Source organism: Variovorax sp. 01N425 (assembly GCF_056399465.1).
Genome location: NZ_JBFTRJ010000025.1, coordinates 1 through 56260 on the forward strand (window position 1 = coordinate 1; position 56260 = coordinate 56260).

The 56260-nt window shown below is 67.1% G+C and carries 51 protein-coding genes and 1 tRNA gene (1 of these 52 cut by a window edge); 13 read left to right on the forward strand and 39 right to left on the reverse strand.

Annotated elements, in window-relative coordinates:
- Positions 1-270: 270 nt before the first annotated feature.
- Entirely contained in the window at positions 271-2814 is a 2544-nt protein-coding gene (locus tag AC1DSC_RS30245) for a penicillin acylase family protein (protein WP_369663130.1), read from the reverse strand.
- A gap of 99 nt (positions 2815-2913) precedes the next feature.
- Between AC1DSC_RS30245 and AC1DSC_RS30250 the strand changes: the two genes are divergently transcribed.
- The 4 genes from AC1DSC_RS30250 (at position 2914) to AC1DSC_RS30265 (ending at position 7538) form a co-directional block, all read left to right on the forward strand.
- Positions 2914-3990, forward strand: a complete 1077-nt coding sequence (locus tag AC1DSC_RS30250) for a PLP-dependent cysteine synthase family protein (protein WP_369663131.1) — start codon at positions 2914-2916, stop codon at positions 3988-3990.
- Positions 3990-5063: a lipocalin-like domain-containing protein gene (locus tag AC1DSC_RS30255; protein WP_369664496.1), complete on the forward strand. Its 1074-nt coding sequence runs from the start codon at positions 3990-3992 to the stop codon at positions 5061-5063. The genes AC1DSC_RS30250 and AC1DSC_RS30255 overlap by 1 nt, the downstream gene beginning before the upstream one ends.
- A 99-nt stretch (positions 5064-5162) precedes the next feature.
- Entirely contained in the window at positions 5163-5618 is a 456-nt protein-coding gene (locus AC1DSC_RS30260) for a hypothetical protein (RefSeq protein ID WP_062366454.1), read from the forward strand.
- Between the two features lie 84 nt (positions 5619-5702).
- Complete coding sequence (locus AC1DSC_RS30265; protein WP_369663132.1) at positions 5703-7538, forward strand: bifunctional metallophosphatase/5'-nucleotidase; 1836 nt, start codon at positions 5703-5705, stop codon at positions 7536-7538.
- A gap of 47 nt (positions 7539-7585) precedes the next feature.
- On the opposite strand, the gene AC1DSC_RS30270 is transcribed toward AC1DSC_RS30265, so the two are convergent.
- The 5 genes from AC1DSC_RS30270 to AC1DSC_RS30290 form a co-directional block, all read right to left on the reverse strand.
- On the reverse strand, positions 7586-8572 hold the full coding sequence (locus tag AC1DSC_RS30270; RefSeq protein ID WP_369663133.1) for a branched-chain amino acid ABC transporter permease: 987 nt from the start codon (positions 8570-8572) through the stop codon (positions 7586-7588).
- Positions 8573-8577: 5 nt separating this feature from the next.
- Positions 8578-9453: a branched-chain amino acid ABC transporter permease gene (locus AC1DSC_RS30275; protein WP_369663134.1), complete on the reverse strand. Its 876-nt coding sequence runs from the start codon at positions 9451-9453 to the stop codon at positions 8578-8580.
- A gap of 83 nt (positions 9454-9536) precedes the next feature.
- Positions 9537-10733 (reverse strand): ABC transporter substrate-binding protein, encoded by a 1197-nt coding sequence (locus tag AC1DSC_RS30280; RefSeq protein WP_436287863.1) that lies wholly within the window; start codon positions 10731-10733, stop codon positions 9537-9539.
- Positions 10734-10788: 55 nt separating this feature from the next.
- A complete protein-coding gene (locus tag AC1DSC_RS30285; protein WP_018905866.1) occupies positions 10789-11505 on the reverse strand; it encodes an ABC transporter ATP-binding protein in 717 nt (238 codons plus the stop codon).
- A gap of 1 nt (position 11506) precedes the next feature.
- The gene (locus AC1DSC_RS30290; RefSeq protein WP_012748584.1) at positions 11507-12277 is read right to left on the reverse strand and encodes an ABC transporter ATP-binding protein; all 771 of its coding nucleotides are present in this window, start codon (positions 12275-12277) and stop codon (positions 11507-11509) included.
- Between the two features lie 182 nt (positions 12278-12459).
- Between AC1DSC_RS30290 and AC1DSC_RS30295 the strand changes: the two genes are divergently transcribed.
- Positions 12460-13695 (forward strand): AGE family epimerase/isomerase, encoded by a 1236-nt coding sequence (locus tag AC1DSC_RS30295; RefSeq protein ID WP_012748585.1) that lies wholly within the window; start codon positions 12460-12462, stop codon positions 13693-13695.
- Between the two features lie 16 nt (positions 13696-13711).
- Here the strand turns inward: AC1DSC_RS30295 and AC1DSC_RS30300 are convergent, their stop codons facing one another.
- Genes AC1DSC_RS30300 through AC1DSC_RS30315 form a run of 4 tightly spaced genes read right to left on the reverse strand, consistent with a single transcriptional unit; the run spans position 13712 to position 18701 of the window.
- Positions 13712-15274, reverse strand: coding sequence for a DHA2 family efflux MFS transporter permease subunit (locus AC1DSC_RS30300; RefSeq protein ID WP_012748586.1), 1563 nt, complete (start codon positions 15272-15274; stop codon positions 13712-13714).
- 30 nt (positions 15275-15304) lie between these two features.
- Positions 15305-16651, reverse strand: coding sequence for an HlyD/EmrA/EmrK family protein (locus AC1DSC_RS30305; protein WP_012748587.1), 1347 nt, complete (start codon positions 16649-16651; stop codon positions 15305-15307).
- 39 nt (positions 16652-16690) lie between these two features.
- Positions 16691-18172 (reverse strand): efflux transporter outer membrane subunit, encoded by a 1482-nt coding sequence (locus AC1DSC_RS30310; protein ID WP_369663135.1) that lies wholly within the window; start codon positions 18170-18172, stop codon positions 16691-16693.
- Positions 18165-18701: a MarR family winged helix-turn-helix transcriptional regulator gene (locus tag AC1DSC_RS30315; RefSeq protein ID WP_012748589.1), complete on the reverse strand. Its 537-nt coding sequence runs from the start codon at positions 18699-18701 to the stop codon at positions 18165-18167. Before AC1DSC_RS30315 ends, AC1DSC_RS30310 begins: the two co-directional genes overlap by 8 nt.
- Before the next feature lie 77 nt (positions 18702-18778).
- Between AC1DSC_RS30315 and AC1DSC_RS30320 the strand changes: the two genes are divergently transcribed.
- Positions 18779-20563 carry an ABC transporter transmembrane domain-containing protein gene (locus AC1DSC_RS30320; RefSeq protein ID WP_369663136.1) on the forward strand — a complete coding sequence of 595 codons (1785 nt, stop codon included), beginning with the start codon at positions 18779-18781 and terminating at the stop codon, positions 20561-20563.
- Between the two features lie 18 nt (positions 20564-20581).
- Here AC1DSC_RS30320 and AC1DSC_RS30325 read toward each other — a convergent pair whose 3' ends face one another.
- The 25 genes from AC1DSC_RS30325 to AC1DSC_RS30445 all read right to left on the reverse strand — a co-directional run bounded on the left by AC1DSC_RS30325 (position 20582) and on the right by AC1DSC_RS30445 (position 44662).
- The gene (locus tag AC1DSC_RS30325) at positions 20582-21055 is read right to left on the reverse strand and encodes a DUF1178 family protein (protein ID WP_028254212.1); all 474 of its coding nucleotides are present in this window, start codon (positions 21053-21055) and stop codon (positions 20582-20584) included.
- A gap of 7 nt (positions 21056-21062) precedes the next feature.
- Positions 21063-21668 carry an NUDIX domain-containing protein gene (locus AC1DSC_RS30330; protein ID WP_026284159.1) on the reverse strand — a complete coding sequence of 202 codons (606 nt, stop codon included), beginning with the start codon at positions 21666-21668 and terminating at the stop codon, positions 21063-21065.
- 5 nt (positions 21669-21673) lie between these two features.
- Positions 21674-21982 (reverse strand): DUF2818 family protein, encoded by a 309-nt coding sequence (locus AC1DSC_RS30335; RefSeq protein ID WP_012748593.1) that lies wholly within the window; start codon positions 21980-21982, stop codon positions 21674-21676.
- Between the two features lie 16 nt (positions 21983-21998).
- The gene (nuoN, locus tag AC1DSC_RS30340) at positions 21999-23486 is read right to left on the reverse strand and encodes an NADH-quinone oxidoreductase subunit NuoN (RefSeq protein WP_018905857.1); all 1488 of its coding nucleotides are present in this window, start codon (positions 23484-23486) and stop codon (positions 21999-22001) included.
- 107 nt (positions 23487-23593) lie between these two features.
- Positions 23594-25069, reverse strand: a complete 1476-nt coding sequence (locus AC1DSC_RS30345; protein WP_012748595.1) for an NADH-quinone oxidoreductase subunit M — start codon at positions 25067-25069, stop codon at positions 23594-23596.
- A gap of 25 nt (positions 25070-25094) precedes the next feature.
- Complete coding sequence (nuoL, locus tag AC1DSC_RS30350; RefSeq protein ID WP_307596623.1) at positions 25095-27125, reverse strand: NADH-quinone oxidoreductase subunit L; 2031 nt, start codon at positions 27123-27125, stop codon at positions 25095-25097.
- Between the two features lie 7 nt (positions 27126-27132).
- A complete protein-coding gene (gene nuoK, locus AC1DSC_RS30355) occupies positions 27133-27441 on the reverse strand; it encodes an NADH-quinone oxidoreductase subunit NuoK (protein WP_012748597.1) in 309 nt (102 codons plus the stop codon).
- Entirely contained in the window at positions 27438-28094 is a 657-nt protein-coding gene (locus AC1DSC_RS30360) for an NADH-quinone oxidoreductase subunit J (RefSeq protein WP_018905854.1), read from the reverse strand. Before AC1DSC_RS30360 ends, nuoK begins: the two co-directional genes overlap by 4 nt.
- A gap of 38 nt (positions 28095-28132) precedes the next feature.
- Positions 28133-28678: an NADH-quinone oxidoreductase subunit NuoI gene (gene nuoI, locus AC1DSC_RS30365; protein WP_012748599.1), complete on the reverse strand. Its 546-nt coding sequence runs from the start codon at positions 28676-28678 to the stop codon at positions 28133-28135.
- 17 nt (positions 28679-28695) lie between these two features.
- A complete protein-coding gene (gene nuoH / locus AC1DSC_RS30370) occupies positions 28696-29772 on the reverse strand; it encodes an NADH-quinone oxidoreductase subunit NuoH (RefSeq protein WP_012748600.1) in 1077 nt (358 codons plus the stop codon).
- Positions 29769-31931 (reverse strand): NADH-quinone oxidoreductase subunit NuoG, encoded by a 2163-nt coding sequence (gene nuoG / locus AC1DSC_RS30375; RefSeq protein ID WP_369663137.1) that lies wholly within the window; start codon positions 31929-31931, stop codon positions 29769-29771. Before nuoG ends, nuoH begins: the two co-directional genes overlap by 4 nt.
- Positions 31932-31951: 20 nt before the next feature.
- The gene (gene nuoF / locus AC1DSC_RS30380) at positions 31952-33292 is read right to left on the reverse strand and encodes an NADH-quinone oxidoreductase subunit NuoF (protein ID WP_369663138.1); all 1341 of its coding nucleotides are present in this window, start codon (positions 33290-33292) and stop codon (positions 31952-31954) included.
- On the reverse strand, positions 33292-33840 hold the full coding sequence (locus AC1DSC_RS30385) for an NADH-quinone oxidoreductase subunit NuoE family protein (RefSeq protein ID WP_012748603.1): 549 nt from the start codon (positions 33838-33840) through the stop codon (positions 33292-33294). The genes nuoF and AC1DSC_RS30385 overlap by 1 nt, the downstream gene beginning before the upstream one ends.
- Positions 33841-33850: 10 nt before the next feature.
- Complete coding sequence (locus tag AC1DSC_RS30390; protein WP_369663139.1) at positions 33851-35104, reverse strand: NADH-quinone oxidoreductase subunit D; 1254 nt, start codon at positions 35102-35104, stop codon at positions 33851-33853.
- 1 nt (position 35105) lies between these two features.
- Positions 35106-35717 carry an NADH-quinone oxidoreductase subunit C gene (locus tag AC1DSC_RS30395; RefSeq protein ID WP_012748605.1) on the reverse strand — a complete coding sequence of 204 codons (612 nt, stop codon included), beginning with the start codon at positions 35715-35717 and terminating at the stop codon, positions 35106-35108.
- 13 nt (positions 35718-35730) lie between these two features.
- Positions 35731-36210, reverse strand: a complete 480-nt coding sequence (locus tag AC1DSC_RS30400) for a NuoB/complex I 20 kDa subunit family protein (RefSeq protein WP_012748606.1) — start codon at positions 36208-36210, stop codon at positions 35731-35733.
- Positions 36211-36225: 15 nt separating this feature from the next.
- A complete protein-coding gene (locus AC1DSC_RS30405; protein ID WP_012748607.1) occupies positions 36226-36585 on the reverse strand; it encodes an NADH-quinone oxidoreductase subunit A in 360 nt (119 codons plus the stop codon).
- A 68-nt stretch (positions 36586-36653) separates the two neighbouring features.
- Positions 36654-36738, reverse strand: a tRNA-Leu gene (locus AC1DSC_RS30410).
- Between the two features lie 117 nt (positions 36739-36855).
- Positions 36856-37269 carry a preprotein translocase subunit SecG gene (secG, locus tag AC1DSC_RS30415; RefSeq protein ID WP_012748608.1) on the reverse strand — a complete coding sequence of 138 codons (414 nt, stop codon included), beginning with the start codon at positions 37267-37269 and terminating at the stop codon, positions 36856-36858.
- Positions 37270-37308: 39 nt separating this feature from the next.
- A complete protein-coding gene (gene tpiA / locus AC1DSC_RS30420) occupies positions 37309-38073 on the reverse strand; it encodes a triose-phosphate isomerase (protein ID WP_369663140.1) in 765 nt (254 codons plus the stop codon).
- A 14-nt stretch (positions 38074-38087) separates the two neighbouring features.
- On the reverse strand, positions 38088-39086 hold the full coding sequence (locus tag AC1DSC_RS30425) for an NAD(P)H-quinone oxidoreductase (RefSeq protein WP_012748610.1): 999 nt from the start codon (positions 39084-39086) through the stop codon (positions 38088-38090).
- 93 nt (positions 39087-39179) lie between these two features.
- The gene (gene pnp, locus AC1DSC_RS30430) at positions 39180-41498 is read right to left on the reverse strand and encodes a polyribonucleotide nucleotidyltransferase (protein WP_012748611.1); all 2319 of its coding nucleotides are present in this window, start codon (positions 41496-41498) and stop codon (positions 39180-39182) included.
- Between the two features lie 216 nt (positions 41499-41714).
- A complete protein-coding gene (gene rpsO / locus AC1DSC_RS30435) occupies positions 41715-41981 on the reverse strand; it encodes a 30S ribosomal protein S15 (RefSeq protein ID WP_007837783.1) in 267 nt (88 codons plus the stop codon).
- A gap of 231 nt (positions 41982-42212) precedes the next feature.
- Positions 42213-43370 carry a pyridoxal phosphate-dependent aminotransferase gene (locus tag AC1DSC_RS30440; RefSeq protein WP_012748612.1) on the reverse strand — a complete coding sequence of 386 codons (1158 nt, stop codon included), beginning with the start codon at positions 43368-43370 and terminating at the stop codon, positions 42213-42215.
- 11 nt (positions 43371-43381) lie between these two features.
- Positions 43382-44662 (reverse strand): branched-chain amino acid ABC transporter substrate-binding protein, encoded by a 1281-nt coding sequence (locus AC1DSC_RS30445; protein ID WP_012748613.1) that lies wholly within the window; start codon positions 44660-44662, stop codon positions 43382-43384.
- A gap of 122 nt (positions 44663-44784) precedes the next feature.
- Here AC1DSC_RS30445 and AC1DSC_RS30450 point away from each other — a divergent pair, with 122 nt between their 5' ends.
- On the forward strand, positions 44785-45156 hold the full coding sequence (locus AC1DSC_RS30450) for an Hsp20/alpha crystallin family protein (protein WP_012748614.1): 372 nt from the start codon (positions 44785-44787) through the stop codon (positions 45154-45156).
- A gap of 191 nt (positions 45157-45347) precedes the next feature.
- Positions 45348-46103, forward strand: coding sequence for an alpha/beta hydrolase-fold protein (locus AC1DSC_RS30455; protein ID WP_018905845.1), 756 nt, complete (start codon positions 45348-45350; stop codon positions 46101-46103).
- Here AC1DSC_RS30455 and tsaD read toward each other — a convergent pair.
- A complete protein-coding gene (gene tsaD, locus AC1DSC_RS30460; RefSeq protein ID WP_012748616.1) occupies positions 46042-47100 on the reverse strand; it encodes a tRNA (adenosine(37)-N6)-threonylcarbamoyltransferase complex transferase subunit TsaD in 1059 nt (352 codons plus the stop codon). The genes AC1DSC_RS30455 and tsaD overlap by 62 nt on opposite strands.
- A 77-nt stretch (positions 47101-47177) precedes the next feature.
- On the opposite strand from tsaD, the gene AC1DSC_RS30465 reads away from it, so the two are divergent.
- Positions 47178-48458: a nitrate- and nitrite sensing domain-containing protein gene (locus AC1DSC_RS30465; RefSeq protein WP_012748617.1), complete on the forward strand. Its 1281-nt coding sequence runs from the start codon at positions 47178-47180 to the stop codon at positions 48456-48458.
- Here the strand turns inward: AC1DSC_RS30465 and AC1DSC_RS30470 are convergent.
- Positions 48425-48790, reverse strand: a complete 366-nt coding sequence (locus AC1DSC_RS30470) for a hypothetical protein (RefSeq protein WP_150106792.1) — start codon at positions 48788-48790, stop codon at positions 48425-48427. The two genes, AC1DSC_RS30465 and AC1DSC_RS30470, sit on opposite strands and share 34 nt — an antisense overlap.
- A gap of 14 nt (positions 48791-48804) precedes the next feature.
- Between AC1DSC_RS30470 and AC1DSC_RS30475 the strand changes: the two genes are divergently transcribed.
- From AC1DSC_RS30475 to AC1DSC_RS30485, 3 genes are read left to right on the forward strand one after another with little or no spacing between them, the layout of a single operon-like run.
- A complete protein-coding gene (locus tag AC1DSC_RS30475; protein WP_012748618.1) occupies positions 48805-50049 on the forward strand; it encodes a CmpA/NrtA family ABC transporter substrate-binding protein in 1245 nt (414 codons plus the stop codon).
- Between the two features lie 13 nt (positions 50050-50062).
- Complete coding sequence (gene ntrB, locus AC1DSC_RS30480) at positions 50063-50992, forward strand: nitrate ABC transporter permease (protein WP_012748619.1); 930 nt, start codon at positions 50063-50065, stop codon at positions 50990-50992.
- On the forward strand, positions 50989-51798 hold the full coding sequence (locus AC1DSC_RS30485; RefSeq protein WP_012748620.1) for an ABC transporter ATP-binding protein: 810 nt from the start codon (positions 50989-50991) through the stop codon (positions 51796-51798). Before ntrB ends, AC1DSC_RS30485 begins: the two co-directional genes overlap by 4 nt.
- A gap of 25 nt (positions 51799-51823) precedes the next feature.
- On the opposite strand, the gene AC1DSC_RS30490 is transcribed toward AC1DSC_RS30485, so the two are convergent.
- The gene (locus AC1DSC_RS30490; RefSeq protein ID WP_012748621.1) at positions 51824-53125 is read right to left on the reverse strand and encodes an ANTAR domain-containing protein; all 1302 of its coding nucleotides are present in this window, start codon (positions 53123-53125) and stop codon (positions 51824-51826) included.
- A 257-nt stretch (positions 53126-53382) separates the two neighbouring features.
- Here AC1DSC_RS30490 and AC1DSC_RS30495 point away from each other — a divergent pair, with 257 nt between their 5' ends.
- Positions 53383-54648 carry an MFS transporter gene (locus AC1DSC_RS30495; protein ID WP_012748622.1) on the forward strand — a complete coding sequence of 422 codons (1266 nt, stop codon included), beginning with the start codon at positions 53383-53385 and terminating at the stop codon, positions 54646-54648.
- Between the two features lie 17 nt (positions 54649-54665).
- Here AC1DSC_RS30495 and AC1DSC_RS30500 read toward each other — a convergent pair whose 3' ends face one another.
- Positions 54666-56260 carry the 3' portion of a bifunctional protein-serine/threonine kinase/phosphatase gene (locus AC1DSC_RS30500; protein WP_369663142.1) on the reverse strand. 106 nt of this gene lie beyond the right edge of the window, so the window shows 1595 of its 1701 coding nt (coding positions 107-1701); its start codon lies off the right edge, out of view; the stop codon is at positions 54666-54668.

Here is a 56260-nt window from a genome sequence, read left to right on the forward strand (position 1 = left end):
GTGGCCGAGCGAAGCAAAGGCCCGTGTGGTTTGCCCTCCCCTCTGTATGCGCCGAGGAGCGCAGCGTTTCGCGGATCAGGGCTCGCAGCTGTTTGAGCCGAAGGCGAGTTCTGCGAGACCCCGCGAAACGCGAGCACCGCAGGTTGCCCGTAGCGCAGCGAAGGGTCGCAGACAGTGGGGTCGCCTTTTCTTTGCTTACTTTCTTTTGGCGAAGCAAAAGAAAGTAAGTCGCCCGCCGGGGCGAGACCCGGCCCCCGAACCCCAAAAAACCTAAGGCAAAGAAGGCATCAACCGAACCCTCTCCACCGTCTCCCTCTCCACCGCCCCCCGGCTATAAACCAGCGGCACATACTTCCCCTCGAGCCAGAGCGGCGCCAGATCCCGATAGTGCGGACTGTCCGGATCCCCCGACTGCCCCGGCGTATTGATCGCCCGCGAGGCATCCCAATTCCCCACGTCCAGCACCATCCGGAACGAAGCTCCCGACGTGAGCTTGTAGTCATTGGCGCGGTAGCTGGCCGCCATCGGCGTGAACGCCGAGCCCGACATCGGCCAGTCGCCGACTTCCAGCTTCTTGCGCGTGGCCGCATCGACCACGCCGCCGAGCGGATGGCGGAACTCCGCGCGGTGCAGCGCGCCCCACTTCCACGCCGACATGTCGGGCCCGAGCTTGGCCGTGAGCTCCTGCATCGCGGGCGGCAGGGTTTCGAGCAAGAGCGCATCGCGCTGTGCATCGCTCACCCAGCCGAAGGGGTTCTCCAGCAGCAGCAGCATGCGCGTGTTGTCCCCGGGTGCTGCCAGCGAGGCCGCGGCTTCGCCGGCACCGGCCTTGAGCACCGCCGCGCGCAGCGTCTTGGCGTTCCACACTTCGTACAGCGCAGCGGCGGCGCTGTCGCGGTCCATGGTGCCGTCCCAGCCTTGCAACAGCCGCAAGCCGGCGGCCGTGCGGGCATCGTCGCTGCGCAGGCCGGCCAGGAGCTTGAGCAGGCGCTGGGCCGGCGTGGCGACGATGTCGTTCTGCATGCGCTCCGAATCCTCGAGCGTGAAGCGCGAACCCGAGGCGGCCTTTTTCTCGAACAGCTCCTTGAGGCGGCGCGCACGCGCACCGTCGCTCCATTCGTAGCCGATGCCCTTCTTCGCGGCCGGATGGTCGGGCGGGATGTTGTTCTCGTTCGCGGTCACGACGTAGCCGCGCGCGGGGTTGAACTCCGAGGGCAGTTCGTCGCCGTTGCGAAAGCCCGACCACTCGTAGCGGCCATCGCCCGGCACCGGCATGAGGCCGTCCCAGTTGGGGCGGATCGGCGTGAGGCCGCCCGGTATCCAGCCGACGTTGCCGTTGCGGTCGGCATAGACCTGGTTCTCGCCGGGTGCGCCCCAGCGGTTCATGGCGGCGCGGAACTGGTCCCAGTTCTGCGCGCGCATGTAGTCCATCGAACCGAAGTACGGCGCCATGCCAGGCTCCAGCCACGCGGCCCGCAGCGCGAAGGCGCGCCGCTTGCCGGGCTCGGACAGCAGCACCGGGCCGTGCCGCGTGAAGGTGTTGACCACCTCGCGCGGCGCGCTCTCGCCGCGCACGGCAATGCGCTCCGTGACGCGGGTCATCGGCTCCCATCGGCCCTGGTAGCGGTACTCGTTCGGGTTCCGGGGATTGAGCTGGTACACGTACAGGTCTTCCTGGTCCATGTAGAAGCGCGTGAGGCCGAAGGCGATGGTGCCGTTGTGGCCGATCGAGAGGCCCGGCAGGAAGGGTTCGCCGGCGCCGATCGCGTCCATGCCGGGCGCGCTGAGATGCGCCATGTAGCGCAGGCTCGGCGCGCCGTGGGCGCGGTGCGGATCGTTGGCAAGGATCGGGCGCCCGGTGGCGGTGAGCTTCGGCGCGATGACCCAGTTGTTGCTGCCATAGGCGGCCGTCGGATCGCCTTGCAGTGCCTGCTGCCGCTCTTTCTCCTCCTCGGCACTGCGTGCTGCAGCTTCGGCGCTGCCGGGCTGCAGGAGCGCGGACGCGGTCGCCGCCCCGGCAAGCCGTGTGTTGTCCTTGGTGAAGCGCGGCGGCTCGGTGGCGCGCAGGTAGGCCGCGCGCAGTTCGGCCGCCGGCAGGGTGCAGGGGTCGAACCCCACGGGCACCTTGGGCGTGACCGGTGGATCGAGCTCGCGGCGCAGCCAGTCGGCCTTGATGCCCTGGCCGCCGGCACAGAAGGCGCGCGCCCGGTCGATCTCGGACGTGAAGTTGAGCGTGAGGCCGTGATGGCGGATGCGCACCACGTCCTCGGCCGACCAGGTCGACGGCTGGTAGCCCAGCAGCGCGAACTCCTTCGGCAGCAGCGCCGGCTGCGCACGCACCTGCGCCACATAGGCGTTGACGCCGGCCGTGAAGGCCTCGGCCACGCGCTTGGCATCGGAGCCGTAGGCCAGCCATTCGCGGTACATGTCGCCGCGGTAGAGCACGGCACGCGCGGCGCGGTCGCTCTCGACCCAGGCGGGGCCGAAGTCCTTGGCCATCTCGCCAAGGCCGCGCTTGCGCCAGAGATCCATCTGCCAGAGCCGGTCGCGCGCGGCAATGAAGCCCTGCGCAACGAAGGCGTCGTAGAGCGTGCCGGCGTAGAGATGCGGCACGCCCCAGCGGTCGATCAGCACCTCGGCGGGCTTCTCCAGGCCGGGCACCGCGAAGGACGACGGCGCGCGCGGCGGCGTCTGCACATCGGGTGGTCCGGATGCGCAACCCGCGAGCACCAGGGCCGCGAGCGCCGTGGCGCCAATGGAATGCCTTTGACCTAACGAACGCCGCGACGTGGGGCGCAGGTGTCTTGTTCTCATGCGTCTTGTCTCCTGCCGGGTGGAATTTGGCAGCGCACAGTATCCCGATTTGCGCGTTCGCTGGGTGCTGCGAGGGATGACTTGTAGACTTCCTCCTACATGCAGCAAACACCCTCCTCTTCCTCCTGCAGCGGCTGGCTCGGCGGCGCGATCCGCCGCATCGAGGCCGACTACCAGCGCAGCGCCGACACGCACCTGATCCCGCTGCCGCTGCCCGCGCTCGCCGCGGCCGGCATCGACCTGTACCTGAAGGACGAATCGACCCACCCCACCGGCAGCCTCAAGCACCGGCTCGCGCGTTCGCTCTTTCTCTATGCGCTGTGCAACGGATGGGTGCGCGAGGGCACCACCATCGTCGAGGCCTCGAGCGGCTCGACGGCGGTCAGCGAGGCCTACTTCGCGCGGCTGCTGGGCCTGCCCTTCATCGCCGTGATGCCGCGCAGCACCTCGCCCGAGAAGGTGGCACAGATCGCCTTCTACGGCGCGCGCTGCCACTTCGTCGACCATGCGGCGCAGGTCTACGAGGAAGCGCACGCGCTCGCCGAGCAGACCGGCGGCCACTACATGGACCAGTTCACGTACGCCGAGCGCGCCACCGACTGGCGCGGCAACAACAACATCGCCGAAAGCATGTTCCAGCAGATGGCGCGCGAGCGGCATCCGGTGCCGGCGTGGATCGTGGTGGGCGCAGGCACCGGCGGCACCAGCGCCACCATCGGGCGCTACGTGCGCTATCGCTGCCACGACACGCAGGTGTGCGTGCCCGATCCCGAGGGCTCGGTGTTCTCGGCCTACCACCGCAGCGGCGACGCCACGCTGACCGCGGCGGGCTCGCGCATCGAAGGCATCGGCCGGCCGCGCGTGGAGCCGAGCTTCATCCGTTCGCTGGTCGACCGGATGATCGAAGTGCCCAATCTCGATTCGGTGGCCGCCATGCACGCGCTCTCGGCGCTGCTCGGCCGCAAGGTGGGCCCGTCGACCGGCACCAACTTCGTCGGCATGCTCGCCATTGCCGGCGAGATGCGTGCGGCCGGCCGGCAGGGCTCCATTCTTTCGCTGCTGTGCGATGCGGGCGAGCGCTACCTGCCGAGCTATCACGATGCCGCCTGGGTGCAGAACGCGTTCGGCGACATCGGCCCGGCGCAGCAGCGCATCGACGCACTGGTTGCGGGGTGATGCCGCCGGCAGCGCTCCAAGGGTTCTCGCGCCGCAGCCTTTTGCTCGCGGCGCTGGCCGCCGCGCCCGCAGGCTGGGCGCTGCCCGCGCGCACGCTGCAGTTCCCGCGCGACTACGGCAGCCACCCCGACCTGCAAACCGAGTGGTGGTACATCACGGGCCACGCGAAGACCCCGGCGAGGCGCGAGTTCGGCTTCCAGGTGACTTTCTTCCGTTCGCGCGTCGATGCGGCAGAGGGCCTGCGCTCGGCCTTCGCGGCCAGGAACCTCGTGTTCGCGCATGCGGCCGTCACCGACCTCGAAGGCCGCGTGCTGCTGCACGACCAGCGCATTGCGCGCGCGGGCTTCGGCGTTGCATCGGCCAGCGAAGCCGACACCGACGTGCGCCTGCGCGACTGGTCGCTGGTGCGCAGGGAGGACGGCAGCTATTCGGCGCGCATCCCGGCCGGCGAGTTCTCGCTCGACCTGCGCTTCACGCCCACGCAGCCGGTGCTGCTGCAGGGCAAGGCCGGGCTCTCGCGCAAGGGGCCGGACGAAGCGCAGGCGAGCTACTACTACAGCGAGCCGCAGCTGCGCACGCAGGGCCGGCTCGCGCTCAAGGGCCAGGCCTTCGACGTCGGCGGCACTGCCTGGCTCGACCACGAATGGAGCGAGGCGCTGATGCACCCCGAGGCCGTGGGCTGGGACTGGATCGGCATGAACCTGGACGACGGCAGCGCTCTCACCGCCTTTCGCCTGCGGCGCCGCGACGGCAGTGCGCTATGGGCCGGCGGATCGTTTCGCACGCGCGATGGCGCGCTGCGCGTTTTCAACAATGACGAGGTGCGCTTCGACGGCGCGGATACGTGGACCAGCCCGCGCACGCAGGCCAAGTACCCGACCCGATGGCGCGTGCAGACGCCGTCGGGCAGCTTCGAGGTGCGCGCGCTGCTCGACGACCAGGAGCTCGACAGCCGCGGCTCCACCGGCGGGGTGTACTGGGAAGGCCTGAGCGACCTCGTCGATGCGCAAGGCCGCCGCGTCGGCCGGGGCTACCTCGAGATGACCGGCTACGCCGCACCGCTGCGGCTCTGAGGCCGCGCAGCAGCCCTGTGCGGCTGTCATCACACCGTCATGCCGGGCCCCTGAACTCGGCACTCGACGTTTGCACGATGGTCGTGCGCCAAGGCTCGAATGAACAGACGACTCCGGCTCATCGCGCTGCTGATGGCGCTGCTGGCCGCGGCAGGCGCCGCGTGGGTGTTCGCGGCCGCGCGGCCGGCCCCATCGGCAACGAACGCAGCGCTTGAAATCCGCTGGCACGGCAACGGCATCGTGCTGCAAGGCGCGGTCAGGGATGCCGCCACGCAGCGCGCGCTGGTGGACGGCGCGACCGCGCGGCTCGGCGGCGAAGCCGACCAGGTGGTGGACTGGCTCGACATCGTGCCCGCGGCGCTGCCCATCGCGGACGCCGCGTCGCTCGCCAGCCTGATCCGCATCGGGCAGGAGGGCTGGCACCTGCAGCGACGAGCCGCGGAAGGATGGCTGGCCGTGCAGTCGCCCGGCGACGCGCAAAGCGCCCAGGCGGGCGAATTGCTGCAGCGCGCCTTCGGCCCCGGCGTGGCCATCCGCGTGGTTCCCCTGCCCTGATCACGCTTCCTGCGCGGGGCGGTCATGGCGACGTCATCTGCCATGTCCAGCATGCGCTGCATTCCATCCAAAGAGGAGAGGCTCATGCACGCATCGTTGAAACATCTCGCCCTGGCGGGGGTGGTTCTGGCCACCTTGTCCGCATGCGGCGGAAGCAGCCATTCGAACAACGGGTTCATTCCGTTCCTCCCGCCGCCCGCACCGGCGCCGGCACCGCCCCCTGCGCCGGCGCCCGCCGCGCCCGGCAGCATGGACGTGAAGCTCATCGCCTTCAACGACCTGCACGGCAACCTCGAGCCGCCCCGGCTTTCCATCACCGCCCCGGCGAACGGCGGCGGCACGGTGCCGGTGCCCGCCGGCGGCGCCGCCTACCTCGCTTCGGCCATCGCATCGCTCAAGGCGAAGAACGAGAACAACGCCGTGGTCTCGGCCGGCGACATGATCGGCGCCTCTCCGCTGGTGTCGGCGCTGTTCCTCGACGAGCCGACCATCGAGGCCGTGAACGCGATGAAGATCGACTTCAATGCGGTCGGCAACCACGAGTTCGACAAGGGCCAGACCGAGCTCCTGCGCATGAAGAACGGCGGCTGCGCCAAGAACACGCCGCTGGAGCCCTGCCGCGTGAACAAGGCCTTCCCGGGTGCCAACTTCGGCTTCCTGGCGGCCAACACCGTGAAGACCGACGGCACCACGCTGTTCCCCGCCACGGGCATCAAGAGCTTCACCAAGGACGGCGCCACGGTGAAGGTCGCGTTCATCGGCATGACGCTCAAGGGCACGCCCAGCATCGTGACGCCGGCCGGCGTCGCTGGACTGAGCTTCAAGGACGAAGCCGACACGGCCAACGCGCTGATCCCGCAGCTGAAAGCCCAGGGCGCCGACGCCATCGTGGTGGTGGTCCACGAAGGCGGCACCACCACCGTGGGCTACAACGACAAAAGCTGCGCCGGCCTGAGCGGCGACATCCTGCCGATCCTCGACAAGCTCGACGCCTCCGTCGACGTGGTGATCTCGGGCCACACGCACCGCTCCTACACCTGCGACTACGGCAAGACCAACCCGGCCAAGCCCTTCCTTTTGACCAGCGCCGGCCAGTACGGCACCCTGCTGACCGACATCAACCTGACGATCGACACGCGCACCCGCAAGGTCACGGCAAAGTCGGCCGACAACGTGATCGTCCAGGGCGAGGCCTACACCAGCGGCGCAACCACGGTGGCGCTGACCGACCAGTACCCCGTGTTCGGCAAGAACCAGGAAGTGGCCGCGCTCGTCAGCCAGTACCTGTCCGTCGCGGCGCCGCTGGTGCAGCGGGTGGTGGGCACGCTCTCCGGCCCCGCCACGCGCACGCAGGTGGCCTCGCGCGAAAGCGTGCTGGGCAACCTGATCGCCGATGCGCAGCTCGCCGCCACCAGCGCCAGCAACAAGGGCGGCGCGCAGATCGCGTTCATGAATCCGGGCGGCGTGCGCGCCGACCTGGTGCCGGCCGGCGACGGCAGCGTGACCTATGGCCAGATCTTCAGCGTGCAGCCCTTCGGCAACAGCCTGGTGGTGAAGACGATGACCGGCGCGCAGATCAAGGCCTTGCTCGAGCAGCAGTTCAACAGCGGCAGCAACACGGTCGCCTCGCCAAGGGTGCTGCTGCCTTCGCGCAGCCTGAGCTACAGCTACAGCCTTTCGGCGCCCGCGGGCTCGCGCATCAGCAACATGGCGCTCAATGGAACCGCCATGACCGACGGCGCGAGCTACCGCGTGACGATGAACAGCTTCCTGGCCACCGGCGGCGACAACTTCACGGTCTTCAACCAGGGCACCGACACGCTCGGCGGCGACCAGGACGTGGACGCCCTCGAGGCCTACATCAAGGCGAACAGCCCGCTCGCGCCGCCCGCGGCCAACCGCATTACGGCGCTGCCCTGAGGGGGGCCAGAAACGAAGAAGGCGGACAGAATCCGCCTTGTTTCGCTTCAGGCCTTCTTGCCGCGGCGCCGGTCGATGAAGGCGATGACCTCGCCCATGATGCCCCTGCGGAACGCCAGCACGCAGATCACGAAGATCAGGCCCGTGACCATGGTGACCGACTCGCCCAGCGTGTTGAACCAGTCGACGCCGGTGAGGTGCGCCATGAAGCTGCCGAAGTCGCCCACCTTGTTCTCCAGCAGCACCACCACCGCCGAGCCCACCAGCGGGCCCGACAGCGTACCCAGGCCGCCCACCAGCGTCATGAGGATCACGTGGCCCGAGGCGGTCCAGTGCACGTCGCTCAGCGAAGCGAAGCCGAGCACCAGCGTCTTGAGCGAGCCGGCCAGGCCCGACAGCGCGGCCGAGATCACGAAGGCCAGCAGCTTGAAGCGGTTGACGTCGTAGCCGAGCGAGATGGCGCGCGGCTCGTTCTCCTTGATGCCCTTGAGCACCTGCCCGAACGGCGAATGCACGGTGCGCGCAATGAGCAGGAAGGCCGCCACCACGATCACCAGCGCAACGTAGTACATCGTGAGGTCGTCGCGCAGGTCGATGAGGCCGAAGAGCTTGCCGCGCGGCACGCTCTGCAGCCCGTCCTCGCCGCCCGTGAACGGTGCCTGCAGCGCGACGAAGTACATCATCTGCGCGAGCGCCAGCGTGATCATCGAAAAATAGATGCCCTGGCGGCGGATGGCCAGCCAGCCGAACACCAGGCCCAGCAGCGCGCCGGCCAGCGTGCCCATGACGAGGCCGAGCTCGGGCGTGAAATGCCAGACCTTGAGCGCCTGGCCCGTGAGGTAGGCCGAGCCGCCAAGGAACGCGGCATGCCCGAAGGACAGCATGCCGGTGTAGCCCAGCAGCAGGTTGAAGGCGCAGGCAAAGAGCGCAAAGCACAGCACCTTCATCACGAACACCGGATAGAAGCCGATGAAGGGTGCGGCGACGAGTGCCAGCAGCAGCACCCCGTAGACGACGAGCGATATTTTCTTCATGGACTTCACTTCTCGCTGCCGAACAGGCCCGCCGGGCGGATCAGCAGCACCACGACCATGATCACGAACACCACGGTGGCCGAAGCCTCCGGGTAGAACACCTTGGTCAGGCCCTCGATCACGCCGAGCCCCAGGCCCGTGAGGATGGCGCCCATGATCGAGCCCATGCCGCCGATCACGACCACCGCGAACACGATGATGATGAGGTTCTGCCCCATCAGCGGCGAGATCTGGATCACCGGCGCCGCGAGCACGCCGGCAAAAGCCGCCAGCGCTACGCCGAAGCCGTAGGTCAGCGTCACCATCAGCGGCACGTTGACGCCGAAGGCCTCCACCAGCCGCGGGTTCTCGGTGCCGGCGCGCAGGTAGGCACCGAGCCGCGTCTTTTCAATTGCATACCAGGTGGCAAAGCACACCACCAGCGACGCCACCACCACCCACGCGCGGTAGTTGGGCAGGAACATGAAGCCCAGGTTGGTGCCGCCGCTCAGCGCCTCGGGCGTGCTGTAGGCCAGGCCAGAGACGCCGTACACCGAGCGGAAGCCGCCTTCGATCAGCAGCGTGAGGCCCAGCGTGAGCAAGAGGCCGTAAAGGTGGTCGAGCTTGTAGATCCAGCGCAGCAGCAGCCGCTCGATCAGCACGCCGAACAGGCCGACGATGACCGGCGCCACCACCAGCATGACCCAGTAGTTGACGTTGAAGTAGTTCATCGCCATCCACGACAGCACCGCCCCCATCATGAACAGCGCGCCATGCGCGAAGTTGATGACGTTGAGCAGCCCGAAGATCACCGCCAGCCCCAGGCTCAGGATCGCGTAGAACGACCCGTTGACCAGCCCCAGCAGGAGCTGGCTCAACAGGGCAGGCATGGAAATATTCATCGTGAATGGAATCGAGGTTCAGAAAGGAGGCAGCGGCTTCGCGCGGGGGCGCCGCGTACGGCCGCCTCCCGCTCAGGCAACGCTTACTTCCACAGCGCGCAGGTGCTTTCTTCCTTGGTCGTGTAGACCTGGTCGCCCGGCACCTTCTTGACGATCTTCAGCAGGTCCCAGGGGCCCTTGGATTCCGAAGGCTTCTTGACCTCGGCCAGCAGCATGTCGTGCACCATGCGGCCGTCGGCGCGGATCACGCCCTTGGCGTAGAAGTCGTTGATCGGCGTTTTCTTGAGGTAGGCCATGACCTTGTCGGCATCGGTGCTCTTCACGGCTTCCACGGCCTTGAGGTAGGCCATGGTGGCCGAGTAGTCGGCGGCCTGGATGTCGGTCGGCTTGTTCTTGGTCTTGGCTTCGTAGCGCGCGGCCCACTTGCGCGACTCGTCGTCGGCGTCCCAGTACCAGCTGGTGGTGTGCAGCAGGCCCTGCGTGGCCGGCAGGCCCAGGCTCTTCACGTCGGTGAGGAACACCAGCAGGCCCGCGATCTTCATCGACTTGTCGATGCCGAATTCCTTCGAGGCCTTCATCGAGTTGATGAAGTCGCCGCCGGCATTGGCCAGGCCCAGCACCTGGGCCTTGGAGTTCTGCGCCTGCAGCAGGAAGGACGAGAAGTCCGACGCATTGAGCGGCGCCCGCACCGCGCCCACCACCGAGCCGCCCTTGGCCTTGACGACCTTGGCGGTGTCGGCCTCGAGCGCATGGCCGAAGGCATAGTCGGCCGTCAGGAAGAACCAGCTCTTGCCGCCGGTGTCGACCACCGCGCCGCCGGTGCTCTTGGCGAGCGCGACGGTGTCGTAGGCGTAGTGCACGGTGTAGGGGCTGCACTGCGCGTTGGTGAGCGCCGAGGTGGCCGCGCCGTTGGTGAAGAACACGCGCTTCTTCTCCTGCGCCACCTTGGCGGTGGCCAGCGCCACGCCCGAATTGGTGCCCGCGAAGATCATCGTGGCGCCGGCGGTGTCGATCCATTCGCGCGCCTTGGAGGCGGCGATGTCGGGCTTGTTCTGGTGGTCGACGCTCAGCACCTCGACCGGCTGGCCGAGCACCTTGCCGCCCATGTCGTCGATGGCCATCTGGATGGCCGTGGCGCCGCCCTTGCCTTCCAGGTCGGCGTACAGGCCCGACAGGTCGCTGATGTAGCCGATGACGACCTTCTCCTGCGCCTGCACGGCATGGCTCGCAAGACCCGCGGCCCCGAGCATGAGAGCAATGATTTTGAGCTTGGTTTGCATGGTGTCTCCTGAATAGTTGAAAGGGTCGTCGACAGAAAAAATTGCGTGCGCTCGCCTACACGCCCAGCAGCTCGCTGAGCACGGGCATCTTGGCTTCGAGCTCCTTGGCGCCGAAGGCCTCGACCATGCGGCCGTGCTCCATGACGTAGAAGCGGTCGGCCAGCGGCGCGGCAAAGCGGAAGTTCTGCTCCACCATCACGATGGTGTAGCCCTTGGCGCGCAGCGTGTGGATCATCCGCGCGAGTGCCTGCACGATGACGGGCGCGAGGCCTTCGGAGATCTCATCGAGCAGCAGCAGCTTGGCGCCGGTGCGCAGGATGCGCGCCACCGCGAGCATCTGCTGCTCGCCGCCCGACAGCCGCGTGCCCGGGCTGTGGCGGCGCTCGGCCAGGTTGGGGAACATCTCGTAGATCTCGGCCACCGACATGCCCTGCCCCACGCCCTTGCCGTTCTTGAGCGGCGGCGGCAGCAGCAGGTTCTCCTCGGCCGAGAGGCTCGCGAAGATGCCGCGCTCCTCGGGGCAATAGCCGATGCCCAGGTGCGCGATGCGGTGCGTGGCCATGCCGATGGTCTGCACGCCGTTGACTTCGATGCTGCCCTTGCGCGAGCCGGTCAGGCCCATGATCGCGCGCAGCGTGCTGGTGCGCCCCGCGCCGTTGCGCCCGAGCAGCGTGACGACCTCGCCGGGCTGCACCACCATGTCGACGCCGTGCAGCACATGCGATTCGCCGTACCAGGCGTGCAGGCCCTTGATTTCGAGCGCGGCGGTCATCTCAATGGGCTCCTTGCAGCTGGCCGTCGGTGGTGCCCATGTAGGCCTCCATCACCTGCGGATTCCTCGAGACTTCGGCGTACGGCCCTTCGGCCAGCACGGCACCGCGCTGCAGCACCGTGATGGTGTCGGCAATGGTCGAGACCACGCTCATGTTGTGCTCGACCATCAGGATGGTGCGGCCGGCCGACACGCGCTTGATGAGTTCGGCCACGCGGTGCACGTCCTCGTGGCCCATGCCCTGCGTGGGTTCGTCGAGCAGCATCAGCTCGGGGTCCATGGCCAGCGTGGTCGCGATCTCGAGCGCGCGCTTGTGGCCGTAGGGCAGGTTCACCGTGAGTTCGTCGGCTTCGTGCGCGAGGCCGACCTCGGCCAGCAGTTCGCGGGCGCGTGCGTCGAGCGGCTCGAGCGTCTTCTCGCTCTTCCAGAAGTGGTACGAGGTGCCGAGCGCGCGCTGCAGTCCGAGGCGCACGTTCTCCAGCAGCGTGAGGTGCGGAAACACCGCCGATATCTGGAACGAGCGGATGATGCCGCGCCGCGCGATCTGCGCCGGCCGCTCGCCCGTGATGTCCTGCCCGTTGAACAGGATCGTGCCGCTGGTGGGTTCGAGAAACTTGGTGAGCAGGTTGAAGCAGGTGGTCTTGCCGGCGCCGTTCGGGCCGATCAACGCATGGATCGAGCCGCGCACCACCGAGAGATCGACCTTGCTGACCGCAGTGAACCCCTTGAATTCCTTGGTGAGCTGGCGTGTTTCGAGGATGACGTCGCTCATCTCGCGAAGTCGCCCGGGTTCAGGAAAGATATGTGGGTCATGCGGTCCATCTCATCGCGCCACTGTCGAGCGCGGACCGATTGTTCGTGGCCGCCTCCCGCTTGCATACTGGGGCAAATGCCTATGCTGCAGTGCAACCTTCCGCCCGCGGCCGCTCACTGCGGCGCGCGACTGTCGTCACAATGACAATGACCCATCGGTTCGAACCCTTCAGTCCCATGCCGAACTTCCGCTCGCCCGAATTCCTGACCGGCCACATCGTGCACACGCTGGCCTTCTATGAGCCGGTCTGCCGCGACCCATCAGGTGGCTTCTTCCACTTCTTCAAGGACGACGGCACGGTGTACGACCGGCGCACGCGCCACCTCGTCAGCAGCACGCGCTTCGTCTTCAACCATGCGATGGCGTACCGGCGCTTCGGCGATCCGAAGCACCTCGACGGCGCGCGCCACGGCCTGACTTTCGTGCAGCGCGCGCATGCGCAGCCGGGCGGCGGCTATGCGTGGCAGGTCGACTGGCACGAGGGCCGCGCCACCGTGCAGGACGGCACGCAGCATTGCTACGGCCTGGCCTTCGTGCTGCTCGCGCATGCGCATGCGCTCATGGCCGGCATCGAAGAAGCGCGCTCAGGGCTCGAGGCCACCTGGCAGCTGATGGAGCGGCATTTCTGGGAGCCTCGGCACGCGCTCTATGCCGACGAAGCCAGCCCCGACTGGCACGTGGGCACGTACCGCGGCCAGAACGCCAACATGCACGCCTGCGAAGCGATGCTTGCGGCCTTCGAGGCCACGCAGGACGCGCGCTACCTCGATCGCGCGCTCGCGCTGGCGGAGTCGGTCACGGGCCGGCAGGCGGCGCTGGCCGGCGGACTGGTCTGGGAGCACTACCGCGAAGACTGGTCGGTCGACTGGGACTACAACCGCGGCGACAAGAGCAACATCTTCCGGCCCTGGGGCTTCCAGACCGGGCACCTGACCGAGTGGGCCAAGCTGCTGCTGCAACTGGAGCGCGCGCTGGTTGCCGCGGGCCGCGAAGCGGAGTGGGCCGTGCCGCGCGCCAGGCACTTCTTCGACACCGCGATGCTGCGCGGCTGGGACGCGGCGCATGGCGGCCTCGCCTACGGATTCGGCCCCGATGGCGCGGTGTGCGACGGCGACAAGTACTTCTGGGTGCAGGCCGAGAGTTTTGCCGCCGCCGCCCTGCTGGCCGCGCGCACCGGCGATGCCGGCTACTGGAGCTGGTACGACCGCATCTGGGCCTGCAGCTGGGCGCATTTCGTCGACCACCGCCATGGCGCGTGGTACCGCATTCTCACGCCCGACAACCGCAAGATCAGCGACGAAAAAAGCCCCGCCGGCAAGACCGACTACCACACCATGGGCGCGTGCTACGACGTGCTGCGCGCACTCGGCGCCTGAAGAGCAGCGCCCGCCCTCAATGCGCGCCGGCTGCGGCGTCGCCCCCGGCACCGCCGCGCTGCGGCTTGGCCAGCCACACCAGCGGAATCAGCAGCAGGAACAGGATCGCCGACGCATAGAAGATGTCGTTGGTGGCCAGCATGAAGGCCTGCTGGTCGACGATGCGGTTGATCTGGCCCATCACCTGCTCGGTGCTCAGGCCGCTGCTCGCCAGTCCCGACATCGCGCTGGCTGCTGCGTTGTTGCCCGGGTTCACCGACTCCGCGAGCTGCGAGTGGTGCAGCGCCGCGCGGTTCTCCCACAGCGTGGTGGTGATCGACGTGCCCATGGCGCCCGCCGTGATGCGCAGGAAGTTCGACAGCCCCGATGCGGCCGGTATGCGGTCGGGCGTGAGGCCCGAGAGCGTGATGGTCACCAGCGGAATGAAGAAGAACGCCATCGCGATGCCCTGGATGATCGTCGGGATGATGATCGTCACGAAGTCGGCCTGCGTGTTGAAGTTCGAGCGCATCCACAGCACCAGCGCAAACACCAGGAACGAGAAGGTGGCGTAGCGCCTTGGGTCGATCTTGGCCACGGTGAGCCCGACCACCGGCGAGAAGAAGATCGCCAGCAGCCCCACCGGCGCCATGATCATGCCGGCCTGCGTGGCGGTGTAGCCCATCCATTGCTGCAGCCACAGCGGCAGGAGCACCACGTTGCCGAAGAACAGGCCATAGGCCACGGCGGTGGCCACGGCGCCCGACCAGAAGTTGCGGCGCTTGAAGAGCGACAGGTCGACCACCGGGTGCTTGTCGGTCAGCTCCCAGATCAGGAAGAAGGCGAAGCCGACCACCGCGATCACGGCCATCGTGACGATCTCGGGCGAGTGGAACCAGTCGAGCTCCTTGCCCTTGTCGAGCATGAGCTGCATCGAGCCGACCCACAGCACCAGCAGCGCGAGGCCGATGGCGTCGATCGGCACCTTGTGCGTGTTGCTCTCGCGCTTGCGGTAGAGCGCCCAGGTGATGCCGGCCGCGACGATGCCCACGGGAATGTTGATGTAGAAGATCCACGGCCATGAGATGTTGTCGGTGATCCAGCCGCCCAGCAGCGGCCCCATCACGGGCGCGACCAGCGTGGTCATCGACCACATCGCCATTGCGAGGCCCGCCTTGGCGCGCGGATAGCTCGACAGCAGGAGCGTCTGCGACAGCGGGATCATCGGCCCCGCGACAAAGCCCTGCAGCGCGCGGAACAGGATCAGCGTGGTCATGTTCGGCGCCAGGCCGCACAGGAGCGAGCTGACCATGAACAGGATCACGCTGGCCATGAACAGGCGCACCTGTCCGAAGCGCTGCGTCATGAAGCCCGTGAGCGGCACCGCGATGGCGTTGGCCACCGCGAAGCTGGTGATGACCCAGGTGCCTTGCGTGGTGCTCACGCCCAGGTCGCCCGAGATGGCCGGCAGCGACACGTTCGCGATCGACGAATCGAGCACGTTCATGAAGGTCGCGGCCGACAGCGCGATCGTGCCCCAGACGCGGGCGGCGCCCTCGAGCGGCGGATGCGCGACGTAGGCGGGAGCAGCAGTGGCCATTGGCTTTGCCTCGGAAACCGTGAACGGCGATCAGCCGGGATGGGATTGCGAAGCAGCCTGTGCCGCGGTGCCGGCGGCGGCCGCGGGCACGGCGGAGCGGCCCGCAGCCGGTGCCGGCGCCGCAGAGGCGGCCGGTGCGCCGCGGCCCAGGTTGGCGGCCACGATGCGGTCGACTTCGGCGTCGGCGCCCTGGTCGAGCTTGCTGTAGACCTGCGTCTGCGAGATGGCGGTGGGGCGCGGCGCGTCGGCCAGCATCTTGCCGCTCTTTTGCGAGATGTCGATCTCGGCGTCCATCGACAGGCCGATGCGCAACGGGTTGGCCTTGAGCTGCTCGGGGTCGAGCGCGATGCGCACGGGCACGCGCTGCACCACCTTGATCCAGTTGCCGGTGGCGTTCTGCGCGGGCAGCAGCGCAAACGCGCTGCCGGTGCCCACGCCCAGGCCCGCGACCTTGCCGGTGTATTCCACCTTCTTGCCGTAGACGTCGGCCCTGAGCTTCACGGGCTGGTCGATGCGGATGTTGCGCAGCTGCACTTCCTTGAAGTTGGCGTCGACCCACAGCTGGTTCAGCGGCACGATCGACATCATCGGCGTGCCGGCCGCCACGCGCTGGCCGAGCTGCACGGTGCGCTTGGCGACGTAGCCGTCCACCGGCGCCGGCAGCGCGACGCGCTGCGTGGCCAGGTAGGCCTCGCGCACCTTGGCGGCGGCCGCCAGCACGCTCGGGTGCTGGGCCACGCTGGTGCCCTCGGTCAGCGACTGGTTGCTGGCCAGCGCTTCGCGCGCGGCCACCACGCCGGCCTGCGCGGCGGCGAGCTGGCTCTTGGCATTGTCCAGCGCCGTCTCGGCGTGGTTGAGTTCTTCCTTGGAGACCGCGCCGTTGCCCGACAGCGCGCGGCGGCGCTGCAGGTCGTCCTGCGCCTTGGCGATGTCGCTCTGCGCCTTGACGATGTCGGCCTGGCGCAGCGTGATCTGCGCGGCCAGCGAACCGTTGTTGGCATAGAGCGTGCGCACCTGGCGCACGGCCTGCGCGAGCGCGGCCTCGGCCTGCTCGAGCGCCACCTTCGCATCGGCGGGGTCCAGCTGCACCAGCGGCTGGCCGGCCTTCACGAAGTCGGTGTCGTCGGCATTGATGGCCATGACGGTGCCGCCGATCTGCGGCGTGATCTGGATCACGTTGCCCTGCACGTAGGCGTTGTCGGTGTCCTCGTAGTGGCTGGCCACCAGCCATTCGTAGAGGCCCCAGCCGCCGCCGGCGACGATCACCACGGCCGCCAGCGCGGTCAGTGCGCGGCGGCGCTTGCCGTTGCCGGCGGGTGCTTCGGGAGCTGCGGAAGCGTTGGCTGCAGCGGGCGTCGGTGTGTTGTTGTCGCTCATGATGGAGTTCTTTCCGAAGACGAAAAAAGTCGGTTCAGTTCAGTTCGATGCGGCAGGTGAAGCGGTGGCCGCGGCGGTGGCGGTTGCCGGCGGCTGCCAGCCGCCGCCGAGCGCGCGCGCCAGGCCCACCTGCGTGTCGAGCGCGCGTGCGGCCAGGTCGACCGCCAGCCGCCGCTGCGCGAGCACGGCGGTTTCGGCGGTCAGCACGTTGAGGTAGTTGCCCAGGCCCGCGCGATAGCGCTGCACGGCGATGTCGTAGGCCCCTTCGGCAGCGGCCTGCGCGGCGCGCTGCTCGGCCTGCTGGCGCGTGATCGACTGGGCACTGGACACCTGGTCGGCCGCGTCATGCACCGCATCGAGCACGGTGGCGTTGTAGCTCTCGATCGCGGCGTCCAGGTCGGCCGCCTTGCCGCGCAGGTTGGCGCGCAATTGGCCGCCCTCGAAGATCGGCAGGTGGATCGCGGGGCCCACGCCCCACTGCTCGCTGCCCGACTTGAGCAGCTTGCCGAAGCCCAGGCTCTGGAAGCCGGCGAAGGCCGTGAGGTTCACGTTGGGATAGAACTGGGTTTTGGCGTTGGCCACGTCGCTGGTGGCGGCCTCGACGCGCCAGCGCGCGGCGGCGATGTCGGCGCGGCGGCCCAGCAGGTCGGCCGGAATGCTGGCCTGCAGCGCCATCGGCTTGACGGCTTCGAGCATTGGCGGCTTGAGCGATGCGGACACGTCGGGCTGGCCCACAAGTGCGTCGAGCGCATGCTGCTGCAGCGCGATCTGCTCGCCGAGGGCTTCGATCTGCTGGCGCGCTTCGGGCAGGCCGCCTTCGCTCTGGCGCAGCTCGAGGCGGGTATCGAGGCCCGCGGACACGCGGTCATGCACCAGCTTGAGCGTTTCCTCGCGCTGGGCCAGCGTGCGCCGCGCCACGCCGAGCTGCTCGTTCAGGCGCGCCCACTGGAAGTAGCTGCGCGCCACGTTGCTGGCCAGCAGCACGCGCGCGGCATCGGCGTCGGCTGCTGCGGCGTTGGCGGCGCCGATGGCGGCTTCGAGCGCGGTGCGGTTCTTGCCGAAGAAGTCGAGCTCCCAGCTCGCGCCGAGCTGCAGCAGGCCGATGTTCTGCGTGGAGCCGCCGAGCGGCGCGGGATAGATGTAGTTGCTGTTGAACTTCTGGCGCTTGAGGTCGAGTTCGCCGTTGACCTTGGGCTTCAGTGCCGACTCGGCGATGTCCGCCGAGGCCTGCGCGCGCGCGAGCCGCGCCCGCGCCACCTGCAGGTTCGGATTGCCGGCCACGGCCTGGTCGATCAGCGTGTTGAGCTGCGCATCGCCGAAGGCGAGCCACCATTGGCGCTCGACGGCCGGCACGGCGGCGGCGCTGCGGTCCGCGGCAAGGCCGAGCGACGCGGCGTCGCGCAGCCTGGCCTCGGAGCCGATGCCGGCCATGTCGGCGCAGCCGGCCAGCGCGGCCACAAGCAGCACGGCGGCAACAACGGGGGTGCGGCGCAAGGCGCGCGCGGCAAGGGATTCAGTCATTTTTATCTCCACGGGCCGCCAGGGCCTGGGCGTTGTCGAGAATGCGGCGCAGGTAGCCCTTGAGTTGCTCCCACTCCTCCTTGGTGAAGCCCGCCAGGTGCTCGTTCTGCACGCGGCTCAGCACGTACGGCACCTCCTGGGCGGCGGCGCGGCCTTCCTCGGTGAGCTCGATGTTGACCACGCGCCGGTCTTCCAGCGAACGCACGCGGCGGCACAGGCCCTTGGCCTCGAGGCGGTCGAGCAGGCGCGTCATGGCACCCGCGTCGAGCTCGCAGGCCCGGGCCAGTTCGGCCACCGTGGTGGCAGCGCCGACATGCAGCTTGTACAGCGGCAGCCATTGCGGAAAAGTGGGACCACCGGGCTCGCACATACGGGTTTCTACCGCCTGGGCCACCGCGCTGAGGATGCGGCGCATCAAATACCCGATGCTTTCCTCGGCCTTGTAGTCCTCGGCACGGTAGAAATCGACCGGCCGGCGCCCGGCGTCGCCGGAGGCCGGCGGGAGTTGCGGATTGTCTGCATCGCTCATGGGTCGGAATATTAATTGTCTGGGCAATTATTGTCAAGGCCACCTTTGCGATGGCAAGGGTCGGTAGAATCCGCGCCATGGCTTCTTCCCCTCTGTCTTCACCGGCCAAGGGCTCGCCCCGATCGCTGTCGGGCCTGAGCCCTTTTCTTCGGCCCTACCGCGTGCAGATCGTGCTGGCGGGCATCTTCCTGGTGATGGCCGCCGTCACCACGCTGGTGTTTCCGCTGGCGCTGCGCAGCCTGATCGACGGCGGTTTGGTGAGCGCCGACAAGGGCGCGCAGACCATGGCGCTGCGCGAGCACTTCGGCGCCCTGTTTGCCGTGGCCGTGGCCCTCGGCCTCTTTTCGGCGGCGCGCTTCTATACGGTGAGCTGGCTCGGCGAACGCGTCACGGCCGACCTGCGCAACGCCGTCTACGGCCACGTGCTGCGCCAGAGCCCGGCGTTCTTCGAGACCACCCAGACCGGCGAAGTGCTGTCGCGCCTCACGGCCGACACCACGCTGGTCCAGACGGTGGTCGGCTCGTCGCTGAGCATGGGCCTGCGCAATGCCGTCATGGGCGTCGGCGCGCTCGCGGTGCTGATCTGGACCAACCCCTATGTGATGGTCCAGGTGCTGGGCATCCTGGTGCTGGTGGTGCTGCCGAGCATGTGGTTCGGACGGCGCGTGCGCAAGCTCTCGCGCGCGAGCCAGGACCGCGTGGCCGATTCGAGCGCCATCGCGGCCGAGGTGCTCAACGCGATTCCGGTGGTGCAGAGCTACACGGCCGAATCGCGCGAGGCCGGCCGCTTCAAGGCCTCGACCGAGAACGCCTTCAAGACCGCGGTGCGCCGCACCAAGGCGCGCTCGGTGCTGGTGGCCTTCATCATCATCGCCACCTCGGCGGCGCTGCTCTGGGGCCTCTACCAGGGCACGCAGGCGGTGCTGCGCGGCGACATCACGGCCGGCCACCTGGGCCAGACGGTGGTGTACGTGGCCATTCTTGCGAGTGCGACCGCGGTACTCGGCGAGGTCTATGGCGACCTGCTGCGCGCGGCCGGCGCAACCGAGCGCCTGATGGAACTGCTGCATGCCCCGGCGGCCATCGTTTCCCCGCCCGATCCGGTGGCTGCGCCCGTCCCCGTGGCGGGCAGCGCCGTCCAGCTCGAGGCGGTGACCTTCCACTACCCCTCGCGGCCCGGCACGCCGGCGCTCAAGGACTTCAGCCTCGACATCGCGCCCGGCGAAACGGTGGCCCTGGTGGGATCGAGCGGCGCCGGCAAGAGCACGGTGTTCCAGCTGCTGCTGCGCTACTACGATCCGCAATCGGGCCGCCTGCTGCTCGACGGCGCGCCGCTGGCCTCGCTCGCGCTGCCCGAGTTGCGCACCCGCATCGGCCTGGTGCCGCAGGACGCCGTGATCTTCTCGGCCAGCGCCTTGGAGAACATCCGCTACGGCCGCCCCGAAGCCACGGCCGACGAGGTGCATGCCGCCGCGCGCGCGGCCTTTGCGCACGATTTCCTGCAGGCGCTGCCCGAGGGCTACGACACTTTCCTGGGCGAGCGGGGGGTGCGCCTGTCGGGCGGACAGCGCCAGCGCATCGCGATTGCGCGCGCCATCCTCAAGAACCCGCCGCTGCTGCTGCTCGACGAAGCCACCAGCGCACTCGACGCGGAGAGCGAGCGCATGGTGCAGGCGGCGCTCGAATCGGCCATGGAAGGCCGCACAACGCTGGTGATTGCGCACCGCCTGGCCACCGTGCAGAAGGCCGACCGCATCATCGTGCTGGACCATGGCGGCATCGTCGAACAGGGAACGCACGCCACGCTGGTGGCGCAAGGCGGGGTCTATGCCCGCCTGGCCGCGCTGCAGTTCACGGCTTGATGCTGGACCGGCTGCAGGCTACTGCAGCGTTTCCTTGAGCGCTGCGGGGATGGGCAGGGCCATCACCGGAATGCCCTCTTCGAGCAGCGCCTCGGCCTGCTCGCGGGTCGCCTGGCCGCGGATGCCGCGCTCTTCGGCTTCGCCGTAGTGCATCCTTCGCGCCTCGTCGGCAAAACGGTCGCCCACGTCCTCGGTCTTTGCGAGAACCTCGCGCACGGCGCGCATCCAGCGGGCCTCCGGGGACTGTTCGGCCGGGAGCTGGGCCTTGGCGGGCACCGAAGATGGCAATGCCGATGCCGCAGCGGCCTCTGCCGGCGCCTTCGCGTTGCCCAGGTTCAGGCGCGGCGCGCTCAGCAGCTTGACGATGCGCGTGTCGGCACACACCGGGCATTCCACCAGTCCGGCGGCCAGCTGGGTTTCGAAAGCCTCATTGGACGCAAACCAGCCTTCGAAGCCGTGGCCATGCGAGCAGCGCAGATCGAGAACCTTCATGCGCGGATTATCCCGCGCCGCCCTGCGAAGCGGTGGCTTGCCAATCGAGTGACCATGCACCCGAAAGAACGTTCTGCAGCCACAGCGTGCAGGTCAGCGACTTGGCATCGGTGAGCGTGCCGTCGCGGCACCAGAGCGCAACTTCGGCCGGCGTGGCCGTGAACACGTCGAGAAACTCGCCATGATCGAGCTGCCGCTTGCCGAGCGACAGGCCGCGCGCAAAGTAGATGTGGATGATCTCGGTGGAATACGCCACGGCCAGGTGCATGGCGCCGGCGTAGGCCCATTCGCTCGCGGTGTAGCCGGTTTCCTCGAGCAGTTCGCGCTGGCCGCACACCAGCGGGTCTTCGCCCGCATCGAGCTTGCCGGCCGGAAACTCGACCATCACGTGCCCGACCGGATAGCGGTACTGCCGCTCCAGCACCACGCGGCCGTCGTCGAGCAGCGGAATCACCACCACCGCGCCCGGGTGGATCACGTACTCGCGCGTGGCGCTGTGGCCGTCGGGCAGGCGCACGGTGTCGCGGCAGACCTGGAGGAAGTTGCCCTTGACCAGCACCTCGCTGGCCGTGCGTTCTTCCTTCAGGTGCGAATCGGCAATGGGAGAAGTCATGTCGGTCATCCGTGCCTGTGCTTCATGAGGTAGCGCCAGGTGAACCCTGGAAAGGCCAGCACGATGAAAAGCGCGCCGGTCACCGCGTAGAACTCCCAGCCCTGGGGGGCGATCTGCCCTGCCCGGCTTTCGAACAGCAAGCCCACGCCGCCCGCGGCGAAGTACAGCACCACCAGTTCGGCGAGCCGCACAGCCAGAGGCTTGGGCCGCGTGGCCAGGGGCACGACGCCGAACAGCCGGTCATTGAAGAACGGCAGGTTGGCCGCCAGCAGCGCCACCAGCAGAACGACCCAGACCGATGCGGTTTGCGACACCGTGGGCGGGCCGGGGTCAGTTCGCCAGCGTGGCCACGATGGCCTTGGCGCACAGCGTCATGAGGCCGCCGGGCACGATGCCCAGCACGAGGATCAGCAGGCCGTTGATCGACAGCACGGTGCGCACGTCGCGCGGCGCCGACACGGTGCTGGCCGTGACCGGAGCGTCGAAGTACATGACCTTGACCACGCGCAGGTAGTAGAAGGCGCCGATCAGCGACATGACCACCGCAAACACCGCCAGGCCGATGTAGAGCGCCTGGCCCGAGGCGATCAGCGCCTGCAGCACCGCCAGCTTGGCGTAGAAACCGACCAGCGGCGGCAGGCCCGCGAGCGAGAACATCGCGATGGCCATCACGCCGGCGTACAGCGGGCTGCGCTGGTTCAGGCCGGCCAGGTCGGTGATCTCTTCGCTTTCGAAACCCTCGCGCGCCAGCAGCAGGATGATGCCGAAGCTCGCCAGCGTGGTCAGCACGTAGGTCACGATGTAGAACATCGAGGCGCTGTAGGCGAACTGTGCGTTGTAGGTGTTGCCGTTGACCACGCCCGCCACCAGGCCGAGCAGCATGAAGCCCATCTGCGCAATGGTCGAGTAGGCCAGCATGCGCTTGAGGTTGGTCTGCGCGATGGCGGCCAGGTTGCCCACCAGCAGCGAGGCGATGGCCAGGAGCGCCAGCATCTGCTGCCAGTCGATGGCCAGCGGCAGCAGCCCTTCCACCAGCAGGCGGATGATGATGGCAAAGGCGGCCAGCTCGGGCGCCGCGCCGATCAGCAGCGTGACCGCCGTCGGAGCGCCCTGGTAGACGTCGGGCACCCACATGTGGAAAGGCGCCGCCCCCACCTTGAAGGCCAGGCCCGCCACGATGAACACCAGGCCGAACACCAGCACCTGGTGGTTCACCTTGCCGCTCGCGATGATCTTGAACACTTCGTTGGTGTCGAGCGAACCGGTCGCGCCGTACAGCATCGACAGGCCATAGAGCAGGAAGCCGCTGGCCATGGCGCCGAGCACGAAGTACTTCATGGCCGCTTCGCTGGCCACCGCGTTGTCGCGGCGCAGCGCCACCAGCGCATAGCTCGACAGCGTGAGCAGTTCGAGGCCCAGGTAGATCAAGAGGAAGTTGCTGCCCGAGATCATCACGAACATGCCCAGCAGCGCGAACATGCCGATGGTGAACATCTCGCCGCCGCGCAGCATGTCGCGGTCCGCCGCATAGGGCCGTCCGTAGACCAGCGTGACCATCAGGGCCACGGTGGCAAAGCACTTGAGCCAGTTGCCCATGGGGTCGCTCACGACCATGCCGCCGAAGCCGTAGACCGTCTTGCCGTCGTTGGCGGCAAGGCCGGTGAGCACGGCCACCGCGGCCAGCGTGAGCAGCGTCAGGATGTAGGTGCGCGTGCGCTGCGCACTGGTGCTCGACAGGTCGACCAGCGCAATGATGCAGGCCATGACCAGCAGCACGATTTCGGGGTAGATCGCGACCCAGCTGAGTTTGTCAATCATCTCGTTCTCTTCTTCAGCGTGGCTGGACGGCGCAGGGCCGCCCCAAGCCGGTCCAGGGCCCCCTCGGGGGGCAGAGCAGCGGCGTAGCCGCAAACGTGGGGGTCATATCAGGGCAGCTTCGAGATCGCCACGTGGCGAAGAAGCTCGGTCACGGAAGCGTCCATCACATCGGTGAACGGCTTCGGATGGATGCCCATCCACAGCACGGCAATGGCCAGCAGCGACAGCATCAGGAATTCGCGGGCATTGATGTCGGTGAGTTCCTTGACGTGGTCGTTGCCGACCGGGCCGAGGTACACGCGCTTGTACATCCACAGGGTGTAGGCCGCGCCGAAGATCAGCGCGGTGGCGGCGCCGGCGCCGATCCAGAAGTTGGACTTGACCGCACCCAGGATGACCATCCACTCGCCCACGAAACCGGCGGTGCCCGGCAGGCCGCAATTGGCCATGGCGAACAGCAGCGCGAACGCGGCGAACTTGGGCATGGTGTTGACCACGCCGCCGTAGTCGGCGATCTGGCGCGAATGCACGCGGTCGTAGAGCACGCCGATGCCAAGGAACATGGCGCCCGAGACGAAGCCGTGGGCAATCATCTGCACGATGCCGCCGGACACGCCCAGCTCGTTGAAGATGAAGAAGCCGAGCGTCACGAAGCCCATGTGGGCAACCGACGAGTAGGCCACGAGCTTCTTCATGTCTTCCTGCACCAGCGCCACCAGGCCGACGTAGATCACCGCGATCAGCGACAGCGCGATCATGAGCCAGGCCCATTCGTGCGAGGCATCGGGTGCGATCGGCATCGAGAAGCGCAGGAAGCCGTAGGCGCCGAGCTTCAGCATGATCGCGGCCAGCACGGCCGAGCCGCCGGTCGGCGCCTCGACGTGCACGTCCGGCAGCCAGGTGTGGACCGGCCACATCGGCACCTTGACGGCGAAGGCGGCAAAGAACGCGAAGAACAGGAAGGTCTGCGCCGTCGAGCCCAGCGGCAGCTTGTGCCAGCTCAGGATGTCGAAGCTGCCGCCCGACTTGTTGTACAGGTAGATCAGCGCCACCAGCATCAGCAGGGAGCCGAGCAAGGTGTAGATGAAGAACTTGAAGGCCGCGTAGATCTTGTTCGGGCCGCCCCAGATGCCGATGATCAGGTACATCGGGATCAGCGTGGCTTCGAAGAACACGTAGAACAGGATGCCGTCCAGCGCGGCGAACACGCCGATCATGAAGCCCGAGAGGATCAGGAACGCGCCCATGTACTGGTTCACGCGCTCGGTGATCACTTCCCAGGCCGAGATCACGACCACCACGGTGATGAACGAGGTCAGCAGCACCAGCCAGAGCGACAGGCCGTCGACACCCAGGTGGTAGTTGACATTGAAGCGCGCGATCCAGCTGCCTTTCTCGACGAACTGCATCGCGGCAGTGCCGTTCTCGAAGCCCGTGTAAAGCGGCACGGTCACCAGGAAGCTCACGATCGCGCCGACCAGCGCGACCCAGCGCACGCCCCTGGCATGCTCGTCACGGCCGAACGCCAGCAACGCGACACCGAATGCGATCGGCACCCAGATGGCAAGGCTCAACAAACCCATTTTTGTTTTTCTCCAGCGCTAAAGCTCAGCGTTTGAACCAGACGAAGTACGTCATCAGGATGAAGATGCCGAGCAGCATCGCGAAGGCGTAGTGATAGATGTAGCCCGACTGCAGCCAGCGCACCGCGCCGGAGACGCGGCCAACCACCTTCCACGAGCCGTTGACCACCGCACCGTCGATCAGCGCCTGGTCGCCGCCCTTCCACAGCCCGGTGCCGAAGGCACGCGCACCGCGGGCGATGATGTTCTCGTTGATCCAGTCGAGGTAGTACTTGTTGTCGAGCAGGCGGTAGACCGGGCCGAAGGCGCGCTTGATCGCGGCCGGCAGCGCCGGGTTGACCATGTACATGTAGAACGAGAGCACCACGCCGGCCAGGGCCAGCCAGAACGGCGGGGTCTGCAGGCCATGGATCGCCATGGCCATCGGGCCGTGGAAGGCTTCTGCGAGCTCCGTCATGGCATGGTGCTTGTTTGCGTCGACGGCGATGGCGTCCTTGAAGAACTCGCCAAAGAGCATCGGCTCGATCGTCATGAAGCCGATCACCACCGACGGGATCGCCAGCAGCACCAGCGGCAGCCACACCACCCAGGGCGATTCGTGCGGCTTGTGGCCATGGCCATGGTCGTCGTCGTGCTCCGCATGTTCGTCGTGGTGGTGCGCGTCGGGGTTCTGGTCGTAGCGCTCCTTGCCGTGGAACACCAGGAAGTACATGCGGAACGAATAGAACGCCGTCACGAACACGCCCGCCAGCACCGCGTAGTAGGCGAACTGCGCGCCCCACAGGTGGCTTTCGTGCACCGCTTCGATGATGCTGTCCTTCGAGTAGAAGCCGGCGAAGAACGGCGTGCCGATCAGCGCGAGCGAACCCAGGAGCGAGGTGATCCAGGTGATCGGCATGTACTTGCGCACGCCGCCCATCCAGCGGATGTCCTGGTTGTGGTGCATGCCGATGATCACCGAGCCCGCGCCAAGGAACAGCAGCGCCTTGAAGAAGGCATGCGTCATCAGGTGGAACACCGCGACCGAGTAGGCCGAGGCACCGAGCGCCACCGTCATGTAGCCCAGCTGCGAGAGCGTCGAGTACGCGACCACGCGCTTGATGTCGTTCTGGATGATGCCGAGGAAACCCATGAACAGCGCCGTGATGGCACCGATCACCAGGATGAAGCTCAGGGCCGTGTCGCTGAGTTCGAACAGCGGCGACATGCGCGCCACCATGAAGATGCCGGCCGTCACCATGGTTGCGGCGTGGATCAGCGCGGAGATGGGCGTCGGGCCTTCCATCGAGTCGGGCAGCCACACGTGCAGCGGGAACTGCGCGCTCTTGCCCATGGCGCCGATGAACAGGCAGATGCAGATCACGGTCACCAGCATCCACTCGGTGCCGGGGAAGGTGATGCCGGCCAGCGTGTTGGCCTTGGCGAAGGCTTCGCCGTAGTTCAGCGTGCCGGCGTAGGCGGCGATCAGGCCGATGCCCAGGATGAAGCCGAAGTCGCCCACGCGGTTGACCAGGAAGGCCTTCATGTTCGCGAAGATCGCGGTCGGCTTGTTGAACCAGAAGCCGATCAGCAGGTACGACACCAGGCCCACCGCCTCCCAGCCGAAGAACAGCTGGAGCATGTTGTTGCTCATGACGAGCATCAGCATCGAGAAGGTGAACAGCGAGATGTAGGCGAAGAAGCGGTTGTAGCCCTCGTCTTCTTCCATGTAGCCGATGGTGTAGACGTGCACCATCAGCGAGACGAAGGTCACCACGCACATCATCATGGCCGTGAGGCCGTCGACCAGGAAGCCGACTTCCATCTTCAGGCCGCCCACCACCATCCATTCATAGATGGTGGCGTTGAAGCGGGCGCCGTCGGCCACCACGCTCTTGAGCGTCATGGCCGAGATGATGAAGGCGACGAGCACGCCGAGGATGGTCAGCGAATGCGTGACCTTGCGGCCGATGTGATTGCCGCCGAACTTGGTGCCGAACAGGCCGGCGACGACGGCGCCGACCAGGGGTGCCAGCGGAACGGCCAGCAGGGTGGATGCGGAAAGGGTTGCGCTCATGTTGCTTTCAACCCTTGAGCGAGTTGAGTTCGTCCACGTTGATGTTCGACTTGTTGCGGAACAGCAGGACCAGCAGCGCAAGGCCGATGGCCGACTCGGCCGCGGCCACCGTCAGGATGAAGAACACGAAGATCTGGCCGTGCATGTCGCCCAGGTAGTACGAGAACGCCACGAAGTTCATGTTCACCGCAAGCAGCATCAGCTCGATGGCCATCAGCAGCACGATGAGGTTCTTGCGGTTCAGGAAGATGCCGATCACCGACAGCGCAAAGAGCATGGCGCCGAGCGATAGGAAGTGTCCGAGCGTGAGCGTCATGCCTTGTTTTCCTTTGCCGCAGCTGCGTCTGCGGGTGCTTCCACCACGGGTTCGGCGGCGCGCGTGACCGGCATCTGCACGATGCGCACGCGGTCCCGCGCCTTCACGCGCACCTGGTCGGAGGGGTTGACGTACTTGCTGTCCTTGCGGGTGCGCAGCGTGAGCGCAATGGCCGCCACGATCGCCACGAGCAGGATGACGGCCGCGATCTCCAGCGGATACAGGTACTCGGAGTACAGCAGCTTGCCGAGCTCGAGCGTGTTCGAGCCGTGGGCTGCCGCGGCGGCACCGGCGCGCGGTGCCTCCAGTCGGAAGCCGCCCATCAGCACGGCGGCCATTTCGAGCGCAATCAGCGCGCCCACGCCGGCTGCCAGCGGAAAGTGCTTCCAGAAGCCCTGCCGCAGGCCGTCGACGTTGATGTCCAGCATCATCACGACGAACAGGAACAGCACCATCACCGCCCCCACGTAGACGAGCACCAGCGAGATCGCCAGGAACTCGGCGCGCAGCAAGAGCCAGATCGCCGAAGCCTGGAAGAAGGCCAGCACCAGGTACAGCGCGGCGTACACGGGATTGCGGGCGGTGATGACGCGGAAGGCTGCGAACAGCAGCACCGCGGCAAACAGATAGAACAGACCGGTCTTGACGTCCATTGGAATTCGAATTGGTACGGGGTTCGGGCTGAGCGGGATCAGCGGTACTTGGCGTCGGCCGCCTTGTTCGCTGCAATTTCTTTTTCGTAGCGGTCGCCCACGGCCAGCAGCATGTCCTTGGTGAAGTACAGGTCGCCGCGCTTTTCGCCGTGGTATTCGAAGATGTGGGTTTCCACGATCGAATCGACCGGGCAGCTCTCTTCGCAGAAGCCGCAGAAGATGCACTTGGTCAGGTCGATGTCGTAGCGCGTGGTGCGGCGCGAGCCGTCGTCGCGCACATCGGATTCGATGGTGATGGCCAGCGCCGGGCACACGGCTTCGCAGAGCTTGCAGGCAATGCAGCGCTCTTCGCCGTTCTCATAGCGCCGCAGCGCGTGCAGGCCGCGAAAGCGCGGCGACAGCGGCGTCTTCTCTTCGGGGAACTGCACCGTGATCTTGCGGGCGAAGGCGTACTTGCCGGTGATGGCCAGGCCCTTGAACAGCTCGAACAGCATGAAGCTGCCCAGGAAGTCCTTGAGCGAGAACGGCGCGGATGCGAGCTTGGAAGGGCGCGCGAGCGCGCCGGCGGTATGCGCAGCAGTCATGATGTTGGCGCTTCCAGTTATTTCCAGATGTTGAACGGGGTCTGCATCCAGGCACCGACCACGACCAGCCACACGAGCGTGACCGGAATGAAGATCTTCCAGCCGAGCCGCATGATCTGGTCATAGCGGAAGCGCGGGAAGGTGGATCGGACCCACAGGAACATGGTGACCACGCAGAAGGTCTTGGCACCGAGCCAGATCCAGCCCGGGATGAAGCTCAGGAACTCGAACGGCGGCAGCCATCCGCCGAGGAACAGCACGGTGCACAGGATCGAGACCAGCCACATGTTGGCGTACTCGGCCAGGAAGAACATCGCGAAGCTCATGCCCGAGTACTCGATCATGTGGCCCGCAACGATCTCGGACTCGCCTTCGACCACGTCGAAGGGGTGGCGGTTGGTTTCCGCCAGGCCCGAGATGAAGTAGACGACGAAGATCGGCAGCAGCGACAGCCAGTTCCACGACAGGAAGCCGATGCCCATGTCGGCGAAGGTGCCCTTGCCCTGCCCCGTCACGATGTCGGTCATGTTCAGGCTGGCCGAGACCATCAGCACCACGACGAAGCAGAAGCCCATCGCGATCTCGTAGCTCACCATCTGTGCCGAGGCGCGCAGCGCGCCCAGGAAGGCGTACTTCGAGTTCGATGCCCAGCCCGCGATGATCACGCCGTAGACCTCGAGCGAGGTGATGGCCATCACGAACAGCAGGCCGGCGTTGATGTTGGCCAGCGCCACGTCGGGGCCGAAGGGAATCACGGCCCATGCGACCAGCGCCGGCATGATGGTCATGATCGGGCCGAGCAGGAACAGGCCCTTGTTGGCGACCGTCGGAAGAATGATTTCCTTGGTCATCAGCTTGAGCGCGTCGGCGATGGGCTGCAGCAGGCCCAGCGGTCCGATGCGGTTCGGGCCGATGCGGATCTGCGTGAAGCCGATCGCCTTGCGCTCCCACAGCGTGAGGTAGGCCACGGCCCCCATCAGCGGAAGCACGACCACGATGATCTTGATCAGCGTCCAGATCACGGGCCAGGCCAGGCCCGTCCACCAGCCCGCGTGGACCAGTCCCTGGCCGAAAGCATGCACTGCGTCGATCATGCCAATGCCTCCTCGGCACGGGCCGGAGCAGCCGATGCGTTGCGCGCATCGGCGGTGAGTTGCAGCGACGGCGCGCGGCGCACGATCGAGTCGAGTTGATAGATGCTCGCAACCACGGGCGCGGGAGCGGCACCGCTGGAAGCGACGGCCTTGGCGGCGGTGGCGTTGTCCAGCGCGTTGGCCGGCACGGCGCCGCTGTCGCCGATGGTGCGCAGCACGTCAGCCGTCGATTCGAATGCAAAGCCCGGCAGGCCGAGCAGGTTGGCCAGCACGCGCAGCACCTTCCAGGCCGGACGCGTCTCGCCTTGCGGCTTCACGACGGCATGGAAGCCCTGCACGCGGCCTTCGGCATTGACGAAGGTGCCCGGCGTCTCGGTGAATGGCGCGATCGGCAGCAGCACGTCGCTGAACTCGAGGTTGGCCTTGAAGGGACTCAGCGTGACGACCATCTGGGCATTGCCGATGGCGTCGGCGGCTGCGGCGCCCGCGGCCGAGTCGAACACCGGTTCGTTGTTGAGCAGCAGCACGGCCTTGAGGCCCGAGCCCGCGGCCAGCATGCGGCCGGCATCGAGGCCGCCGTTCTTCGGGAACGCGCCGACGAGCTGCGCGCCCACGGTGTTGGCGGCTTCGGTCAGGTAGCCGACGGTGGCGCCGGTCTGCGCGCCGATCCAGTTGGCAAGGGCCAGCAGGCTGCTGGCCTCTGCATGGTGGGCGGCGGCATTGCCGAGCAGGATGGCCTTGCGCTCGCCGCCGAGCAGCGAGGCTGCGATGGCTTGTGCGGCGGCGTCGGGCTCGTTCCTGGGTGCCAGCGGGGCGGTCGCGCCGTTGGTCTTGCCGATGGCGGCAGCGACGGCAGCGAGTGCCTCGACCCACTGGCCGGCCTCGGCGATGGTCGACTGCGCCACGCTGATGGCCCACGCGTCGCGGTCGGCCATCAGGCCGGCCGAGGTGATCACCGACAGCGCGGCGCCCTTGCGCACGGCCTGGCGGATGCGCTGCGCGAACAGCGGATGGTCCTTGCGCAGGTTCGAACCGACGACCAGCGCGCGCTGCAGTTGCGTGAGCGATGCAATCGAGGTGCCGAGCCAGCGCACGCCTTCGAAGGCCGTGAATTCGGCATTGCGCAGGCGATAGTCGATGTTGTCGCTGCCGAGCTCACGCGTGAGCATGGCGGCCAGTTGCAGCTCTTCGAGCGTGCTGTGCGGGCTCACCAGCGTGCCGATGCTTTGCGCACCGTGGTCGGCCTTGATCTGCTTGAGGCCATTGGCCACATATTCGAGCGCGGTCTGCCAGTCGACCTGCTGCCACTGGCCGCCCTGCTTGAGCATGGGCTGCGTGAGGCGCTCGGGGCCGTTGAGCGCTTCGTACGAGAAGCGGTCGCGGTCGGCAATCCAGCACTCGTTGACTTCTTCGTTCTCGAGCGGCACCACGCGCATCACGCGGTTGTTCTTGACCTGGACGATCAGGTTGGAACCGGTGGAATCGTGCGGGCTCACCGACTTGCGGCGCGACAGTTCCCAGGTACGGGCGCTGTAGCGGAACGGCTTGCTCGTGAGCGCGCCGACCGGGCAGATGTCGATCATGTTGCCCGACAGTTCGGAGTCGACCGAATCGCCGAGGAAGGTTTCGATCTCGGAGTGCTCGCCGCGCTGGGTCATGCCGAGCTCCATCACGCCGGCCACTTCCTGGCCGAAGCGGACGCAGCGCGTGCAATGGATGCAGCGGCTCATCTCTTCCATGCTGATCAGCGGGCCGACGTCCTTGTGGAAGACGACGCGCTTTTCTTCTTCGTAGCGCGAAGAAGAGCCGCCGTAGCCCACGGCCAGGTCCTGCAGCTGGCACTCGCCGCCCTGGTCGCAGATCGGGCAATCGAGCGGGTGGTTGATCAGGAGGAACTCCATGACCGACTGCTGCGCCTTGATGGCCTTTTCGCTCTTGGTGCGAACGATCATGCCCTGCGTGACGGGCGTGGCGCAGGCCGGCATCGGCTTGGGCGCCTTTTCCACGTCGACCAGGCACATGCGGCAGTTGGCCGCGATGCTGAGCTTCTTGTGATAGCAGAAGTGCGGGATGTAGGTGCCCGCCTTGTCGGCCGCATGCATCACCATGCTGCCTTCGGTCACTTCGACCTTCTTGCCGTCGAGTTCGATTTCGATCATGAGTATGTTTCTTCTCGCGCTCAGGCTTGGACCGGCGCCTTCGGGACGTAGCCCGGGATCAGGGCCTCGAACTCGTGACGGAAGTGCTTGATCATGGCGCGCACCGGCATGGCCGCCGCGTCGCCGAGCGCGCAGATGGTGCGGCCCTGGATGTTGTCTGCCACGGAGTTCAAGAGGTCCATGTCCGACGCCCTGCCCTGCCCGTTGTGGATGCGGTCCACCACGCGGTACAGCCAGCCCGTGCCTTCGCGGCACGGCGTGCACTGGCCGCAGGATTCGTGCATGTAGAAGTACGAGAGGCGCCGCAGCGACTCGACCATCGAGCGGCTGTCGTCCATCACGATCACCGCGCCCGAGCCCAGCATGGAGCCGGCCTTGGCGATGGAGTCGTAGTCCATCGTGCATTCCATCATGATCGAAGCCGGCAGCACCGGCGACGACGATCCGCCGGGGATCACGGCCTTGAGCGTGCGGCCCTTGCGCACGCCGCCGCACAGTTCGAGCAGCTTGGAGAACGGCGTGCCCATGGGCACCTCGTAGTTGCCCGGCAGCTCGACGTCGCCGCTCACCGAGTAGATCTTGGTGCCGCCGTTGTTCGGCTTGCCGCATTCGAGGTAGGCCTGGCCGCCGTTGTTGATGATCCAGGGCACCGCCGCGAAGGTCTCGGTGTTGTTGATGGTGGTCGGCTTGCCGTAGAGGCCGAAGCTCGCCGGGAACGGCGGCTTGAAGCGCGGCTGGCCCTTCTTGCCTTCGAGCGATTCGAGCAGCGCGGTTTCCTCACCGCAGATGTAGGCACCGAAGCCGTGGGCCGCGTGCAACTGGAAGTTGTACGTGCTGCCCATGATCTTGTCGCCGAGATAGCCGGCGGCGCGCGCTTCTTCGAGGGCTTCCTCGAAGCGGTCGTAGCTCTGGAAGATCTCGCCGTGGATGTAGTTGTAGCCCACGCTGATGCCCATCGCATACGCGGCGATGGCCATGCCTTCGATCACGATGTGCGGGTTGAACTGCAGGATGTCGCGGTCCTTGCAGGTACCCGGCTCGCCTTCGTCGGAGTTGCAGACGAGGTACTTCTGGCCCGGGAACTGGCGGGGCATGAAGCTCCACTTCAGGCCCGTGGGGAAGCCCGCGCCGCCGCGGCCGCGCAGGCCCGAGGCCTTGACTTCGGCGATCACCTGGTCGGGCGTGAGGCCCTCGGTGAGGATCTTGCGCAGCGCCTTGTAGCCACCGCGCGCCTCGTAGTCGGCCAGGCGCCAGTTGGTGCCGTTCAGGCCGGCATAGATCTGCGGCTCGATGTGGCGGTCATGGAAACAGGTCTGGACGCCCGTGGCCTGGAATTGCTGGAGCACTTGTTCGGGCGACATCAGGCGGCCTCCCCTTTGGTGGAAGCACGCAGCCCGTCGATGAGCTGGTCGAGCTTCTCGTTGCTCATGAAGCTGCACATGGTGCGGTCGTTGACCAGCATCACGGGCGAATCGGCGCAGGCGCCCAGGCATTCGCTCTGCTGCAGCGTGAACATGCCGTCGGCCGTGGTCTCGCCCATCTTGATGCCGAGCTTCTTCTCGAGGTGGACCAGCGCAGTGACGCCGTCGCGCAGCTGGCACGGCAGGTTGGTGCAAACGTTGAGCTTGAACTTGCCCACCGGATGCTGGTTGTACATGTTGTAGAAGGTCGTGACCTCGTGCACGGCGATCGGCGCCATGCCGAGGTACTCGGCGATCTCGCGCTCGCGCTGCATGCTGATGAAGCCTTCGTCCTGCTGCACGATGGCCAGGCAAGCCATCACGGCCGACTGCTTGCCGGCTTCGGGGTACTTGGCGACCTCGCGCGCAAAGCGCTCGAGAATCGCGGGCTTCAGAGGAGCGGAAGGCGCCGAGGGCGCCGTGTCATGGTGGGTCGAGGAAGTCGTCATTCGCTCTTTCTCACCTGTCGATTTCGCCGAACACGATGTCCATCGTGCCGATCACCGCGACAGCGTCGGCGATCATGTGGCCGCGCGACATTTCGTCGAGGGCGGCGAGGTGCGGGAAGCCGGGCGCGCGGATCTTCAGGCGGTACGGCTTGTTGGCGCCGTCGCTCACCAGGTAGATGCCGAACTCGCCCTTCGGGTGCTCGACGGCGGCATAGGCTTCGCCTTCGGGCACATGGAAGCCTTCGGTGAAGAGCTTGAAATGGTGGATCAGCTCCTCCATGTTCGCCTTCATCGATTCGCGCGCGGGCGCGGCGACCTTGTGGTTGTCGGTGATCACCGGGCCGGGGTTGGCGCGCAGCCAGGCCGAGCACTGCTGGATGATCCTGTTGGCCTGGCGCATTTCTTCCACGCGCACGAGATAGCGGTCGTAGCAGTCGCCGGTCTTGCCGACCGGCACGTCGAACTGCATCTGGTCGTAGACGTCGTAGGGCTGCTTCTTGCGCAGGTCCCATTCGACGCCCGAGCCGCGCAGCATGGGGCCGGTGAAGCCGAGGTTCAGCGCGCGCTCCGGCGTCACGACGCCGATGCCCACGGTGCGCTGCTTCCAGATGCGGTTGTCGGTGAGCAGCGTTTCGTACTCGTCGACCATTCCGGGGAAGCGCTTGCAGAAGTCGTCGATGAAGTCGAGCAGCGAGCCCCGGCGGTTCTCGTTGAGCTTCTCGATCGCCTTCGCGTTCTTGATCTTGCTGACCTTGTACTGCGGCATCGCATCGGGCAGGTCGCGGTAGACGCCGCCCGGGCGGAAGTACGCCGCATGCATGCGCGCGCCCGACACGGCTTCGTACATGTCGAACAGGTCTTCACGCTCGCGGAAGCAGTAGATGAGCATGTTCATCGCGCCGCAATCCAGGCCGTGTGCGCCGAGCCACAGGAGGTGGTTCAGCAGCCGGGTGATCTCGGCGAACATCACGCGGATGTACTGCGCGCGGATCGGCACGTCCAGGCCCATCATCCGCTCGATGGCGAGGCAGTAGGCGTGCTCGTTGCTCATCATCGACACGTAGTCGAGACGGTCCATGTACGGCAGCGACTGGATGAAGGTGCGCGATTCGGCGAGCTTTTCGGTTGCGCGGTGCAGGAGGCCGATGTGCGGATCGGCGCGCTGGATCACTTCGCCGTCGAGCTCGAGCACCAGGCGCAGCACGCCGTGGGCGGCCGGATGCTGGGGACCGAAGTTGAGTGTGTAGTTCTTGATTTCGGCCATATCAGTGCAAACCGCTGCCGTAGTTGTCTTCGCGGATCACGCGCGGCGTGATTTCGCGGGGCTCGATCGATACCGGCTGGTAGACCACGCGCTTCTGCTCTTCGTCGTAGCGCATCTCGACGTGGCCCGACACCGGAAAGTCCTTGCGGAACGGATGGCCGATGAAGCCGTAGTCGGTCAGGATGCGGCGCAGGTCGTCGTGGCCTTCGAACACGATGCCGTAGAGGTCGAAGGCTTCGCGCTCGAACCAGGTGGCAGCGTTCCACACGGGCTGGAGCGAGTCGACCACGGGCAGGTCTTCGTTCGGCGCAAACACCTTGAGGCGCACGCGCTGGTTGAGGCTCACCGACAGCAGGTGCGTGACGACGCCATAGCGCTCGCCCTGCCACTCGCCTTCGCGGTAGTCGGAGTAGTCCATGCCGCAGAGGTCGATCAGCTGCTCGAAGCGGCAGCCGGGCGCATCGCGCAGCAGCATGGCCGCCTCGATATAGGCGTCGGCAGCAACCACTACGGTTACCTCGCCCAGTGCGAGCGTCACGCTCTTGGCGCGAGCGCCAAGCGTCTCGGCAATGGTGGCGCGCAGCACCTCCGGCGAAATTGCAAAATCAGTCATCGTCGGCAATCCCTCAGGCGCGCGCAATGGTGTTGGTGCGGCGAATCTTCTGCTGCAGCTGGATCACGCCGTAGAGCAGCGCTTCGGCGGTGGGCGGGCAACCCGGCACGTAGACATCCACCGGCACGATGCGGTCGCAGCCGCGCACCACCGAATAGCTGTAGTGGTAGTAACCGCCGCCGTTGGCGCACGAGCCCATGGAAAGAACCCAGCGCGGCTCGGGCATCTGGTCGTAGACCTTGCGCAGTGCCGGCGCCATCTTGTTGCACAGCGTGCCGGCCACGATCATCAGATCGGACTGGCGCGGGCTGGGCCGGAACAGCATGCCGAAACGGTCGATGTCGTAGCGGGCTGCGCCTGCGTGCATCATTTCGACGGCACAGCAGGCCAGACCGAAAGTCATCGGCCAAAGTGATCCGGTCTTCGCCCAGTTCACCACCGAGTCGTAGGTGGTGGTGACGAAGCCTTCCTTCATGACGCCTTCAATGGCCATTTTGTCGATTCCTTGTCATTCCCAGTCGAGCGCGCCTTTTTTCCACTCGTAGGCAAAGCCCACGACGAGGATGGCGAGAAAGATCATCATGGCCCAGAAGCCGACGGCGCCGATTTCCTTGAGCGCAATGGCCCATGGAAAGAGAAAGGCAATCTCGAGATCGAACAGGATGAAGAGAATGGCGACGAGGTAATAGCGCACGTCGAATTTCATGCGCGCATCCTCGAAGGCCTCGAAGCCGCACTCGTAGGGAGCGTTCTTCGCCGCGTCGGGCCGGTTGGGACCCAGGATGTAGCCGATGACTTGCGGTGCGACACCTACACCGACACCGACCAAAATGAACAAGAGGACGGGGAGATAGGAATCGAGGTTCATCGGGAGATTTTTCACCGCTTGCCACCGGCAGGAAAACACTCTGGATGAGGTTTTCTGCCGGTGAGATTTGGTGCGGTCGGCGAGACTCGAACTCGCACAGCTTTCGCCACTACCCCCTCAAGATAGCGTGTCTACCAATTTCACCACGACCGCGGTTTTTTGTTCGGATGGCATGAGGTACCTGGAAAGGTGTTTGGCTTTCCGAACAGCTTTAGAGTTTACCCTGAAATGAAGCAGTTTCTCACTGACAGCTTCATGAAAACAACTTGATTATTTGTTCGGGATCTGGCCCGCGCCCGAAACGGGTGCGGCAGGCGCCGAAGCAGGTGCACCGGCAGGCGCCGCGCCCGAGGTGCCGCCCGGAATCTGCCCTGCCGCGCCCGAAGCGGGCGTTGCCGGCGTACCGACGGCCGCGCGCTCCAGCAGGCTGCCGCCGCCCGCAGGCCGTGCGTGGCTGAAGTAGGCCAGCAGCAAGGTGCATGCAAAGAATACCGCCGCCAGCACTGCCGTGGTGCGCGAAAGGAAATTCGCACTGCCGCTCGCACCGAACAGGCTGCCCGCGCTGCCGCTGCCGAAGGCCGCACCCATGTCGGCGCCCTTGCCGTGCTGGATCAGGATCAGCCCGATCATTGCAAGGGCCGACAGCATCTGCACGCCGACCAGTAGATTGAGGACCACATTCATTCGTTCTTACTCCTAATTGATATCGGCCACTGCCCGCGTTCAGCGGGAAGCGGCGGAAATGATCTGCAAAAAGTCGGGGGCCTTGAGCGACGCGCCGCCGATCAGGCCGCCGTCGATGTCGGGCTGCGCCAGGAGCTGCGCGGCGTTGGCCGCGTTCATGCTGCCGCCATAAAGAATGCAGATGCCGGCGGCGTGCTCGCTCGCGGCATGGTGCAGCTGTGCGCGCAGCACGGCATGCACCGCCTGCGCCTGTTCCGGCGAGGCCGTCTTGCCGGTGCCGATGGCCCAGACCGGCTCGTAGGCCACGACGATCTCGCTGATGCAATGGCCATTGACGTGGATCACCGCGGCCAGCTGGCGCTTGACGACTTCTTCGGTGCGCCCTGCTTCGCGTTCGGCCAGCGTCTCGCCCACGCAGACGATCGGCGTGATGCCGTTCGCGAGCGCAGCCGCCGCCTTGGCCGCCACCGCCTCATCGGTCTCGCCATGGTATTGGCGGCGCTCCGAATGGCCGACGATGGCATAGCGCACGCCGAAATCCTTCAGCATGGTGGCCGAATGCTCGCCCGTGAACGCACCCTGCGGATGCGCCGAGATGTCCTGTGCCCCCAGCGCCATGGCCGAGGAGCCCGCCAGCAGCGATTGCAGCTGCGCGAAATACGGGGCCGGCGCGCAAAGCGCGATGCCGCAGTTGGCCGGCGCCGCGGCCAGGCCCTGCTGCAGGGCCTTCACCAGCGCCTCGTTGGCAGCCAGGCTGCCGTTCATCTTCCAGTTGCCCGCGATCAGCTTCTTTTTCGTGGTCATCGTGTTGTTGTCCGTCACCATGTCAGCACGATCTTGCCGATGTGCTGGTTGGATTCCATCAGCGCATGCGCCTGCGCTGCCCCGCTGGGTTCGCCATCGGCCGCAAAGGTGCTGTGGATCACCGGCTTGACCGCGCCGCTTTCGAGCAGCGGCCAGACCTTCTCGCGCAGCGCCTTGGCAATGGCCCCCTTGAAGGCCACCGGCCGCGGACGCAGTGTGGAGCCGGTAATCACCAGCCGCTTGCGCAGCACCAGGCCCGCATTGAAGTCGCTCTTGACGCCGCCCTGCACCGCGATGATCACGAGCCGGCCGTCTTCGGCCATGCATTCGATCTCGCGTGCCACGTAGTCGCCCGCGACCATGTCCAGGACCACGTCCACGCCCTTGCCGCCGGTGAGCTTCTTCGCTTCTTCGGCGAAGTCGCTCGTGCGGTAGTTGATGGCGTGGTCGGCGCCCAGCTTTTTGCAGGCCTCGCACTTGTCGTCGCTGCCGGCCGTGGCGATCACGGTGGCACCCAGCGCCTTGGCGATCTGGATGGCCGTCACGCCGATGCCGCTGGTTCCGCCCTGGATCAGCAGGGTCTCGCCCTTTTGCAGGCGGCCGCGCTCGAACACGTTGCTCCAGACGGTGAAGAAGGTCTCGGGCAGCGAGGCGGCCTCGATGTCGCTCCAGCCCTTGGGCACCGGCAGGCATTGCGCCACGGGCGCCACGCACAGCTGGGCATAGCCTCCGCCCGCGATCAGCGCGCAGACGCGGTCGCCGACCTTGAACCCCGCCTCGGCCAGGGCCGCGGCGTCGCCCGACACGATCTCGCCGGCCACTTCGAGGCCCGGCAGGTCGGAGGCGCCCGGCGGAACCGGGTAGTGCCCCTTGCGCTGCAGCACGTCCGGACGGTTCACGCCGCTGGCCGCGACGCGGATCAGCAGTTCGCCCACGCCGGCCACCGGATCGGGGCGCTCCACGGCGCGCAGCACCTCGGGGGCGCCGTACGAAGTGATTTCAATGGCTTTCATGGTCTTTGGCCTGCAACGCCCGTTTCCGGGCGTAGTTAGCGAATACTGGAAAGCGGGACGGCAGCGGCATGTCTGCCGCCGCGCCCTGCCTTCTTACTCTTGCGAATCGCGCGGTGCGTACGGCTGCTCGCCGACGGGTGCCGGCTGCTGCTCGTTGCTGCGCGGCTGCTGTTGCTGCTCGCTGTTGAAACGCGGAGCGCGTTCGCCGCGATCGCCACCACGGTCGCCGCGGTCCGAACGCTCGCGGCGCTCGCCGCCACGGTCACCGCGGTCGCCACGGTCTTCGCGCGGCGGACGCTCGCTGTATTCCATACCGGCCGGACGCTCGGTCAGGGCCTTCATGGACAGCTTGACGCGGCCCTTTTCGTCGGTCTCGAGCACCTTGACCTTGACGATCTGGCCTTCGCTCAGGTAGTCGGTCACCTTCTCGACGCGCTCGTGCGCGATCTGGCTGATGTGCAGCAGGCCGTCCTTGCCGGGCAGCAGGTTGATGAGCGCGCCGAAGTCCAGGATCTTGGTGACCGGGCCTTCGTAGACCTTGCCGATTTCGACTTCGGCCGTGATCTGCTCGATGCGCTTCTTGGCGAACTCGGCCTTTTCAGGGTCGGTCGAGGCGATGGTGATGGTGCCGTCTTCGTCGATGTTGATCGTCGTGCCGGTTTCTTCCTGCAGGCCGCGGATGACCGCGCCACCCTTGCCGATCACGTCGCGGATCTTCTCGGGGTTGATCTTCAGCGTGGTCAGGCGCGGTGCGAACTGCGACACCTCGGTCTTGGCCTCGCCCATGGCTTCCTGCATCTTGCCGAGGATGTGCATGCGCGCTTCCTTGGCCTGGGCCAGTGCGACCTGCATGATTTCCTTGGTGATGCCCTGGATCTTGATGTCCATCTGCAGTGCGGTGATGCCGTTGGTCGTGCCGGCCACCTTGAAGTCCATGTCGCCCAGGTGATCTTCGTCGCCCAGGATGTCGGTCAGCACCGCAAAGCGGTTGTCTTCCTTGATGAGGCCCATGGCGATGCCGGCCACGTGGGCCTTCATCGGCACGCCGGCGTCCATCATCGAGAGGCAGCCGCCGCACACCGAGGCCATCGACGAGGAGCCGTTGGATTCGGTGATTTCAGACACCACGCGGATGGTATAGGGGAACTCTTCCTTGGTCGGCAGCACGGCGACGAGCGCGCGCTTGGCCAGGCGGCCGTGGCCGATTTCGCGGCGCTTGGTCGAGCCCATGCGGCCCACTTCGCCGGTGGCAAAGGGAGGCATGTTGTAGTGGAACAGGAAGCGGTCTTCGTACTCGCCGGCCAGCGCGTCGATGCGCTGCGCGTCGCGTTCGGTGCCGAGCGTGGTGACGACCAGGCCCTGCGTCTCGCCGCGCGTGAACAGCGCCGAGCCGTGGGTGCGCGGCAGCACGGAATTGCGGATCTCGATGGGACGCACGGTGCGCGTGTCGCGGCCATCGATGCGCGGTTCGCCCGACAGGATCTGGCTGCGGACGATCTTCGATTCGATAGCGAACAGCAGGTCGTTGACCTTGCCGGCGTCGAAGGGCTCGCCGCTTTCCTTCAGCGTGTTCATCACGCTGGCATTGGCTTCGCGCAGGGCTTGCGTGCGGGCTTGCTTGCTGCGGATCTGGTAGACGGCGCGCAGCTTTTCCTCGGCCAGGCTCTTGACCTTGGCGACGAAGGCTTCGTCTTCGGCCGGCGCTTGCCAGTCCCACACCGGCTTGCCGGCGTCGCGCACGAGTTCATGGATCGCGTTGATCGCGATGTTGGCCTGCTCATGGCCGAACACCACGCCGCCCAGCATGATTTCTTCGCTGAGTTGCTGTGCTTCGGACTCGACCATCAGCACGGCGGCTTCGGTGCCGGCCACGACGAGGTCCATCTGCGAATCCTTGCGGGCGGTCTGGCCCGGATTCAGCACGTACTGGCCGTTGATGTAGCCCACGCGGGCAGCACCGATCGGGCCGCTGAACGGAATGCCGGAGATCGACAGCGCGGCGCTCACGCCGATCATGGCGGCGATGTCGGCGTCGACTTCGGGGTTGAGCGACAGCGTGTGGATGACCACATGCACTTCGTTCAGGAAGCCCTCGGGGAACAGCGGGCGGATCGGGCGGTCGATCAGGCGGCTGGTCAGGGTTTCGTGTTCGCTGGGCTTGGCTTCGCGCTTGAAGAAGCTGCCGGGGATCTTGCCCGCGGCGTAGGTCTTCTCGATGTAGTCGACGGTCAGCGGGAAGAAGTCCTGGCCCGGCTTGGCGGTCTTGGAGGCGACCACGGTCGCGAGGATCACGGTGCCGTCGATGTCGACCACCACGGCGCCGCTGGCCTGGCGGGCGATTTCACCGGTTTCCATGACGACGGTCTTGTCGCCCCATTGGAAGGACTTGGTGACTTTGTTGAAGAGGCTCATGTTTTGCTCCTGTTTTGAGAGCGGATGACCTGCATTGGGCGCAGGTTCCGCAGGGACGGAGGCTTCTCAGAACACGATGCCATTCCAGCGAAGCTCGGCGGGAACTTCATTGGAATGACACAGCTTCGCTCTGTTTTGGCACTCCGAAAGTGGATCGCGAAGTAAAAAACGCCTGAGCTAGCGGACTAACCCAGGCGTTTTTTCATGCGATTCGATTTACTTGCGCAGACCCAGCTTGGCGATCAGCGCGGTGTAGCGGTCGGCATCCTTGGACTTGAGGTAGTCCAGGAGCTTGCGGCGGCGGCTCACCATGCGCAGCAGGCCGCGACGGCCGTGGTGGTCCTTGGCGTGCGTCTTGAAGTGGGGGGTGAGCTCGTTGATACGGGCGGTCAGCAGTGCGACTTGCACTTCGGGGCTGCCGGTGTCGTTGGCGGCGCGGGCGTTGTCCTTGACGACTTCGGCCTTGATGGAGGCTGCGATCATTGAATTTCCTTTGTTCCGGGATGTTTGACTTGCGGTAGGCGCTGGAACTGCCCCTGCCGTGCGCCTTGCGGCATGCAAAGCCATTCATTATAGCTCGCCCCCAGGCTCCGCGCACTTCGTGTCGCTCCTCCCTCCCCCTATCGGGGGCGATGCCTGCGGCCCGGCGGAGCCGGTTCCGCGGCATCTCTGGAACGGGCGGCTCGCCTGCGGCCTCGCCCCCCTGGTGCCCTTCTACTGTTTGGATAGCCAGGTTTTGAGGCGCTCCACACCTTGGACCAGCCGCTGCGGGTCCTTGGAGGCGAAGCACCAGCGCAGCCAGCCCTGGGCTTCGGGGGCGAAGGCATTGCCGGGGGCCAGGCCGAGGCCGGCTTCGACGACCAGGCGCTTGGCGAGGTCGAGGGAGTCGCCGAAGCCTTCGAGGCGGAAGAAGGCGTACATGCCGCCCTTGGCGGGGGCTACCTGCACGCCGGGCAGCGCGGCCAGCAGGGGCACCAGGGTGTCGCGGCACTGCTTCAGGTGGGCCACCACGCGGGGTGTGATCTCCGCGGTGTGCTCGATGGCGGCAACGGCGGCGCGCTGGGTGAAGACGCTGGCGCAGGAGGTGTTGAACTCGATCAGCTTGCCGATGCCGTCGACCAGCGCGGGCGGAAGCACGAGCCAGCCGAGGCGCCAGCCGGTCATGAGGAAGCTCTTGGAGAAGCTGTGCGTCACCACCAGCCGGTCGTCGGGCCTGGAAATGTCGAGGAAGCTCGGCGCGCAGCTGTTCGGGGTGGGCTCGAAATACAGCCGCTCGTACACCTCGTCGGCCAGGATCCAGGTGCCGGTCTCGCGGCAGTGGTCGAGCACGGCCTGCTGCTCTTCGCGCGTCATGGTCCAGCCGGTGGGGTTGTTGGGCGCGTTGACGATCAGCAGCCTGGTCTTTGGCGTGACGGCCTTGCGCAGCGCGGCCAGGTCGAGCGTCCATTGGCCGTCGGCGGGCACCAGCGGCACCGTGCGCACCTGGGCGCCGAGGATCGCGGGCTGCGCCGTGAGGTTGGGCCACACGGGCGTGACCGCGACCACTTCGTCGCCCGCATCGACCAGCGCCTGGACCGCGAGCATCAGCGCGCTGACGCCGCCGGACGTGACCGCGATGCGCGACGCATCGACCGCGGGATGCAGCGCGCTGGTGTAGCGCGCGATGGCCTCGCGCAATTCGGGCAGGCCGAGGTTGTGCGCATAGAAGGTCTCGCCGCGCTGCAGCGAGTCGATGGCGGCCTGGCGGATCACCTCGGGCGTGACCTCGTCGCTTTCGCCGAACCAGAAGGCGAGCACGTCGTCGCGGCCGAGGCCGGCGTTGGCAACCTCGCGGATCTTGGAGGCTTCGAGGTTGTGGATGGCTTCACGCATGTCTTTGTTTCCTAGAGTCGTTTCATCTTGCAGGTCGTCGGCAGCTCGGCGCGTTCGGGGGCGATGGTCTTGACCACGCGAAAGCCGTAGCCCGACCCCTCGACATCGAACTGCACGCCCGGGCTGCCCTGCTTGTCCATCACGCCGACCACCAGCTGCTGCTGGAACTGATGGTCCGCCGCGCGCATGCGGCCGCGCTGTCCGTAGAGGCTCACGTCGGCCTGCTCGAGCGCGCGCGCCACGGCCACCGCGTCGACGCTGCCCGCGCGTGCGATCGCTTGCGCGAGCGACTCGATGAGCAATTGCATGCGCATGTGCACATAGTCGTCGGCCGGCTTGGGAAAGCGCGTGCGGAAGGCGCGGTAGAAGGCCTCGGACTGCGCGCTCTGCACGTTGGGCAGCCAGTCGGCCACCGCGATCACGCGGCCGATGCCGGCGTCTCCGATGGCCGCCGGCGCGCCGAGTGCGTTGCCGTAGAAGGTATAGAAGCTGCCGTTGAAGCCGGCCTCGCGCGCGGCCTTCACGAGCAGCGTGAGGTCGTTGCCCCAGTTGCCGGTGAACACGGCCTGGGCGCCGCTCGCGATGATCTTGCTGGCGTAGGGCGCGAAGTCCTTCACCTTGCCCATCGGATGGAGCTCTTCCCCGACGATCTCGATGTCGGGCCGCTGCAGGCCGAGCTGGCGCTTCGATTCGCGCAGCACTGCCTGGCCGAAGCTGTAGTCCTGCCCGATCAGGTAGGCGCGCTTGATGGCCGCATCGTCCTTCACCACTTGCATCAGTGCAGCCACGCGCATGTCGGCGTGCGCGTCGAAACGGAAGTGCCAGAAGCTGCAGCGCTCGTTGGTCAGCACCGGATCGACCGCCGCGTAGTTGAGGAAGATCACGCGCCGCGCGGGGTCGCGCTCGTTGTTCTTCTCGATGGCATCGACCAGTGCCGCGGCGGTGGCCGACGAATTGCCCTGCAGCACGATGCGCGCGCCGTCGTCGATGGCCGCGCGCAGCGCCGACAGCGCTTCTTCGTTCTGCCCCTTGCTGTCGTAGCGGTCGAGCTGCAGCGGCCGTGCGCCGCCGGGCAGCTTGATGCCGCCGCGCGCATTCACGCGCTCCACGGCCCACAGCAGGTTGCGGAACACGGCCTCGCCGGTGTTGGCGAACGGCCCGCTCATGCTTTCGATCAGCGCGAGGCGGATCGGCGCGGGCGCTGCCTGCGCCTGCGCTGCGAAGGGCGCCGCGCATAGCGCCAGCGCCGCAAATTTCAAGGCCTTGCGACGCCAAATAAAGGGAGGATTCATTGTCTTGAAACGAGTGCGGCTGGGCCTAGATGAGGTGTCAAGCGGCACTCAGGATTGAATGGCCGCGCAGTGTAAGGGACACACATTTCTTGTCCCCATTGTGTTCATTCAGGAGTTCTCACATGTTTTTCGCACCCACCCTTCGCACCGCCCGCTTTGCACCCCGTTCGTACGACCGCGCCTTCGAGCGCTTCGTCAACGAGGCCTTCGCCGGCACGCGCCCCTCGCCGCTCGTCGAGCAGGACGACAAGAGCTGGACGCTTTCCGTCGACGTGCCGGGCCTCTCGCGCGAAGACCTCGCCATCGGCATCGAAGGCGCCGTGGTCCGCATCGACAGCAAGGCAGAAGCCAAGCGCCAGTTCAAGGCAGCCTACGAATTGCCGCTGGACATCGACGTGTCCTCGAGCGAAGCCAAGCTCGAGAACGGCGTGCTCACGCTGAAGCTGGGCAAGCTGGTGCCGGTGAGCCAGGTTTCGCAGCTGCAGATCAACTGAGCCTCCAAAGCCCACAAGAGGAAAGTGTCGTTATCTATTGTTTTTGACTTTGAAGACGCTCCCTAATCACAATACGACAGCGAATAACGTCACATCATGTGACGTTTTCACATTTTCCTTTCTTCGTGGGCGTTTCGACAGACGCACCGAATCCATGACGGTGCGGATTCGGGTGCCCCTCAAGGCACGCCATGATCACGCACCTCAAGTCAGCCAAAGACGATGAACGGTCCGATACGCTCCTGGTCTTCCTTCCGGGCGCCTACCTGAAACCCGACGAGTTCGAGCGCGAGGGCTTCATCAGCGCCGTGCGCGAGCGCCACCTGGCGGCCGACTCGCTGCTGGTGGATGCCGATGTTTCCTACTACTACGACCAGACGCTCAGCGAGCGGCTGCATGCGGACGTCATCGAGCCGCAGCGCGCCAAGGGCTACAAGTCGATCTGGCTGGTCGGGATCTCCATTGGCGGCTTCGGCGCGCTGATCCATGAGCTGTCGCGGCCGGGTTCGGTCGACGGCATCGTCGCGCTGGCGCCCTACCTGGGGCGCCGCGTGCTGGGTGCCGAGATCCTCAAGGCCGGCGGCCTGCGCACCTGGCAGGCGCCGGCCGGCCCCCTGCCCGACGAGGAAGTCGACCGCAAGCTGTGGCCCTGGTTCCAGCAGTACCTGGAGCCGCAGAAATCCCAAAGCCTGCCCCAGCTCTACCTTGGCTTCGGCCTCAGCGACCGCTTTGCCAGCAACCACAAGCTGCTGGCGGACGCCCTGCCCGAAGGCCGCGTCTTCACCACCGAGGGCGGCCACGACTGGCCGCAATGGCGCCAGCTCTGGCGCAATGTGCTCGACGTGCTGCCGCTGCCATCGCTCGGCCGCTCGCGCGGGTCGTCGGCTACGCGGCCACCGGCGCCGCGGATGACGCCATCAGCGAAGCCATGGGCCATCGCGGCTTGACGTCGAAGGCATAGCGCTCGCTCGCCTCTGCCAAACCCGACTGCAGCCGCATGGCGGCCGCCATGGCAATCATCGCGCCGTTGTCGGTGCACAGGTGCAGTTCCGGATAGTGCACGCGCACGCCGCGCTTGGCGCAGGCGGCGTTCAACTGTTCCCGCAGGCTCCGGTTCGCGCCCACGCCGCCGGCCACGACCAGCCGCTTGAGGCCCGTCTGCCCGAGCGCAGCCAGCGATTTCTTCAGCAGCACCTCGACGATGGCCGCCTGCGTGGACGCGGCCAGGTCGGCCTTGTTCGCCTCGAGCTCGGCGCCGAGCTTCTTGGCCTGCGTCAGCACGGCCGTCTTCAGGCCGGCGAATGAAAAATCGAGGTCGCCGCTGTGCAGCAGCGGCCGCGGCAGCTTGAACGCCGCAGGGTTGCCCGCCTCCGCCAGCTTGGCCAGCCAGGGGCCGCCCGGATAGGGCAGGCCCATGAGCTTGGCGCTCTTGTCGAAGGCCTCGCCGGCCGCATCGTCGATGGTTTCGCCCAGGAGCTCGTAGCGGCCCACGCCGTCGACCCGCATCAGCTGGGTATGGCCGCCCGACACGAGCAGCGCCACAAAGGGAAATTCCGGCGGATCGGCACTCAGGAACGGCGACAGCAGATGCCCTTCGAGGTGATGCACCCCGAGCACCGGCTTGCCGAGCGCCGCGCCCAGCGCGCAGGCCACGCCCGCGCCCACCAGCAAGGCCCCGGCCAGGCCGGGCCCGCGCGTGTAGGCGACCACGTCGATCTCGGCCAGCGAGCGGCCCGCCTCGGCCATCACGGCTTCGGTCAGCGGCAGCACGCGGCGGATGTGGTCGCGGCTGGCCAGCTCGGGCACCACGCCGCCATAGGCCTGGTGCATGGCGATCTGGCTGTGCAGCGCATGCGAGCGCAGCTGCGGCAGCGCGCTGCCATGCGTTTCCACCAGCGCCACGCCGGTTTCGTCGCAGGATGATTCGATTCCCAGGAGAAGCATGCCCGGGAGTGTAGGCGGCGAGGAATGCCCGTGCGGCACGGATGTTGCAGCAAGCTCTTTGCTTCCCCTCCCCCACCATGAAATCCGGACTGAGTTTTCTGATCGCCGCCAGAAAGTGCGAAATCGACGAGCTGGACCAGCTCGCGCGCACCAGCGAGCTGGTCGGCCTGATCGCGCGGCTGGTCCATGCGCTGCAGCGGGAGCGCGGCATGTCCAACCTGTTCCTCGCCTCGCGCGGCGGCCGCTTCGCCGAGCAGCGCGATCCGCAGATCGCCGAATGCCTGGCGCTCGAGCAGGAGGTGCGTGCCGGATTCGACCAGCTCGAGACCGAAGCGCACCCCGGCGCCACCGCCGGCAACAGCGCCCGCCTCTTCAGCCGCATTGCCTGGGTGCTTCCGGGGCTGGACGGCCTGCCCGCCCTGCGCCGGCGCATCGGCGCGCTCGAGCTGACGCCCGCGCAGGCCACCGCGGCCTTCGCCAAGCTGGTTGCCGGCCTGCTGGCGGTGGTGTTCGAGGCGGCCGACGGCGCCACCGATCCCGAGATCTCGCGCCTGCTGGTGGCGATGTTCAACTTCATGCAGGGCAAGGAATTTGCCGGCCAGGAGCGCGCCTTCGGCGCCGCCTCGCTGGCGCTGGGCCGCGGCGACGAGGCGCAGCGCCAGCAATGGCTGCACCTCATCGAACTGCAGGAGCGCTGCTTCCAGGTCTTCACCGACTTTTCGAGCAGCGGCGTGCTGGCGCTCTGGCACCAAAGCCAGTCCGAGGCCGTCATGGCCGAGATCGAGCGCCAGCGCCGCATGAGCGTGAGCTCGGCGCAGGCGGCTTCGGCGGCCGCGCCCGACCCCCGGCTGAGCCAGGCCTGGTTCGACTGGTGCACGCGCCGCATCGACGCCATGAAGACCGTCGAGGACCGGCTGGCCGCCGACCTGCGCGAGCTCTGCGCCCACAAGACCGCGCAGGCGCGCAGCGAGCTGCAGCGCTACCAGCAGGTGCTCGGCAACCTGGCGCCGGAGCCCGAGGGCGCGGTGTTCTTCGACGACGCCGACACCCGGGCCACCGAGCCCGCGCAGTACGGCCGCCACCTGGAGCGCTCGGTGCTCGACATGGTCCAGGAGCAGTCGCGCCGGCTGCAGGCCATGGGCGACGAGCTCGAAACCGTGCGCGCTTCCCTCAACGAGCGCAAGCTGGTCGAGCGCGCCAAGGGTCTGCTGATGGCGCACCGCCGCATGAGCGAGAACGAGGCGCACAAGATGCTGCTGCAGACGGCCATGAACCAGAAGCGCCGCCTGGTCGACGTGGCCGAGTCGATGCTCGCCATGGCCGACTACCTGCCGCTCGATGCAGCGCCCCGGCGCTGAGCGCCGCCCCAAAAAGCGTTCGGATTGGTGCAGCGCACAACAAGCGTGCATGCCTGCGGATTTCCGCCCGGCAGACCTTGCGCATGCGCCGGCAACCGCTCTCCTGCTGCCGATTCGATAGCAACCGGCAGCCGCAAAAGCTGGCACACAGCTTGCTGAAGTAGTACATGGACCTTCGGGTCCCAGGCAGGCGGCACCCAACGGCGGGTGTTGCCCACCGCGATCGGACAAAGGCGTCCCCCATCCCGCAAGGGCTCGTTTTCGAGCAGCCCCTGCGCGGTGCGGGACGCCTTTTTGTTTTTGTCTTCCTTTGTTTGTTTGTTGTTCTTCAACCGGAGCCCGCCACATGACCGACCCGCTGAAAACCCGCCTCAGCCGCCGCCGCGTACTGCAAGCCGCCGCCATCGGCGCCGTGGGAGTCAATCCCGCGCTGCGCGCCGCCGTCTGGGCCCAGGGCTCCGACAAGCCCGAGAAGGAAGAAGTGAAGATCGGCTTCATCCCGCTGACCGACTGCGCCAGCGTGGTGATGGCCTCGGTGCTGGGCATCGACAAGAAGTACGGCGTGAAGATCGTGCCCAGCAAGGAAGCCAGCTGGGCCGGCGTGCGCGACAAGCTCTCCAACGGCGACCTGGACATGGCGCACGTGCTCTACGGACTGGTCTACGGCATGCACCTGGGCCTGAGCGGCCCCAAGAAGGACATGGCCGTGCTCATGACCCTCAACAACAACGGCCAGGCGATCACGCTGTCGAAGAAGCTCGCGGACAAGGGCGCGGTGGATGCGGCCTCGCTCGCCAAGCTGATCGCGAGCGAAAAGCGCGAATACACCTTCGCACAGACCTTTCCCACGGGCACGCATGCGATGTGGCTCTACTACTGGCTTGCATCGGCCGGCATCGACCCGTTCAAGGACGTCAAGAACATCACGGTGCCGCCTCCGCAGATGGTGGCCAACATGCGCGTGGGCAACATGGACGGCTACTGCGTGGGCGAGCCCTGGGGCCAGCGCGCGATCATGGACGGCATCGGCGTGACGGCCATCACGACGCAGGACATCTGGAAGGACCACCCCGAGAAGGTGCTGGGCACCACGGGCGACTTCGTCAAGAAGTATCCCAACACCGCGCGCGCCGTCACCGCGGCCATCATCGAGGCCGGCAAGTGGATCGACACCGGCCTGCAGAACAAGAACAAGATGGCCGAGACCATCGCCGACAAGAGCTACGTCAACACCAGCGTGGATGCGATCAACCAGCGCATCCTCGGGCGCTACGTCAACGGCATGGGCAAGAGCTGGGACGACCCCAACCACATGAAGTTCTACAACGGCGGCGCCGTGAGCTTTCCCTACCTGTCGGACGGCATGTGGTTCCTCACGCAGCACAAGCGCTGGGGCCTGCTCAAGGAGCATCCGGACTACCTGAAGGTGGCCACCGAGATCAACCGCATCGACATCTACAAGCAGGCCGCCGCCGCCACGCAGACCCCGGTGCCCAAGGACACGATGCGCAGCAGCAAGCTGTTCGACGGCACCGTGTGGGACGGCAAGGATCCGAAGAAGTACGCCGAGTCTTTCAAGCTGCATGCCTGAGGAGGAACACATCATGGTCAGCGCTGTATTTCATTCGCCGATGGACGCATCTCTCCCTCTCCCGCGTGCGGGAGAGGGTCGGGGTGAGGGTGTGCCCCGCGCCGAAGCACCCTCGCAGCCCGCCCCTGTCGCCAGGGAGCAAAAACCACGCACCCCCATCGACCTGCGCGCCTTCTGGATGCGCGTGCTGCCGCCGCTCGCGGGCTTCGGCCTGCTGGTGCTGATCTGGGAGCTGGTGGCCATGAAGAGCACCACCGGCTTTCCGTCGCCGCTCGCGACCTGGCAGCAGGCGCTCACGGTGTTCAGCGACCCGTTCTACAGCAAGGGGCCGAACGACCAGGGCGTGGGCTGGAACGTGCTCTCGTCGCTGCAGCGCGTGGCGCTGGGCTTCGGGCTGGCGGCCGCGGTCGGCATTCCGGCGGGCTTTGCGATCGGGCGCTTCGAGTTTCTTTCGCGCATGTTCAATCCGCTCATCAGCCTGCTGCGCCCGGTGTCGCCGCTCGCGTGGCTGCCGATCGGCCTCTTGGTGTTCAAGGGCGCCAACCCGGCGGCCATCTGGACCATCTTCATCTGCTCGATCTGGCCGATGGTGATCAACACCGCGGTCGGCGTGCAGCGCGTGCCGAGCGACTACATGAACGTGGCCAAGGTGCTGAACCTGTCGGAGTGGAAGATCTTCACGAAGATCCTGTTCCCGGCCGTGCTGCCCTACATGCTGACCGGCGTGCGGCTGGCCGTGGGCACCGCCTGGCTGGTGATCGTGGCGGCCGAGATGCTGACCGGGGGCGTGGGCATCGGCTTCTGGGTGTGGGACGAGTGGAACAACCTCAACGTCGCCAACATCATCATCGCGATCTTCGTGATCGGCATCGTCGGGCTGGTGCTGGAGTTCGCGCTCATCAAGCTCGCCACTGCATTCACGTTCGAAGAGGTGAAGTCATGAATGATGATTCCAAGTACATCGAGATCCACAACGTCGAGCAGCGCTTCAAGACGGCCAAGGGCAGCTTCCTTGCGCTGCAGGGCGTCAACCTGAACGTGGCCAAGGGCGAGTTCGTCACGCTGATCGGCCACTCGGGCTGCGGCAAGTCGACGCTGCTGAACCTCATCGCGGGCCTGACCACGCCGACGCAAGGCGTGCTGCTGTGCGCGAACAGGGAAATCAAGGGCCCCGGCCCCGAGCGCGCGGTGGTCTTTCAGAACCACTCGCTGCTGCCCTGGCTCACCTGCTTCGAGAACGTGTACCTGGCCGTCGAGCGCGTCTTTGCGGCCACCGAAGGCAAGGCGCAGCTGCGCGCGCGCACCGATGCGGCGCTTGCAATGGTCGGCCTCTCGGCGGCTGCGCAGAAGCGCCCGGGTGAAATCTCCGGCGGCATGAAGCAGCGCGTGGGCATTGCGCGCGCGCTGTCGATGGAACCCAAGGTGCTGCTGATGGACGAGCCCTTCGGCGCCCTCGACGCACTCACGCGCGCCAAGCTGCAGGACGAACTGCTCGCGATCGTGCAGAAGACGCAGAGCACCGTCGTGATGGTCACGCACGACGTCGACGAGGCGGTGCTGCTCTCCGACCGCATCGTGATGCTCACCAACGGCCCGGCCGCCACCATCGGCGAGGTGCTGAAGGTCGACATCGCGCGTCCGCGCAACCGCGTCGAGCTGGCCGAAGACCCGGCCTATGTTCATGCCCGCAAGGCCGTGATCGATTTCCTCTACACGCGCCAGGCGCACGTGGAGAAAGTCGCAGCCTGATCCCACGGGCGCGGCGCGACCGGAGTCAGGACATGATGACTTGCAGGCTGTGCTCGTACCAGGCGGTGAGGCGCTCGAAGGTGTCGACGAGCGCCTCGCTGGAACGCACCAGCGTCGCGCGGCCTTCGGGGCTGTCCAGCGCCTGCACGCCGCCGACCAGGCGCAGCCATTCGTCGCGCGCGGCCGCCAGCGCGGCGCGGATCTCGGGTGAGCTGAGGGGCGCGCGCTCCAGCTCCAGCAGCGCGGCCTCGAACTCGTTCATGGTCGGCAGCAGCCGCTCGCGCGACGCCTCGGCCGCAATGATCGATGCGAGCAATGCATCCTTCGCGAGGCGCTGCGCGCGCATGCGCTGGCGACCGCAGATGTTGACGATGCGCAGCGCGCGCCGCGCGCCCGAGGCCTCCAGCGCTTCGGTCATGGCCTCGGCCGCCGACAGCAAGGCCTCGCCGCGCGCATCGATCTCGGCCAGCCCCTGCTGCGCGGGACGCGCGGCCAGCGAGGTGGCGAGCGCGCTCCAGGCGGCCTGCACTTCGCCCAGCGCGAGCACGCCGGCCGCGCCCAGCTCGAGGGTGCCCAGATGATCGAGGTTCTGCTGCACCCGCTCGGTCGACTGCGTGCGCAGGACCCGCGCGCGCTGCACGTCGATGCCCGACAGCAGCTGCGCCGCCACGCGCACCAGCCGCTGCGAGAGCATGCGCAGCTGCCCGGCGCGGTTGATCGCATCGGCCCACTGCGCGGCCTCGATGACCGAGCGCGACACCTCGCCCAGCCGCAGGTTGGCATGCATCGCGGCACCGCGCAGCAGGCCGAAGGCTTCGTCTTCGCCGATGCCGCGCGCCGACATCAGCAGGCCCTTGGCGCGATCGACCCACTTGCGCTCGTCCATGCGCGTGCGCAGCGCGTCGAGCTCGGTGCGCAGCGCGGCCTCGCGCTGCCAGCGGGCCTGCGCGCGGGCGAGCAGTGCCGCGAGCGACACGGCGTCCAGCGCATCGATGGGCGCCCACGCATGCACGCCGAGCGCGGCCAGCGCCTCGTGCTGTTCTCCGCTCAGCGGCGCGCTGGCCAGGCTCAGCGCGCAAGGCGGCGCACCACCCCAGGCCCGCAATGCATCGACCAGCGCCGGCAGCTGATCCGCCGGCTCCGGCAGATGAACCAGGGCCTGTTGCGGTGCAAGCGCACTCGCCTGCTGCACCAGCGTGTGGCAGGTGGCCCTTCCGAGCACGGTGGCATTCGCCCCCTCGAGCGCCAGCCGCAACGGCTCCGGCAGCTCCGGCAACGGCGCGGAGCCGGCGAATTCATTGGGCAGGACGGCGAGAAGGGAAATCATGGCGAGGTGATGCAGAGCAGCGCAAGCATAGGCCAGGCCCGCGCGCTTTCGCAGGCACGCCTCTTGCGTGGAACAGGGTGCGGTGTAACGAAGCACCGCTTTGGTGAGGCTGCAGGCTCCTGCATCCGTCCTGGCACTGCACGTGCCGGGAAGCACCCCCACGCCGGCAGCGTCCGCCGCCGGCATCCCGCCCCAACCCCGTCCGTCGACACGGCTTCTGCAAGGCCGCGCCGCGGCATTTCGCACGATTGAACGCCATGTCCAGCTTCAAGACCTTTCTGCATTCCGGCCACGGGCCGACGCTGTTTGCGTCCTTCCTGTACTTCTCGTTCTCGTGCTGCATCTGGGTGCTCAACGGTGCGATGGCGCCCTTCATCGGCGAGAGCTTCGACCTCTCGCCCGCGCAGAAGGGGCTGATGCTGTCGGTGCCCATCATCGCGGGCGCGCTGATGCGCTTTCCGCTCGGCATCCTGTCGCAGTACATCGGCCGCAAGAACGCGACGCTGGTCGAGATGGGCCTGATCGCGGTGGCGATGCTGTTCGGTTTCTTCTTCGTGAAGAGCTTCAACGACCTGCTCGCCATGGGCGTGCTGCTGGGCATTGCGGGCGCGAGCTTCGGCGTGGCGCTGTCGCTGGGCTCGGGCTGGTTCCCGCCGCAGCACAAGGGCCTGGCAATGGGCCTGGTGGGCGCCGGCAACGTGGGCACGGCGGTGTCGGTGCTGGTGGCGCCGCCGCTCGCGCAGTGGCTCGGCTGGCAGGCGGTGTACGGCGTGGCGGCCGGCGCAATCCTCGTGCCGATGATCGTGATGATCGTGTTCGCCAAGGAGCCGCCCGACGTCGACAGCCATGCGAGCTTCCGCGCGCACATCGCCTGCCTGTTCGAGAAGGACGGCTGGGTGTTCAGCCTGATCTACGGCGTGACCTTCGGCGGCTTCATCGGGCTCACCACCTTCCTGCCTTCCTACTACTACGACCAGTTCGGCGTGAGCAAGGTGCAGGCCGGCCAGCTCACGATGCTGGCCGCCTTCATGGGCGCGGCGGTTCGCATCGTGGGCGGCTGGATCTCCGACCGCTGGGGCGGCGTCAACACGCTGACCGTGGTGCTGCTGGTGGTGGCCGTCGGGCTGGTGCTGGTGGGCATCTCGTCGGGCTCGCTCGCGCTCACCACCCTGCTGCTGATCCTGTGCTTTGCCGCGCTGGGCGCAGGCAACGGCGCGCTGTTCCAGTTGGTGCCGCTGCGCTGGCCCACGAGCACCGCGGTGGCCGGCTCGATGATCGGCGAGATCGGCGCGCTGGGCGGCGGGCTGGTGCCCAACGCCATGGGCCTGTCGAAGCAGTACCTGGGCAGCTACGTCTGGGGCTTTGTGTTCTTCGGTGCGCTGTCGCTGGTGATGCTGGGCGTCATGCGCGTGATGCAGATCCGCTGGACGCGCACCTGGGCAGAGAAAGGTGGCCGCGCGCGCACCTCGCCCCACGCTGCCGACGCCAAGTACGTGCCTCCAAGGAAGACGGCGCGGCCATGACCTCCCTCCGCCCGCCCTCAACGTGGCAGGAACAGCAGCCACACCACCAGCAGTGCGTTGAACAGCAGCGACACGGCCAGCGCGATCTTGTAGAGCGCGGCCGGGTCGCGGCGGATCAGCGGCGTGGCGGCGGGCGCGCTCACGGGGCGGGAAGCGCCGCGCTCCAGCGCGAGCAGCATTTCCTCGGCGGTTTCGAAGCGCTCGCGCGGATCGCGCGCGACCGCCTTGCGCACCAGGTGGTCGAGCCACACGGGCACATCGGGCCGCAGGCGCGAGAGCGCGGCCGGATCGCGCCGGTAGCGCGCCACCTGGTAGGGCTCGATCTCGCCGTAGGGCAGATGGCCGCCGAGCCACTGGTACAGCGTGACGCCGAGCGCGAACAGGTCGCTCGCGGTGTCGGCCTCGGCGCCCTCCCACTGCTCAGGGTTGATGTAGCTCGGCGTGCCGGCATGCAGCTCCCGCTGGGCCGCGCCTTCGCGGCCCGACAGCGCCACGCCCAGGTCGAGGATGCGCCAGCGGCCATCGTCGCCCAGGTGCAGGTTGCCGGGCTTGATGTCGCGGTGCACCACGCCATGGCGATGCAGCCGGCCCAGGGCCTTGGTCACTTCGATGGCCGCGGCAACCACTTCGGCCACTGTGCCGCGCGCGCCGGACTTGCGCATCTGCTCCAGCGTGCGCCCGCCGTGCCAGTCGAACACGATGTAGAGCGCGCTGGCGTTCTCGGCGCGTTCGTGCACGCGCACGAATCCGCTGTTGCCCACGCGCTGGCCCAGCCAGGCTTCGTGCGCGAGCATCGCGCGCTCCTGCGGGTCGCTGGCGCGCGAGGGATGCAGCGTCTTGAGCGCCACCAGTTCGCGCGTGGCCGCATTGCGCGCCTGGTACAGCAGGTGCACGCCGGTGTCGGCCACCAGCGCGGTGACGACGTAGCCGTCGAGCGCGTCTCCCACCTTCAACAAGGGCGGCGGCGCCAGGCGGCGGCCGTCGCCGAGTTCGTCGTCCAGCTGCCGCACATCGAGGCCGACGACGCGGATGACCAATGCGGTCGCGTTGTCGCGCGTGCCTGCGTCCAGCGCCGCCTGCACCAGCGCCTCGCTCGCCTCCTCGGCACTGCCCTGCAGGGCGAGCGCGGCCAGGCGCTGCGGCTTGAGCACGCCGTGCACGCCATCGGTGCTGAGCACGAAGCAATCGCCCACGCGCACGTCGCCCTGCGCATAGTCGACGCGCACCTGGTCGTCCAGGCCGATGGCGCGCGTCAGCCGGCTGCGCATGTCGGGATGCTCGAAGGCGTGGTCCTGGGTCAGCGGCATGGCCGGCTCGCCGCCGGCGCGCACGCGCCAGGCGCGCGTGTCGCCCACATGCGCGAGCGTGTAGCTCTGGCCGTGCAGCACCAGCGCCGTCAGCGTGGTGAGCGCCGTGGCGCTGCCCTGCCGCCGCCGGTTGTGGTCGGCGAGCCAGGCGTTCTGCGCGGCGACCAGGCGGTCGAGCGCGGCAGTCGGCTCCCAGGTATCGGGCGTCGCGAAGTAGTCGGCCAAGAGGCCCATGACGGTGGTCTGCGCCGCCTCCAGGCCGCGCCCGCCCGTGGACACGCCGTCGGCAATGGCCGCGATGAGCC

Coding starts and splice junctions, on each gene's coding strand:
- AC1DSC_RS30245 (WP_369663130.1), bottom strand. CDS start 2,814: ATGAGAACAAGACACCTGCGCCCCACGTCGCGGCGTTCGTTAGGTCAA.
- ntrB (WP_012748619.1), top strand. CDS start 50,063: ATGGTCAGCGCTGTATTTCATTCGCCGATGGACGCATCTCTCCCTCTC.
- AC1DSC_RS30450 (WP_012748614.1), top strand. CDS start 44,785: ATGTTTTTCGCACCCACCCTTCGCACCGCCCGCTTTGCACCCCGTTCG.
- rpsO (WP_007837783.1), bottom strand. CDS start 41,981: ATGATCGCAGCCTCCATCAAGGCCGAAGTCGTCAAGGACAACGCCCGC.
- AC1DSC_RS30290 (WP_012748584.1), bottom strand. CDS start 12,277: ATGAGCGACGTCATCCTCGAAACACGCCAGCTCACCAAGGAATTCAAG.
- nuoH (WP_012748600.1), bottom strand. CDS start 29,772: ATGATCGACGCAGTGCATGCTTTCGGCCAGGGACTGGTCCACGCGGGC.
- AC1DSC_RS30495 (WP_012748622.1), top strand. CDS start 53,383: ATGTCCAGCTTCAAGACCTTTCTGCATTCCGGCCACGGGCCGACGCTG.
- AC1DSC_RS30270 (WP_369663133.1), bottom strand. CDS start 8,572: ATGAAGAAAATATCGCTCGTCGTCTACGGGGTGCTGCTGCTGGCACTC.
- AC1DSC_RS30425 (WP_012748610.1), bottom strand. CDS start 39,086: ATGAAAGCCATTGAAATCACTTCGTACGGCGCCCCCGAGGTGCTGCGC.
- tsaD (WP_012748616.1), bottom strand. CDS start 47,100: ATGCTTCTCCTGGGAATCGAATCATCCTGCGACGAAACCGGCGTGGCG.
- AC1DSC_RS30345 (WP_012748595.1), bottom strand. CDS start 25,069: ATGGGTTTGTTGAGCCTTGCCATCTGGGTGCCGATCGCATTCGGTGTC.
- AC1DSC_RS30325 (WP_028254212.1), bottom strand. CDS start 21,055: ATGAAGGTTCTCGATCTGCGCTGCTCGCATGGCCACGGCTTCGAAGGC.
- tpiA (WP_369663140.1), bottom strand. CDS start 38,073: ATGACCACGAAAAAGAAGCTGATCGCGGGCAACTGGAAGATGAACGGC.
- AC1DSC_RS30465 (WP_012748617.1), top strand. CDS start 47,178: ATGAAATCCGGACTGAGTTTTCTGATCGCCGCCAGAAAGTGCGAAATC.
- AC1DSC_RS30360 (WP_018905854.1), bottom strand. CDS start 28,094: ATGGACGTCAAGACCGGTCTGTTCTATCTGTTTGCCGCGGTGCTGCTG.
- AC1DSC_RS30310 (WP_369663135.1), bottom strand. CDS start 18,172: ATGACTGAATCCCTTGCCGCGCGCGCCTTGCGCCGCACCCCCGTTGTT.
- nuoK (WP_012748597.1), bottom strand. CDS start 27,441: ATGACGCTCACGCTCGGACACTTCCTATCGCTCGGCGCCATGCTCTTT.
- AC1DSC_RS30330 (WP_026284159.1), bottom strand. CDS start 21,668: ATGACTTCTCCCATTGCCGATTCGCACCTGAAGGAAGAACGCACGGCC.
- AC1DSC_RS30265 (WP_369663132.1), top strand. CDS start 5,703: ATGCACGCATCGTTGAAACATCTCGCCCTGGCGGGGGTGGTTCTGGCC.
- AC1DSC_RS30260 (WP_062366454.1), top strand. CDS start 5,163: ATGAACAGACGACTCCGGCTCATCGCGCTGCTGATGGCGCTGCTGGCC.
- AC1DSC_RS30280 (WP_436287863.1), bottom strand. CDS start 10,733: ATGCAAACCAAGCTCAAAATCATTGCTCTCATGCTCGGGGCCGCGGGT.
- AC1DSC_RS30485 (WP_012748620.1), top strand. CDS start 50,989: ATGAATGATGATTCCAAGTACATCGAGATCCACAACGTCGAGCAGCGC.
- AC1DSC_RS30400 (WP_012748606.1), bottom strand. CDS start 36,210: ATGGCCATTGAAGGCGTCATGAAGGAAGGCTTCGTCACCACCACCTAC.
- nuoL (WP_307596623.1), bottom strand. CDS start 27,125: ATGAGCGCAACCCTTTCCGCATCCACCCTGCTGGCCGTTCCGCTGGCA.
- AC1DSC_RS30305 (WP_012748587.1), bottom strand. CDS start 16,651: ATGAGCGACAACAACACACCGACGCCCGCTGCAGCCAACGCTTCCGCA.
- AC1DSC_RS30315 (WP_012748589.1), bottom strand. CDS start 18,701: ATGAGCGATGCAGACAATCCGCAACTCCCGCCGGCCTCCGGCGACGCC.
- nuoI (WP_012748599.1), bottom strand. CDS start 28,678: ATGACTGCTGCGCATACCGCCGGCGCGCTCGCGCGCCCTTCCAAGCTC.
- AC1DSC_RS30300 (WP_012748586.1), bottom strand. CDS start 15,274: ATGGCCACTGCTGCTCCCGCCTACGTCGCGCATCCGCCGCTCGAGGGC.
- AC1DSC_RS30390 (WP_369663139.1), bottom strand. CDS start 35,104: ATGGCCGAAATCAAGAACTACACACTCAACTTCGGTCCCCAGCATCCG.
- AC1DSC_RS30455 (WP_018905845.1), top strand. CDS start 45,348: ATGATCACGCACCTCAAGTCAGCCAAAGACGATGAACGGTCCGATACG.
- AC1DSC_RS30385 (WP_012748603.1), bottom strand. CDS start 33,840: ATGACGACTTCCTCGACCCACCATGACACGGCGCCCTCGGCGCCTTCC.
- AC1DSC_RS30250 (WP_369663131.1), top strand. CDS start 2,914: ATGCAGCAAACACCCTCCTCTTCCTCCTGCAGCGGCTGGCTCGGCGGC.
- nuoN (WP_018905857.1), bottom strand. CDS start 23,486: ATGATTGACAAACTCAGCTGGGTCGCGATCTACCCCGAAATCGTGCTG.
- AC1DSC_RS30275 (WP_369663134.1), bottom strand. CDS start 9,453: ATGAATATTTCCATGCCTGCCCTGTTGAGCCAGCTCCTGCTGGGGCTG.
- AC1DSC_RS30490 (WP_012748621.1), bottom strand. CDS start 53,125: ATGATTTCCCTTCTCGCCGTCCTGCCCAATGAATTCGCCGGCTCCGCG.
- AC1DSC_RS30255 (WP_369664496.1), top strand. CDS start 3,990: ATGCCGCCGGCAGCGCTCCAAGGGTTCTCGCGCCGCAGCCTTTTGCTC.
- AC1DSC_RS30405 (WP_012748607.1), bottom strand. CDS start 36,585: ATGAACCTCGATTCCTATCTCCCCGTCCTCTTGTTCATTTTGGTCGGT.
- AC1DSC_RS30295 (WP_012748585.1), top strand. CDS start 12,460: ATGACAATGACCCATCGGTTCGAACCCTTCAGTCCCATGCCGAACTTC.
- AC1DSC_RS30395 (WP_012748605.1), bottom strand. CDS start 35,717: ATGACTGATTTTGCAATTTCGCCGGAGGTGCTGCGCGCCACCATTGCC.
- secG (WP_012748608.1), bottom strand. CDS start 37,269: ATGAATGTGGTCCTCAATCTACTGGTCGGCGTGCAGATGCTGTCGGCC.
- AC1DSC_RS30320 (WP_369663136.1), top strand. CDS start 18,779: ATGGCTTCTTCCCCTCTGTCTTCACCGGCCAAGGGCTCGCCCCGATCG.
- AC1DSC_RS30445 (WP_012748613.1), bottom strand. CDS start 44,662: ATGAATCCTCCCTTTATTTGGCGTCGCAAGGCCTTGAAATTTGCGGCG.
- AC1DSC_RS30440 (WP_012748612.1), bottom strand. CDS start 43,370: ATGCGTGAAGCCATCCACAACCTCGAAGCCTCCAAGATCCGCGAGGTT.
- pnp (WP_012748611.1), bottom strand. CDS start 41,498: ATGAGCCTCTTCAACAAAGTCACCAAGTCCTTCCAATGGGGCGACAAG.
- nuoF (WP_369663138.1), bottom strand. CDS start 33,292: ATGTCGCCCGAACAAGTGCTCCAGCAATTCCAGGCCACGGGCGTCCAG.
- nuoG (WP_369663137.1), bottom strand. CDS start 31,931: ATGATCGAAATCGAACTCGACGGCAAGAAGGTCGAAGTGACCGAAGGC.
- AC1DSC_RS30285 (WP_018905866.1), bottom strand. CDS start 11,505: ATGACCGCCGCGCTCGAAATCAAGGGCCTGCACGCCTGGTACGGCGAA.
- AC1DSC_RS30475 (WP_012748618.1), top strand. CDS start 48,805: ATGACCGACCCGCTGAAAACCCGCCTCAGCCGCCGCCGCGTACTGCAA.